Genomic DNA, 57671 nt, shown 5'->3' with positions numbered 1-57671 from the left:
CTCAGGCACGACCGAGGGCAGGAAGCCGAGCGCGCCACCTTGGCGCGCGATCAGCGTGACCGCTTCGGTAGGCTGGTAATCGCCGGTGATGAAGACTTTTCCGGTGGCGAGCAGGGCCTCGTCGCCGGTGGTGACGCCGACGACGGTGAAGGCGAGCGGCAAATCCCGCGCGCGCGCATCGAGAGCGCAGGCGAGCAGCCGCCGATAGCCTTTTTCGACGCCGATCGCGCCGGCGAGAACAACGCGCAACACCCCCGCCGCCGGCGCGATGGCGGCCGGCGCGGCGGCACTGGTGGTTTCCTCCCAGGGGAGCACCTCGGGCCGCAAGGCCGGGAAATGCCGGGTCAGCCGGGCCGCGACATCGGCCGCCGGCACCACCACCCGCGCCGCCGCGGCGAGCAGGCGGGCCGAGCGCAGGCGGAGCGCCGGGGCGTCGATCTCCTCCTCGATCTCGCGCCCGGCCTCGGCGACGCACGCGGCGCACGCGGTAACCGGCGGCTCGCCGCAATAGCGCCCCTCCGCGCCGAGCAGCTTGATGCGCGGGCAAAGCCACGCGTAATCATGCACATGCACCTCATAGGGGCGCCCAAGAGCGCGGCAGAGGGCGAGCACCGCGTCATGGTCATGCCCGAGCAGGTGATGGATCTCGATCGCCTGCACCCTCTCCGCCCGCAGCAGCGCGAGGAGATCGCTGGTCTCGAGCGGCAGGTCGAAGCCGAGATCGGGATAGTCATCCGCCGCCTCGGCGCGGGTGAGATAGGAGCGGTTGACGCCGGCCTCCGCGCGCGGGCTGCCGCGCAGCAGAACGACCCGCCACCCTGCCGCCGCCAGCGCCTGCGCCCGCGCCGTGATCCGCGTCTCGACGCCGCCGCCACGATCATGCGTGATGAGGAGGGCTGCTCGCATGGCGCGCCCGCGGGTTGCGATGAAGCGGGCGCGATCGAAGCGCCGCCGCGCCGGGGCGAGCGGGTCGGCGGCGACATAATCGGCGATCAGCGCGTCATAGCCGGGATGGAGCCGCGCTAGAGTGGCGGCGTTGCGGGCGCGAAGCGCCGCTTGGCCGGCGCCAAAGGAAACGCCGCCGCGATGGGCGACGAATACCCCGCTCGCCGCCACATGCCGCCAGCCAAGCGCGCGGGCGCGGAGGCAAAAATCATTCTCCTCGCCATACCCTTGGGCGAAGACATCCTCGCGCAACAACCCGACCTGATCGAGTGCGGCGCGGCGAATATAAAGGCAAAAACCAACGCCAACCGGGATTTCGACGACCTTGCCGCGGCCGGCGCGCGCGGCAAGCGCGGCGAGACGCTCAGTTGCCGCGAGATCGGGCATCGGATTGCCGCCCTCGCGCCGTGGGTAGCTCAGCAGCGTCGCGTCATTGGAAAACGGCGTTGCGGTCGCGATCGCGGGTTCGGCGTAGGCGGCGTCGCGCAGCCCGCCGAGCCAGTTCCCGGCGACCAGGGTGTCGCTGTTGAGCAGCACCACGTCATCGCGGCCGGCGGCGCGAATGCCGGCATTGGCGGCGCCGGGAAAGCCGCGATTGCGCGGCAGGCGGACGAGGGTGATGCGCCGGGCGCGGGCCAGTTGCGCGAGCGCCAGCACCAATTCCGGCTCCGGGCTCGCATCCTCGACCACGATGATCCGGGTTGCCTCCCGACGCGCGGCGAAGAGGCTCGCGAGACAGGCGAGGGTCTCGGCGACTCCGCGATAGACCGGCACGACGATGCTCACCCGGCGCGGGCGGGCGCGGCGGCGCTCGGCGGGCTCGCCACGGAGATCGGCATGGATCACAGCCCGCGCGGCGAAGGCCGAACGCCCCGCGCGACGGCCATCCTTGCCTGCCATCCCGCCTGTCGCGCGCGCCAAGGCACGCGCCTCGGCCATCGCGCTCGCCCGTTCGGCGCCGGGATCGAGGGGGCTTCCGAGCAAATCGCGGCCATCGCCATCGCGAAGTGACAGCGGCGCGGCGGCGTGTGCGAACCGCGCCGCCGGCACGAAGAAGCCGCGCGGCCGCGCGAGCGGGGTCGCGCCAGAGACGGCGATCGTGGTGTCGGTCGCGGCGAGGCGCGCGATCAGACGGCCATCGCGGTCATGAACGAAAAGCCACGGCGTCGCGTCGGGGTCGGCGGGATGCCAGGCCCAGCCGGTGAGATTGCCGTCTTCTTCTCTCACCACCCCTTCGATCCGGCGCAAGGCGGCGAGCCGGATCGGGCTGCCGAGCAATGCCGTGCCGTCCGCCAGCGTCACCGCGAGTTCGCGCCCGCCGAGCAATGCGGCGTGGAGCCGCGCCCGCCCCTGTCGCCAGCGGAGCGCGCACGCGACGCCATCGCAAGCGACGCGAAGCCCGGCCGGCGCAAGATGGGACGCGACCATCAGCGTGCCGCCGCTCAGCATCGCACACCAGCCCGGCGCGCCGACCGCCGCCGCGATCCGATCCGCCCCCTGCGCGAGATGTGCATCGATCGCCCCGGCATGGCCGGAAAACGCCGCGGCCAGGGCCTGCGCCGCGCCCGCGACCTCGCCGTCCCGCAGCCGCGCCGAGGCGAGCCCGATCCAGGCGACGCGCAGATCGAACCGCGCCGCGATCTCAGCAAGCGGTTTTGCCTGCCCGGGTTCGCCCTGCCCGAGGCGGGCGAGGGCGAGGGCGAGGCGCGCGGTTTCATCGCGTGGCGCGATCCTTGCCGCGCGTTCGAGCCAGCGGAGCGCGGCAGCGCCATCACCGGCCGCCAAAGCCGCTTCGCCGCGGTCGAGCGCCGCCCGCGCCGTCTCCGCTTGGCGCGCGGCGAAGGCCGCAGCCAGCGCCGCCGCTTTGGCCCGCATCGAAGCCGGAGAGGCGTTGCGCGGGCCGTCCGTCACGCCGGAAGCCGCCGCCTCGGCCGGCCGCGCGCCAGCACGCTCAGGCGCTTTGCTTGGCGTTGCGCGGCGCCGGCGCCTCGGCCGGTGGCGGGAGATGGGCGAGGTCGCCGGCCGCTTCGGTGATCCCCTGCGCCACCGCCCGTTCCAGCCATTGTCGCGCCTCCTTCGGGTCCTGGCGCCCGGCGAGGCCGCGCGCGAGGTAGCGGCCGAGCATCATCTGCGCGTGGCCATGGCCGCGTTCGGCGGCGCGGCGAAACCAGAGCGCGGCCTCGGCGCGATCGCTCGGCACGTCGTGGCCGCCGCCGAGCATCGCCCCGATCGCGAACATGGCGCCGACATGGCCGTGCTCGGCGGCGCGCCGGAACCAGCCGAGCGCCGCCGGATGATCCTGCTGGCCGCCGGCGCCGCTGACCAGAAGCTCGGCCAGCGCGACCTGTGCCTCGACCATGCCGGCCTCGGCGGCGCGGGTGATCCAGGCGGTGCCTTCGGTGGGATTGGGCGCGACGCCGCGACCCTCGATGAGCATGCGGCCATACCAATATTGCGCGTTGGCGATACCGTCGGCGGCGCGGCGCATCCATTGCGCCGCCTGGCGATCATCGCGCTCGACGCCAACCCCTTCGGCGAGGCAGACGCCGAAATTGAACGCCGCCACCAAATCGCCGGCCAGCGCCGCTTCCTCGAACCATTCCCGGGTGCGGGTGCGTTCTTCCGGCCCGGCCGTGCCCTGGCGCACGAGAGTGGCGAGTTCGGCCTTCGCCTGCGCGTCTCCCGCCTCGGCCGAAACCCGGAACCAGCGCGCCGCTTCTTGCGGGTCGCGGGCGGTGCCGGCGCCGGTCAGATGCATAAGCCCGAGGGCGCGCGCCGCGGTGCGATGGCCCGCTTCGGCGGCGCGACGGAACCACAGCGCCGCCTCGGCGTAATTGGGCGGTAATTCGCCGCCGCGGGCATAGAGATCGCCGACCACGGCAGCCGCCTCGGCATCCCCGGCGAGGGCGGCGCGACGCAGCCAGGATTCGCCTTCTTGCACGTTTTTCGCAACACCGCGGCCTTCAAGGAGGGCGAGACCAAGCCGCGCCTGCGCCGGGCGCACCCCTTTCTCGGCGGCGGCACGATAAAAGCCGATCGCTTTGGCCGGGTCGCGCGCGACCCCGTCGCCACGGTCATGCATTTCACCGAGGAGATATTGCGCGCTCGCGAGCCCGGCCGCCGCCGCCGCCGCCAATTGCGCCGCCGCTTCACGGAACGCCGCCGCGTCGGGGGTTCCGCGCAGCAAGGCCAGCGCGAGGCCGAGCCGCCCCTGCGGCGAGCCGGCTTCCGCGGCGCGGCGATACCATTCCTTCGCCGCTGCGAGATCGCGGCCCGCTTCTGGGCCGGAGGTGAGAATATAGGCGAGCAGCGCTTGGCCATCGGCGGAGCCGGCTTCGGCGGCGCGTTCGGCCCAAAGGCGTGCGGCGGCAAAATCCGGCGCGCCGGCCTGCGCGGCGCCGCGTGGGCGGGTCAGCGTCGCGGCCGCGATGCCATCGTCAGCGCCGAGGCCGCGCAGGTAAATCGTCGCGAGCAACGCCTGTGCCTCGACGAAGCCTTGCTCGGCGGCGGCGCGGAGCCAGCGTGCCGCTTCGGTCACGCTTGCCGGCACGCCGCTCGCTTCGAGGTAGCAACGCCCGACCCGGTATTGCGCTTCCGCGAGCCCGGCGGCGGCGGCGCGGGCGAGCAGCGGAAAAGCACGGTCCCAGCGCCCCCCCTCGCCCCATTCGAGCGCGAGACGCAAGCCGGCGCGCGGCGACCACAGACTCTGAAGGCGCGTGAGGAACCCGGCCATGAAGTGGCTTATCGCTTCATGGCTCGCGCATGCCTTCGGACGCGACCGGCATCACGCGGCCGAGGAGATAATTGAGGATGGTGCGCCGGCCGACCTTGATATCGGCGGTGACCGGCATGCCCGGCGCCACCTTGAACCCCACCGGCACACCGTGCAGCTTGATCTGGTCGAGCGAGATCCGCACGCGATAGAAAACCCGCCCGCCTGGGACCGGGTCATGCGGCTGATCGGTCAGCGGGTTGGCGGGATCGCTTTGGGTGAAGCTGTCGGGGCTGATCACTTTCACCTCGCCCTCGGCATCGCCATACTGGGTGAAGGGGAAAGTGTCGAACTTCACCGCCACCGGGTCGCCGACGCGCAAAAACCCGGCATCGGAGCCGGCGGCATTGGCCTCGACCAGGAGCGGCGCCGAAGCCGGCACCAGGGTGATGAACTGGCTGCCGGTCTGCAGCACCGAGCCGACCGAGACTTTCGCGACGGTGAGCACGATCGCGTCCTCGGGGGCGCGAAGCTCAACGAGTTGGCGGCGCAGCACCGCTTTTTTGAGCTGTTCTTCGGCGTCCGAGAGCTTGCGCCCCTGATCGGTGAGGTTTTGCAAAACCTCGGCGCGCCAGTTTTGCAAATAGGCATCGCGCTCGGCGATCATGGCGCGAAGATCGCGGGTCGCGGCCTCGGCATTGTTTTGCGAGAGCGTGAGATAACGCGTCATTTCGATGCGGTTATCGGCCGCCGACAGCGAGTTGAGGCGGCTTCCGACCTTCAAATCCTGCAATTCGCGGCGCATGCCTTCGACGTCGGCGGCGACCGTGAGGCGCTGGCGGTAGTAATTGGCCTCGGCCAGGCTGCGGGCGATGGTGGTTTCGAGACTGTTGATTTTCTGCTGGTAGTTTTCGAGTTTGAAGGTCTTTTCCGCCGCCCGCTGGGCGAACACCGCCGCTTGCAGCCGGGTCGCATCGCTGTCGAGGGGCGGCGTGTAGGGCTTGTCGGCGGCCTCGGCGGTGAGCCGGTCGACCTCCGCCTGATAGCTCCGCACCTGTTCGCGGAGCGCGCCGAGATCGGCGGCGGCGAAGGTCGGATCGAGCTCGGCGAGCATGTCGCCCTGATGCACGAGCTGCCCCTCATGCACCGCGATCGAACGCACGATGGCGGTATCGAGCGGCTGCAAGACCAGGGTGCGGGCTTCCGAGATCACCTTGCCCTGCGTCGTCACCACCTTGTCGATCTTGATCAGGCCGGCGGCGAGAAAAAATGTGATCACCGAGAGCGAGATCACCCAGATGACGCCGCGCGCGGCACCGATCGGGCGGGTCGCGAGCAGCGCTGCCGAGGGAGATTGGAATTCGAGCAATGTGTCGGCGAAGGCCGCCTCACTCGCCGCGGCACTCGCCGGCGCCAGGGTTTGCGCGCGGATCAGGGCGTTCCGGGCCATCGTCTATTCTCCGGTCGCGATCTGGGGTGGCATCGAGGTCGGACGCTGGCCGCCCTGGCCCTCGAGATGGCGGTTCTGCTGCAGCCAGAGCTGGCGATAGATCGCGCAACGTTCAAGAAGTTCGTGATGCGGCCCGAGATCGACCACCTTGCCGCGCTCGAGGACCAGGATCGCGTCGCACTCGGTGAGCGACGACAGGCGGTGCGAAACGATCACCATCGTCCGCCCGCGCGCGATGCGCAGCAGATTGGCGTTGACCAGCGCCTCGCTTTCAGGGTCGAGCGCGCTGGTCGCCTCGTCGAGGATCAGGATGCGCGGGTCGTTGATCAGGGCGCGGGCGATCGCGAGACGTTGGCGCTGGCCGCCCGAGAGATTGGCCGACCCCTCCTCGATGAAGGTCTCGTAACCCTGCGGCAGACGCTCGACGAATTCCTCGGCGCCGGCGAGGCGCGCCGCCCGCACCGCGTCCTCGAGCGTGAGGCCGGGGCGGCCGGCGATGATGTTTTCGCGCACCGTGCCGCGGAACAGGAAATTATCCTGCATCACCACGCCAAAGCTCCGCCGCAGATAGGAGAGATTGATTTCGCGGAGATCGACGCCGTCGATCTTCACATAGCCCTCATACTCTCGGTTGATGCCCTGGAGCAGGCGGGTGATGGTCGATTTGCCCGAGCCGCTCTTGCCGACGACGCCGAGCATGGTGCCGGCGGGGACGCTGAAGGAGACGCCCTCGAGGGCCTTGGTTTTCGAGCCGGGATAGGCGAAATCGACTTTCTCGAAGCTGATCGCGCCGGAAAAGCGCGGCCGCAGCCCCTCGCCAGCGTTTTTCATCTCCCCCGGCTGGTTCAACACCATGCCGACCTCGCCGATCGAACTCCGCACCTCCTCCATGTCCTCGATCAGCCGCGCCATGCCGACCAGCGGGGCTGCGACACGCACGCCAAGGAGCATGAAGGCGATCAGCGCGCCGGGATCGACGTTGGCGGCGCCGGTGAGGACGAGATAGGCGCCGACCAGCAGGACACCGCGTTCGATGAAGCGCTCGATCGGGGTCACGATGGTGTTTGGCCAGTTGCCGAGCCTTCCCGCCTCCAGCCGATAACGCGCCGCATTGGCGACCTTGAGATCCCAAAGATCGCGCTGCTGCGGCTCGATCGCGAGGGATTTCACCGTCCGCACGCCGTGCACGCTCTCGACCATCACCGTGCTTTTCTCGATCTCCGCCTGGATCACCTTGGCGATGACGCGGCGCATCGGCGGCAAGAAAATCAGAATGACGATGGCGATCAGAACGGCGCCGGCGAGCACCATCCAGGCCAGCGCCGCGCTCATGTAAAACAGCACCGGCAGCAAGACGAGGAGGGTGAACCCATCGAGGAAGGTGCTGAGCAGCTTCCCGGTCATGAAGTCTCGCACCTTCCAGATCTGCGAGAGCCGGTGGATGGTCTGGCCGGCGGGGTTGCGCTCGAAATAGGAGAGCGGCAAGCCGAGCATGCGGTTGAAGATGTGCAGATTGAGGCGGGTATCGAGTCTTGCCGCGACCACCGCCGTCAATTCGCGTCGGGCGTAGCCGAGGATCGTCTCCCAGATCACCGCAAGACCAAGGATCACCGAGAGCAGCGTGAGGGTGGACATGCTGTGGTGTTGCAGCACCCGGTCGATCACCACCATCACCAGGAGCGGCGGGATGATGGTGAGCAGGCTGAGCGCGATCGAGGCGATGCTGATATCGCGCAGCGCCGCCCGCTCGCGCGCGACGACGCGGGCGATCCAGCCGAGCGTGAACGGCGCCTCTTCCTCGTTGCCACCGCGCTCGGGGCGGATCAGCAACACTTCGCCCGACCAGACGCGCGTCAAGCGCAATTCATCGACCGGTGCCGGATCATCCTCGGCGCCAGCGCGCGGGTCGCGGAGGAAAATCACGTTCCGCCCGGCGTTGGCGCCGACCCAGAGCCCGGCGCTGCCGTCATTGAACAGCACCACCACCGGCGCTGTGCCTTTGAGGCGGACGATCTGGCGCCAGCTCAGCCGCGCCGCCTTGGCCCAGAGCCCAGCGCCACGCGCCCAGGCCGCGAGCTGCGCCGGCGAAGGCGTCTCCTCTGGCGCGAGACGCAGTTCGTCACGGTCGAGGACCACGCCATGATGGCGCGCCGCCGCGATCACCGCGAGCAGCAGGGTCTCGCGCTGATCGTCGGGCGCGCCGGCGGCGCTCGCCGCGCTGGCCGACGCCTCGGCCGGTGCCGGATCGTTGGGCGCGACCGGGGTGGGCTCGGAAGAATGATCGCCCGGCGGATGAGTATCGTCCTGCAATGCCAGCTCCCAATCGCGGCGCATCGGCTCATGCTGCCCTCGGCGCATGACGCCACCGAAATCGCCTTATCACATTTCCCCCGGGATGCCGAGGCCAAATTTAGGGATTGCGTCTTTTTTTTTAGAACACATCAGTAAAATTAATCTTTTGTGTCGCGATATGCGGCGCGGGCCAGGCGATCATTGAGCGCGCATCCGAGCCCGATTTCGGGAATGGTCATCGCGGCGATGCCGGCAAGGCCGCGCCGCCCGCCCTCGGCGTCGAGCGTGCGAAGCCCGGCATAGAGCCGAGCCGCCGCTTCCTCGAGGTTTCGCGTGGCGCTGAGCTGAAACACCAATGCCGCTCCCGGTAGCGGCGGGCCGAAGGCGAGCAGCGCCTCGTCGCCGGCAACCTCGCGCGCCCCGAGCCGCAGCGGCAGCGTTGGCGCGTAATGGCTTTTCAACATGCCGGGAGCCAGCGGCTGCCCCGCGTCGGCAAGCGGCGCCGCGTCCAGCGCGCCGAGGAAGGGGGCGAGGGCTTCGAGGCTGATCCCGCCGGGGCGGAGAAGACGCGGGCGCGCGCCGGTGAGATCGAGCACCGTCGATTCGACCCCGACCGGGCATTCGCCGGCATCGATCACCGCGGCGATCCTGCCTTCGAGTTCGGCGAGGACGTGCGCCGCCGTGGTCGGGCTGACGCGGCCGGAGCGGTTGGCCGAGGGCGCCGCGACCGGGTGGGCGGCGGCGGCGAGCAGCGCCAGGGCGACGGGATGGGCGGGGACGCGCACGGCGAGCGTCGAAAGCCCAGCGCTCACCAAATCGGCGACGACGCTTGTCGCGCGCCGCGGCAGCACCAGCGTCAGCGGCCCGGGCCAGAAGGCCTGCGCCAGGCGTTCGGCGAGTGGGGTTGCGACGACATCGGCGAACGCCGCTGCCGCACTCGCGTAATGCGCGATCAGCGGGTTAAAGCGCGGCCGCCCCTTGGCCGCGAAAATCGCCGCGACCGCGCCGGCATCGGTCGCATCGGCGCCGAGGCCATAGACGGTTTCGGTCGGGAAGGCGACGGTCTCGCTGGCGCACAGGAGGGCTGCGGCACGGGCGATCCCGGCGGCATCGGCGGCAAGGCGTTCGGTCATCGCGGCGCGGCCGCCGGGGCGCGGCCGTGGCAGAAGAACGGCGGGTTGAAAAACCCTGGCTTGCCATAGCGGAGCGGCGCGCCGGCGGCGTCGAGCACGGCGCCGCCGGCCGCTTCCAGCACCGCTTGCGGCGCCGCCGTGTCCCATTCCATGGTTGGCCCGAGGCGGGGATAGAAATCCGCCCGCCCTTCGGCGAGGCGGCAGAATTTCACCGCCGAGCCGAGCTTTTCGATCGCGGCGATCGGTTTGCCGGTGAGCACGGCGGCAAGCGCCGGATCATCGTCATGATGGCGCGAGGCGAGCACCACGAGCCCCTCCGGCGGCGGCGCGCGGGTCGCGATCGGATGCTGCGCGCCGTTTTGCCGCTTCCAGGCGCCGGCGCCGACGATGCCGCCGAACATCTCGCCGCTCGCCGGCACCGCGACCGCGCCGAGGATCGCCGCCCCATCCGCGACGAGGCCGATATTGACGGTGAACGCCGCGTCGCCGGCGGCGAATTCACGGGTGCCATCGAGCGGATCGACCAGCCAGAAGCGCGCGCCAATGGCGGTGATGCGGCCGGCGGCGACTTCTTCCTCGGCGATCACCGGAATCTCTGGGGTGGCGGCGCGGAGCCCGTTGGTGATCAGCGCCTCGGCGGCGCGATCGGCCTCGGTCACCGGGGAGAAATCCTCTTTGCGAGTGACCGCGAAGCCGCGCGCGCGCACCGCGAGGATGAGCCGCGCGGCATCGGCGGCGAGGGCGGCGGCGAGGGCGAGCAGCGCGGGATTATCCATCACCCGCATGTAGGCTGCCCTCTGGCATAGCGGCAAGTGGCTGCTAGACTGCGGCAAAATCACCTGGGGAAGGAGTTCCCGATGCTCGACGTCGTTTTCGCCAAGCCGGCCCTGCCGAAGGCCGGCGGTCTCCTGCTGTTGGTCGCCGAGGATGAGCCGCAAGCCGGGCTTTGGGCGGAGGCCGATGCCGCGACCGGCGGCGCGATCGCGCGGGCGATCGCGGTCGCTGGCTTCAAGGGCGGCAAGGGCCAGACGCTCTCGCTGATTGCGCCCGGCGCCGGGCTCTCGCATCTCGCCCTGGTCGGGCTCGGCAAACGCGCCGAGATCACCCCGCTCGGCGCCGCCGAAGCCGGCGGGCGCGGCCTTGCTCTCCTCACCCAGGCGGAGACGCTGGCGCTCGCCGCGCCCGGGCTCGCGCCCGATCTGCTTGCCGAGGCCGCCCATGGCGCGGTGCTGCGGGGCTATCGCTTCGATCGCTACCGCACCCGTGAAAAGCCGGAGGACAAGCCGAAGCTCGCCCGGCTCAGCGTGCTCGCCGAGGGGCCGGAGAAGGTGAAAACCGCCTATGCACCGCTGGAAGCGCTGGCCGAGGGGGTGTTTTTCACCCGCGATCTGGTGAGCGAGCCGGCCAATGTCCTGACCCCGGCGGAATTCGCCGACCGGGTCGAGAAACTCGGCGAACTCGGCCTGAAAATCGAGGTGTTCGAGCCCAAGGCGCTCGCCAAGCTCGGCTTCGGCGCGCTGCTCGGCGTCGCGCAAGGCAGCGCCAATGAGCCGCGCGTCGTCGCAATCAGCTGGCATGGCAGTGGCGCGCGCAAAAAGGACCAGAAACCGCTCGCCTTCATCGGAAAGGGCGTCACCTTCGATACCGGCGGTATCAGCATCAAGCCCGCCGCCGGCATGGAGGACATGAAATGGGATATGGCCGGCGCCGGCACGGTTGCCGGGCTGATGGCAACGCTGGCGCGGCGCAAGGCCAAGGTGGATGCGATCGGCCTCCTTGGTCTCGTCGAAAACATGCCCTCCGGTACCGCCCAGCGCCCCGGCGACGTGGTGACGAGCCATTCCGGCCAGACCATCGAGGTGATCAATACCGACGCCGAAGGGCGGCTAGTGCTCGCCGATCTGATGTCCTGGTGTCAGGAGGAATTTTCCCCCCGCCTGATGATCGATCTCGCGACCCTTACCGGGGCGATCATCGTCGGGCTCGGCCATGAACATGCGGGTTTGTTCGCCAATGACGACGAACTCGCCAACCGCCTCCTCGAAGCCGGGCGCATGAGCGGCGACAAGCTCTGGCGCATGCCGCTCGCCGAGGCCTATGACCGGCTGATCAAATCCCATATCGCCGACATGAAAAATGTCGGCGGAAGGCCGGCCGGCGCCATCACCGCGGCGCAGTTCCTGCAGCGTTTCGTGCGCAATGGCACGCCCTGGGCGCATCTCGACATCGCCGGGATGGCGTGGTCGGAAAAAGACTCGCCCTTGGCGGCGAAGGGCGCGAGCGGCTTCGGGGTGCGTCTGCTCGATCGGCTGGTTGCGCGGTTTTACGAGGGCTGATGGCCGAGATCGCGTTTTATCACCTGCTCCGCGCCGGCCCCGAACAGGCCTTGCCGGCGCTGCTTGGCCGCACCCTGGCTTTGGGCGAACGCGCCGTCATTCGGGTCGGCAGCGAAGAGCGCCTCGCCGCCCTCGACGATGCGCTGTGGCGCGCCGCCAGCCCCGATTGGCTGCCACACGGGACGAGCGCCTCCGGCAACGCCGATCTTCAGCCGATCTGGCTCACGCTCGCCGACGAAGCGCCGAACGGCGCCGGTTTCCTGTTTCTGATCGACGGCGCCGAAAGCGCCCGGCTTGAGCAATTTACCCGCGTCTTCGATCTTTTCGACGGCAATGACGAGGCGGCGCTGGCCGCGGCGCGGCTGCGGTGGCAGGCATGCAAAGCCGCCGGGCACGCTGTCACCTACTGGCAGCAGGGTGCGCGGGGGTGGGAGAAGAAGGCGTAAGAGCTAGAAAGATCGTTCTTTTTTGAAAAAAAAGAACCAAAAAAACTTTTTTCTCCGTGGGGCAGTGCCTGCGGCACTGCCCGCGCCGAGGCATTGGCAACTCCGAGAAATCGGGACAAACGTCTTTTTGTTTCTTTTTCTTCAGAAAAAGAAGAATCTCTCTAAATCCTGCACACCCGGCGCATGAGAGGCTTGCCATCGCGCCGGTTTCGGTGTTCCTCGACGGCCGGCAAGCGGGAAAGGAAAGATATGGCAGGCAACGTGGGACGCGAGGTTCCGGGGACGATGGTGGAGCGGCTGATCGTCGCCCTCGATCTCGCGAGCATCGCCGAGGCCGAGGCGATGGCGGAGCGGCTCGCGGGCGAGGTGTCGTTTTTCAAGCTCGGGCTTGGCCTGCTCTTTGCCCCTGGCGTCGATGGCCTCATCGCCCGGCTGACGCGGGATGGGCGGCGGCTCTTTCTCGATGCCAAGCTCTATGACATTCCGGAAACCGTGAGCCGCGCCGTCACCATCGCCGCCGCGCGCGGGGCGAGCCTGATCACGGTTCATGGCGATCGGCGGATCATGGCGGCGGCGGTCGCGGCGCGCGGCGCGGCGCCGTTGCAGATCTTCGCGGTCACCGTGCTCACCAGCCTCGATGACGCGGCACTGGCCGAGATGGGGGTGGGGGTTTCGGCGCAGGAATTGGTGCGCCGCCGCGCCCGCGCCGCCGTCGAGGCCGGGTGCGATGGCATCATCGCTGCTGCCGCCGACGATCCCAACGCCATCCGCCGCGCCATCGGCGCCGAGCATCTGCTGATCGCAACCCCCGGCATCCGCCCGGCGGCGAGCAGCGCCGATGATCATCAGCGGCTGGCGACACCGCGGGCGGCGATCGCGCGGGGCGCCGATTATCTCGTCGTCGGTCGCCCGATCGTCGCCGCCCCCGACCCCAGCGCTGCGGCGCGCGCGATCATCGCCGAGATGGCGGCGGCGTGAGCGCGCCCCCTCTCGCCGTGCCCTTCTCGCCCGTGTATAGCTTCCCGTCATGACATGGGTTGATCTCGCGGCGCTCGGCGTGGTGGCGGTCTCGGCCCTGCTCGCCTTTGGGCGCGGCTTCGTGCGCGAGGCGCTCGGCATCGGTGCCTGGGTGGGGGCGGCGGTGCTGGCGACCCATTATTTCGAGCTTGCTCGCCCGCATGTGCGCGAATGGATCCCGGATATCGGCATCGCCGATCCGGTCGCTTTCGCCCTCGTCTTTCTCGCCGGGCTGATCGTGTTTTCGCTGATCGCCGGCACCCTCGCCCGCGTCGTCCGCACCTCGCTCCTCGGCGGGCTCGACCGCACGCTCGGCCTCGTTTTCGGGATCGTGCGCGGTGTCGCGCTGCTGGTCGTCGCCTATATCATCGCTGGGATGCTGCTACCCCCGGAACGCTGGCCTTCGCCGGTTTTGGCGGCGCGCAGCCTTCCCTATATCTCACGCGGCGCGCAATGGGCGATCGGAGAGCTGCCGGCGGAGTTCCGCCCACGCCTTGCGCTGCCGCCGGAGCAGCACGCGCTCGGGATCGAGGATTTGCTGCGCGCCGCCCCCGCCGGCTACGCGCTCGGCGCCCGCGCGGCGCGCGCGGCAGAGGAGACAGGATCGCGATGATGCCGAACCCCCTAGCCCCCCGCGACGCCGACGACGATACCTTGCATGAGGAATGCGGCGTTTTCGGCGTCTGGAACGCAACCGACGCGGCGGCGCTGACCGCGCTCGGCCTGCACGCGCTCCAGCATCGCGGCCAGGAAGCGACCGGCATCGTGAGCTATGACGGCCAGCAATTTCACTCCCATCGCGGGCTCGGCCTGGTCGGCGATAATTTCGGCGACGCCAAGGTGATCGCCGGTCTCCCCGGGCCACATGCGATCGGGCACAACCGCTACGCAACGACCGGCGAGACGGTGCTCCGCAACGTCCAGCCGCTCTATGGCGATTTCGAGTTCGGCGGCCTCGCCGTCGGCCATAACGGCAATCTCACCAATGCCCATAGCCTGCGTCGTGCCCTGGTCCGGCGTGGCTGCCTGTTCCAGTCCACCACCGATTCCGAAGTCTTCGTTCATCTCATCGCGATCAGCCTCTATTCCACCGTCGTCGACCGGCTGATCGACGCGTTGAAACAGGTGGTCGGCGCTTATAGCCTGGTCGCGCTGACCAAGGAGGCGCTGTTTGGCGCGCGCGACCCGCTCGGCGTGCGCCCGCTCATTCTCGGCCGGCTCGGCACTGGCTGGGTGCTGACCAGCGAGAGTTGCGGTCTCGATATCGTCGGCGCCGAATTCGTGCGCGACGTCGAACCCGGCGAGGTGGTGGTGATCGACGATGCCGGCGTCCATTCCATCAAGCCGTTTGGGCGCAACCGCCCGCGTTTTTGTGTTTTTGAATATATTTACTTCGCCCGTCCCGATTCGGTGATGGAAGGGGTGCCGGTCTATGCGGCGCGCAAAGCCATCGGTGTCGAACTCGCGCGCGAAAGCGGGGTCGCGGCCGATGTCGTGGTGCCGGTGCCCGATTCCGGGGTGCCGGCGGCGATGGGATACGCCGAGGAAAGCGGCATCCCGTTCGAACTCGGCATCATCCGCAACCATTATGTCGGCCGCACCTTCATCGAGCCGACCGATCAGATCCGCCATCTCGGCGTGCGGCTCAAACATTCCGCCAATCGCCCGGTGCTTGAAGGCCGGCGCGTGGTGCTGGTCGATGATTCGATCGTGCGCGGCACGACGAGCCGCAAGATCGTCGAAATGGTCCGCGCCGCCGGCGCGCGCGAGGTGCATCTGCGCATCTCCTCGCCGCCGACGACGCATTCCTGCTTTTACGGCATCGATACGCCCGAGCAGAACCAACTCCTCGCTGCCCGCCACGATCTTGCGGCGATGGCGCGGCTGATTGGCGTCGAAAGCCTCGCCTTCATCTCGATCGACGGGCTTTACCGCGCCCTCGGCCGCGACGGGCGCGACGAGACGGCGCCGTATTACTGCGATGCCTGCTTCACCGGCGACTACCCGATCCCGCTCGCCGACCAGATCGACAACGAAAGCCGCCAGCTCAGCTTGCTGGCCGAGCATCATTGATGGCGGATACCGCGCCGGCGCTGCCGCTCGCCGGCCGCATCGCCCTCGTCACCGGGGCGAGCCGCGGCCTCGGCCGCGCCGTCGCTATCCAACTCGCGCGCGCCGGCGCCCATCTGGTGATCACGGCGCGGAGCCAGGGCGGGCTCGAGGAGACCGACGATCTGATCCGCGCCGCAGGCGGGCAGGCGACGCTGCTGCCGCTCGATCTCGAAAATGGCGAGGCGCTCGATGCGCTCGGGCCGAGCCTATTCGAGCGCTTCCGCCGGCTCGATATTTTGGTCCATTGCGCGGCAAGCCTTGGGCGGCTGACCCCGGCGCCGCATATCCTACCCAAGGATTGGGCGGACGTCGTCGCGGTCAATCTCGCGAGCACCTGGCGCTTGATCCGCAGTTGCGGCCCGCTGCTTGCTATCGCCGAGGCCGGGCGGGCGGTGTTCGTCACCGACGATCCCGCCGCAACCCCCCGCGCCTATTGGGGCGCCTATGGCGCGACCAAGGCCGGTGCCGCCAACCTGGTCCGCGCCTGGGCCGCCGAGATCGAGGGTGGGCGGCTCCGCGTCGAACTCTTCAATCCCGGCCCGATGGCAACCCGTCTGCGCGCCGCCGCCATGCCCGGCGAAGACCCCAAAACCCTCCCCCGCCCGGAAACCATCGCGCCACGCTTGGTGGCATTGTGTTTGGCGTGAGTGAGCGTGAGCGGGAATAAATAAAAAATCTTCTTTTGACTTCAGATAAATGAGATCGGGTCAGAGGGTGGCGCTGCCCCGGCTCAATCGGCCATCGTGAGGCCGCCGCTGACGCTCAGCACCTGACCCGTGATATAATCCGACCGGCGCCCGAGGAAAAACATCACCGCCTCCGCGATCTCTTCCGGCTGCGCCACGCGCCGCAGGGGGATGGCGCGGATCAGGGCCTCGCGCATCTTCTCCGGCTGCGCATGAAACAGCGGCGTGTCGGTCGGACCGGGGCAAACGCAGTTCACGGTGATCCGGTTGCGTGCCATCTCGCGCGCCAGCGACTTCGTGAAGGCAATCAGCCCGCCTTTCGCTGCGGCATACACCGTCTCGCCCATGCTGCCGACGCGGCCGGCATCGCTCGCGACGTTGACGATTTTGGCGCGGCCACCGTCGACCATTTTCTCCAGTATCAGGCGTGTCAGGCGAATGGCCCCGAGCAGGTTGATACCCATCACCCGGTCCCAGAACTCCGGCGTATTCTGCAGGAATGGCTGGATGATATCCCACCCGGCGGCATTGACGAGGCCGTCCACGCGTTCCGCCTGCCGTTGCACCGCCTCGGCGAAGCCCGCCACCGAGGCCGGATCGGTCAGCTCCAGAGGCATCCAAGTGACGGCGAGGCCCTGCCCACGCGCTTCCTCTGCCATCGCGCGGCCAGCGGCCTCGTTCACGTCGCCGATGAACACGCGCGCGCCTTCCCTGGCGAGAAGCAGCGCCGTCGCCTTGCCGATGCCAGATGCCCCGCCGGTGAGGACGACAGTGTAATCCTTCATTTCCATTTCTACGCCCCATTACGGTCGGATCGATCAAGAAACCCACGCACGAGCACGCGCGTCCTGTCTTCGTGCAACAGGGCGTGTGTTTGCTCGATCTCCTCGCGGAAGCCGTCTCGTGCCGGATCGGAGGCGGCGGTGATGCATGATTTCGCGGCGGCGACCGCGTGCGCTGGCAGGGCGGCGTAGCGCCGGGCAATCGCGGTTGCCGCCGCGGGAAGTTCGGAGAACGGCGCGCCCCACTGCACCAACCCGAGCCGCTCCGCCTCCGCGCCATCCACCATTTCGGCACCCAGGATCAGCCGCAGCGAAGCCGCGCGGCCGCACAGCCGGGTCAGGCGCTGGGTGCCGCCGGCACCCGGCAGCAGGCCCAGCCGCAACTCCGGCAGGCCGAGCTTTGCCTCCCACGCCGCCACCCGCAGATCGCAAGCAAGCGCAAGCTCCAGCCCGCCCCCCAGCGCCGAACCGCCGATTTCTGCCAATGTCACACGCGGCAACGCCTCGATCCGCGCGAACAGCGCTTGGTAGCCACGGACCGCCGCAAGTTGCGCCGCAACCCCGTCAGCAACCGCGAAGCGCGCCCGCATCTCCTTGAGATCGGCTCCTGCGGCAAAGATCTTGAGGGCGCTGCGCAGATGCAGAACCGACCAGTCCACGCGCGCTTCCAACGCGTCAAGCAGACGGACAAACCCGGCCACCCAGGCATCGCTCATCGCGTTGACCGGTGGTGCATTCATGGTCACGGTGGCGACACCCTCAGTGACAGCGCACGCAAACATGAAATACCCTCCCCGCCCGCGCGATGACGATCGATCTTTGCGCTCAATTTCTCAGCGGGCGGCGGAGCGCGAGGCGGTGGAGCGGCGCAAACCCGCTGCGGTCGAGAAAGCTGAGCAGACCGAATTGGTTCCAATGGGCTTCGGTGCGCAGACTCTCGATGCGCAGCGCGGTGAGATTGATCATCAATTGTGACAACAGCGCCGTCGCCACCCCGTGATGCCCGTGGCGCGGATCGACGCCGATGGTGTCGAGCACGGCTTCCCTTTCGGGATGGCCGAATTCTCCATCATCGACGCGCGCCATGATGAAGCCGGCCGGATGGCCGTCAATCTCGGCCACCAGCGACATTCGCACGGCCGATTCGGTAAACGCTTCCTCGAGCTTGCGCGCGAGGTAGGCGGCGCGGCTCCGACCGGTGATACGGCGGTCGATCTCGATGATCGCCGTAAGATCGGCGCGGTCCATCGAACGGACTGGCAGCCGGTCGTGCGCGAGGGATTGGGAATAGTCGCTGTCGGCGGCGCTGTAATCGGTGTCGTGATCGGCGCGGGGCAGGCGTGCGACTGGCGTGGCGGCGGGCAGGCGCGCGCCACTCGGGCGCGAGAGAACGAGCCGCGTTGCAAGAACGAAGCCGCTGCGCGCGAAAAAGCCGAGAAGGTCGACCTCCATCCAATCGACCTGGGTCGCGAGTTCGCCGACGCCGCGCGCGCGCAAAGCGACGACGAGATGATCGATCAAGGCGCGTCCGATGCCATGCTGGCGGGCGAGCGCGGGGTCAACGCCGATGGCATCGAGCGTCGCTTCGCGCGAGGTCGTGCCAAATTCTTCCTCATAGAGGCGTGCCAGTACGAAACCGATGAGCCGCCCATCACGCTCAGCGGCAAGAGCGACGAAGCCCAACGGATCTTGCGCCGCGTGCGTCAGTCGGCGCGTGAAGAAGCCGCGCCGGCTGCGCCCGGACCGCGCGCGATCGATCGCGATGACGGTCTCGAGATCGCCCCTAGTCAGCGGCCGGATGGCGATGCCCGCGATGGTCGCGGAAGCGGTGGGTGCGATGTCGGCCATGGTCTTTGTTTCCTCCACTCTCGTGCCGGGCTCGTCTGGCCGCACGCTCAGCGTCGGCTTGCAAATATCAGCGCCAGTTCTGCATCGGTTTCGATATCGAGGATATCGTCGAGCGCTGGCAGCATGCCCATCTCCTCTTTCGCGATATGCGCGGCGAGCTGGCCGGAAAAATCGGCGCCGGTCGCGCGGAAGTCTCGCCAGAGCGCGGCGGTGAAGCCACGCGACTGGCCCTGTCGCGTGAGGGCGGTGAGGGTTTGCGCGAGCGGGCGGATGTGCGCGTGCTCCTCGGTCAGCAACGCGACCATCGCCGCCGCGCCGGCGGCGTTAAGGCGCGGGAACAGTTCGGCTTCCTCGAAGTCGAAATGCGGGCCGATCTCGAGCGCGATGGCGTGGTCGCAGTCGCGGAGCAGCGCCGCGACCGCCGGCGTTGCGGCGGCCGGCGCATAATCCGGGTGATGCCGGCCGAGCAGGGTGTCGAGCCGCTCGATCAGCGTCAGCGCCGCCAGGTGATCGTCGTGGAGGGCTCGCGTGATATGGGTTTGCATGGTTCGCTTCCTCGTCTTTTTGCGCGTCGTCGCGTCAAAGTTCAGGCTGCTGCAGTGTTATCCGTGGCCATGCCAGCGAGCGCGCGGGCCAGACGCTGCGCGAGCGCGCTCGCGACGCGGCGGCGATAGTGCGCCGCCAACAAGGTCGTGCGCATCGGCGAAACCTGCTTTTGTACCAGTTTCGCCAACCGATCGAGCCAGGCGGCATCGATGCACGCGTTTTCCAAAGCCTCGACGCCGGTGAGCAGGAAGGGGCGGGCGTTGGTGCCGGTGAGCGCGACCCGAAGCCCGGTGATCGTTCCCGCCTCGGCGCGCAGGGCGACGGCGACGCCGGCGAGCGGAAAATCGATCGCCCTGCGCGCCCGCGCTTTGGCATAGGCCGCCGGCCAGGGATCGGCGGGCAGGTGGATGCGGACCAGGAATTCGCCGCGCGCAAGACGGAGATGCGCGGCGCCGTCCTCGACATAGAGATCGGCGAGCGGCGCGCGGCGCAGTCCCGCCGCCCCGGCGATCTCGATCTCGGCGCCATGGACGAGCAGGGCCGGCGCGAGATCGCCACTGAAGGCGGCGTGACAGCGCTTTCCGGTCGGGGCGACATGGCAGGTCTCGCCCTGGTGTTTGAGGCAGAAGCCGTTCGCCTCTCGCCACCAGGCGCTGCGGTTATAGAACAAACAGCGGGTATCGAGGCAGAGATTGCCGCCGATCGTGCCCGCCTCGCGATGCGCCGGGGCGCCGACCGCGCCTGCGGCGGCGACGAGGGCGGGATAGCGTCGCATGATCTCCGGGTTCGCCGCGAGCTCGGCCAGTGTCACGGCCGCGCCGATCGCTGTCGCGTTTTCTCCTGCGGAGATCTCGCGCAGTTCGGGAATATGGCGAAGATCGATCAGCGTTTCCGGCGTGCCGAGACCATGGCGCAGATTGACCATGAGATCGCTGCCGCCGGCAATGAAGCGACTGGCTGGGCAATGCCGGCTGTCATCGATCGCCGCCGCGATCGACCTGGGACGAAGGACGTCAAATTGGGGCAGGATTTCCATCAGACGGTCTCCTCCCGGGCCTTGGCGAGGCGCTCGGCGCGCTGGCGCTGGGCGAGGGCTTCGAGGATCCGGTCCGGCGTCACCGGGAGTGTGTCGATCGCCAAACCCAGCGCATCGGCGATGGCGTTGGTGAGCGCCGGCAGAAAACCGGCGAGCGCGCCTTCGCTCGCCTCCTTCGCACCAAACGGCCCGTTGGGGTCAATGCTTTCGACGATGTGCAGCGCGATCGGCGGTGATTCGATGATTGTCGGCACGCGGTAGTCGAGGAAGCTCGCATGAACGGCACGTCCCTGTTCGTAGCGGGTTTCCTCGCCGATCGCCTGGCCCATGCCCATCCACACCGCCCCCTGGATCTGCCCTTCGACGGCGAGCGGGTTGATCGCGAAGCCGCAATCCTGCGCAACCCAGACTTTTTCCACCGCAACCATGCCGGTCTCGTGATCGACCGCGACCTCCACCACCTGGGCGGCGTAGCTGAAGCCCATGGTGGCGCCGACCGCGCCACCCTTGTGTTTGCCGCCCTGGAATTCGACCGGGCAGGTGAAGCTGCCCTTGGTGGTGATTGCGCCGCCTTCGCGTGCCAGCGCCGCTTGCGCAACCTCGGCGAAGGAGAGAGCGGGATGATCGCCATCGTTCGCGAAGAATGTCTCGTTCTCGCAACTGATCGCCGCCTCCGGCACGCCAAGTCGCGCTGCCGCCGCCGCGACGAGATGGGCGCGCAAAGCGCGCGCGGCGTCGATGGTCGCGTTGCCGACCATGAAGGTCACCCGTGAGGAATAGGAGCCGTTGTCTTTCGGGGTGAGCATGCTGTCGGCTGCCACCACCCGCACCCGGTCGAGGCGAATGCCGAGCATTTCGGCGGCGGCCTGGGCCATCACCGTGCTCGACCCTTGCCCGATATCGGCAGCACCGGTGAGCAGCGTGACGCCGCCGTCGAAATCGAGCCGGAGATGAACAACGGCATGTGGCTCGCCGGTCCAGTGGATCGGCTTGGCCGCACCGCTCACGTAATGCGAGCAGGCCATGCCGAGACCTCGCCCCGGCCCGAGCCGGCCGCGGCGCGCGCGCCAAAGGCTTGCTTGCTCGACCCAGTCGAGACACTCTCCGAGGCCATAGCTCTCGATACGCAGCCCATTCTTGGTTTCGGTCGGGGCGGCGAGGAGATTGGCCCGCCGCACCGCGAATGGATCGAGCCCGAGTTCGCGCGCCATGCGGTCGAGCAGGGATTCGAAGGCGAAGCGGACATCAACCGAGCCATGCCCGCGCATCGCCCCACAGGGTGGCAAATTGGCATAAACCCGGATGCCGTCATAGGCGATTGCCGGAATGTCGTAGAGCCCCTGCAGGAGCGCCCCGGCATAGAGGATGGTGATGATCCCGTAACCGGCATAGGCGCCGCCACGCTGCACCACCTCGGCGGCGCAAGCGGTCAGCCGGCCGGAGCGGGTCATGCCGAGCTTGAGGCGGATTTCGGTCTCCGGCCGGCCGCGATGGGTGAGAAAGGTTTCTTCCCGCGACAGTTTGAGGCTGACTTTGCCGCCGGCGGCGCGGGCGAGCAGGGCGGCGATGATTTCGAAATTGAGCGTCTCCACCCGGGCGCCGAAACCGCCGCCGACGAACGGCTTGACGACGCGGATGCGGCTGGCCTCCATCTCAAGGCAGCGCGCCAGCATCAGATGCACGTAATAGGGCACCTGCGTCGTGCTCCAGATCGTCAGGTAATCGCGCGCCGGATCATATTCGACCAAGGCGGCGTTGCGCTCCATCTGCGCGTGCGCGACCTCGGCGCAAACATAGACATGTTCGCGCACCAGATCGGCGTGCGCGAAGCCGGCCTCGACATCGCCGAAGCGGTGATGGACCGCGCGCTCGATATTGCCTGGCTTGTCGGCGTGCAGCGCGATCGCATCGGGTGCGCGCGCCGCAGCGGCCGTGTCGTAGGCGGGGAGAATGTCGAAGTCGCAGCGGATCAGCTTGAGCGCCGCGGCGGCGGTTTGCGCGTCCACCGCCGCGACCGCCGCCAGCGGCTCGCCGCAATAGCGGACAACGTCGCGCGCCAGCGGATATTCGTTCATCGCGATCGGCAATACGCCGTAGGTCGCGGCGCAATCCGCGCCGGTGATCACCGCGCGCACGCCGGGGAGGGCGCGCGCGGCGGCGGTATCGATGCCGCGGATGCGGGCATGGCTCACGGGGCTGCGCAGAATCCGCCCGACCAGCGCATCGGCGGCGGGCAGATCGGCGGTATATTTCGCCGTGCCCATGACTTTTTCGATGCCGTCGATCAGCGGCGTCGGTTGGCCGACGACATCGCGGTGGTTGCGCATCACGGTCATGGCGCTCCTCGCGTGGCATCCGCGACCGCCTCGATGATTTTGACATAGCCGGTGCAGCGGCAGAGATTGCCCGCGAGGGCAGCGCGGATCGCCGTCTCGTCGGGCGCGGGGATGCTGCGTAGCAGGGCTTCGGCGGCGATGATCATGCCGGGCGTGCAATAGCCGCACTGGGTGCCGAGGCGTTCATGAAAGGCCCGTTGCAGCCGGCTCATGCGACCATTCTCGGCGAGGCCCTCGATGGTCTCGACGTCATGCCCCTCGCATTCCTCGGTGCGGGTCAGACAGGCAAGCCGCGGCCTGCCGTCGATCAGCACCGTGCAGGCGCCACATTCGCCGCCATCGCAGCCCTGTTTGGTGCCGGTGAGGCCGAGCGTTTCGCGCAGCGTGTCGACAAGCAGCGTCGCGTCGGCGACGAGAATGTCCTGCGCCCGGCCATTGACGCGAAAGGTGCGTATTTTGGTTTTCGGTGATGGCTGGTCTCGCTCCATCTCTTCGTTCTCCCCTCGTCGCGCGATCGACTTAAACTGGTACCGCATTGCGTATTTAGCAGGGCGTCGCTGGCGAATGCTTGATCGAGATCAAACGAAGGCGCTTTCGCCGGGTGCAGGAGCGTTAGTCCCCGCAACCGAGGTGCCCGATGCAGCGGGGGGCTCACGCTCGCGGAGCTTGAAGCGTTGGATCTTGCCGGTCGCGGTTTTCGGGAGATCGGCGACGAAATGGAACCAGCGCGGATATTTGTAGGGCGCGAGACGGGCTTTGCAGTGGCGTACCAGGGCTTCGACGATCCCGGCCGGCGGCGCCGCGTCTTGGTTCTTGAGCACGATCCAGGCTTCCGGCTTGATCAGTCTATCGGCATCCGCGCGACCGACGATCGCCGCTTCCAATACCGCGGGATGCTCGATCAGCACCGCCTCGATCTCGGCCGGCGAGCACCAAATGCCGCCCACTTTCAGCATATCGTCGCTGCGGCCGCTATAGGTGTAGGTGCCGTCTTCATTGGCGCAATAGGTGTCGCCGGTGTCGAACCAGCCATCGACCGTGGTCGGCCGGGGATTGCGCCAATAGGACTTGGCGATCGAGAGGCCGCGCACGAGCAATCGTCCCGGCGTGCCGGCCTTTACCTCGCGGCCCTCCGCATCGACGATTTTCAGATCATAGCCCGGCACCGCCCGGCCGGTGCTGCCGGGCCGCACGTCGCCCGGGCGGTTGGAGATGTACATATGCGTCATCTCGGTCGAACCGATGCCGTCGATGATTTCCGTGCCGGTCAACGTGCGCCAGGCTTCGAACAAATGCGCGGGCAGCGCTTCGCCGGCCGAGACGCAAAAGCGCAGTGACGAAAGATTGGGCTTGAGGCGAGGAAATTCGGCGATCTGGCGGGCGAATAATGTCGGGACGCCGAAGAAGATGGTTGGACGGAAGCGATCGATGACGGCGAAGGTCGCCTCTGGCGTCGGCCGCTCCGCCATCAGGATCGCGGTGCCGCCGACCCACAGCGGAAAAGCCATGGCGTTGCTTAGGCCATAGGAAAAGAACAGTTTGGCGGCCGAGAAAAACACATCGTCGGGGCGGAGTCCGAGAGTTTCTATGCCGTAATAATGACAGGCGACCGCGAGATCGCGCTGGGCATGGATCGCGCCCTTTGGCCGGCCGGTCGAGCCGGAGGAATAAAGCCAATAGCACTCATCCTCGGGGCCGCGGGCGGCGGGATCGAGGGTTGCCGCCGCCGCCGCCATCAGCGCCGGCAGGGCCGCGCCATCGCCCCGGGTCGGCAACACCACCGCAGGCTGGTGGTGGGCGGCGCGCAGCGCGGCGGTGATCTCGCCGGCGAGTTCCGGCGAATAGGCCAGCGCATCGGCGGCCGAATCGTCGATCATCCAGGCGTAATCAGCAGCGCGCAGCAGGGTGTTGACCGGGACCGGCACGATCCCGGCGCGGATCGCGCCCCAGAACAGATAGAAGAACGCCGGCTCGTCGAGCACCACCATCAGCAGCCGGCCGCCGCGCGGCACCCCGAGCGCCAGCAGCGCATTGCCGGCCCGTGCGACGCGCTCGGCGAGCATCGCGTAGGTGATTTCCTCGCGCTCGGTGCGGATGGCGATCGCCGCGCCGCGACCTTCGGCGAGAGGACGGTCGATGAACGCGGCGGCGGCGTTAAAACGGGGTGCGAAGTCAAGCCGGCTCGCGTCCGGCGCGGGGGTCACGAGAACGCTATGATCCTGCATCTTTCTCTCCTCTGCTGGGGCGCCGGCTTGGTTTCCCGGCTTGACCCCCCCCGGCTTGGCGCTGCCGCAAAATCGTGCTCCAATACGGCAATTGGCTGGCATTTCGCTCGCGATCCCGGGAGTTGACATGGCACGACGAAGTACGACGCCACCGCCGCCGGCCTCCGGCGAGGATCTGACCATCCGCCCGGCAACCCTCGCCGATGTCGCCGGGGTGATCGCGCTCGATGCGGAGGTCACCGGTCTGCGCAAGGCAGCGTATTGGCACGACATGTTCGAGCGTTTCGGCACCCGCCGGCGCGATCAGCGCTTTTTTCTGGTCGCAGGCGAGCCCCAACGCATCGATGGCTTCATCATCGGTGAAGTGCGCGCCTGGGAGTTCGGCTCGCCGCCGAGTGGCTGGATATTCGCCGTGCAGGTGCGCCCGCGGCTTCGCGTGCGCGGCCTCGGCGCACGCCTGTTCGCTGCCGTCTGCGCGCGCTTTCGCGCGGCCGACGTCGAGCGGGTCCGCACCATGGTCGCGCGCGACAATAGGGTGGTCCACGCCTTCTTCCGCAGCCAGGGCATGATGGCCGGCCCGTTCATCGAATTGGAAATGCGTCTTGACTGAGCGCTCGTTGTTTTCGCCCGCGCGCCGGGTGACGCCAGCATGAAACTGCAGAAAGCGACCGCGTTCGCCCTTTATGCGGTGCTTGAACTCGCCGCCGAGCCGGGGCGTCAGCGCACCGCGGTGGAGATTGCCGAGAAATATGGCATCTCCGCCCACCATCTCGCCAAGGTGCTGCGCGATCTCGGTCGCGCCGGCCTCGTGGACGCGGTGCGCGGCGTCGGCGGCGGCTATCGCTTCGCCGGCAATGCCAAGCGTTTGACCCTGATGGACGTGATCAGTTTGTTCGAGGAGACCGGCGTCGAGGCGGAGGAACCGGTGCCGCCGGGCGAGGGCCAGGACATCGCCGCCGGGCTGCGCTTCTTGCTCGCCGAACTCGATGCCCAGATCGGGGCGACGCTGCGCTCGATCAGCCTCTCCACCATGCTGAAACTGATCGCGCGGCGCCCTTGGGAGGGCGTCGCCGAGATCAAGCCGACGCGTCGGACGCAAACCGCGCGGCGCGCCCGTTGAGACGGCGGCGGCGCGCGGAGGGGGGTGCGGATTACGGCGCACGGCGCCGCTCGAACCCACGGCGACGTCCGCCGGAGAGGATGTCGGGTCGGTGGCCGCGGGTCGGTGTTGCCGGGATCACGAACGTGCGGGTGAAGGCGGCGCGGGTGATCAGGAGGGCCTTCATACCCCAGCCTGAGAGCAGAACCAGCGCGCCACCCGCCATGGCAAGGACCGCGACGATCGGGACCGGATCAAGAAAAATCGGCGTGACCAGGGCGGCGGCGATCAGGCCGAGACCCGCGCGGTGCAGCGCACGAAGACGCCGCGCGGTGGGTGCCGCGAACACCGCAAGACTCGCCGCCGCGCCCGCCTCCCGCGCGAGAGCGCTGCGATAGAAGCGCCATGCCAGCTCGCGCGCGAGCCCAGCGGCCAAGGCGAGGCCGAGCGCGACGTCGCCCCGCGGCCCGACGATGAGCGCGAGGGCGCAGCCCTCGGCGAGACCGGCGGCGAGGATCAGCGCCACGATCTCCTGCTGCCGCCACGCCGGAATCCCGCGCGCGGCGCGCAGGATGCGGGCTTGGCAATAGAGAAATCCCACCGCCAGCGCCGCCGTGATCACCGCGAGAGTGGGGCGCGAAACCGCCGCTGCGACCACGCCAAGCGGGATCACCGCGGCCGCGACGATCCCCTCACGCGTCATCCATGAGGTGCGGGGATGAAAGAAAACATGAAGCGCGCGCCAGGGTTTGCCGATTTCGAGCCAGACCAGCGCGAGCCCTGCTGCGATTAAGGCAACGCCGAGCACAAGTGTCGCGCGAAACGAAGCGCCGCTGGCCGCGGCCACGGCGGCGGCAACGATCAGCCCCGACCCCGTGCCGCCGCCGATGAAATTCCCCGCCGCGCGCACGTCCCAATAGCGCTGGCGCCGGGAAGCGGTGCTGGCACCGGCGCGCCGCCGGCCGGTTGCGATCAGCTCGCTCATAGCGTTCCCTTGTCCCAGATATAGTAAAAGCCAGGCTCGGTCCCTTCGCGTTCCTGAAGACGGAACCAGCGGTTTTCCGCGAGCAGCGCGGCGATCGGCCCGCTCTTGTCTTCGATGTCGCCGAAGCTGAGTGCACCGGAGATGCACGCATTGACGCAAAGCGGTGTCGCTTCCGGATCCCGACCGGGCACAAGGCCGCGGGCGGTGCCGGCGTCGATGCGGCCGGCACAGAAGGTGCATTTGCTGGCCACCCCGACCGTGCTTTTGTTAAGGCGCGCCGCTTCGGCCTCGGTTGGCATCTCGCCGAACGCATAACGCGGCTGATCGATGAGGCTGCGTGCGTCATACGGGCAGGCCATGATGCAATAGCTGCAACCAATGCAGAGATCGTCATCGATGGTGATGATGCCGTCTTCGCGCTGCTTGGTCGCCGTCGATGGACAAACCTCAAGGCAGGGCGGGTTGGCGCAATGTTGGCAGCCGAACGGAACGAACACCCGGCTGACTTCGGGATAGGTGCCGGCCTCGAGATCGAGCACGCGCCGCCATTGCACCCCGGGGGGCGTTGCGTTGCCTTCCTTGCAGGCCGCGGTGCAGGTCTGGCAGCCGACGCAGCGGCGGAGATCGGCGACCATCACATAGCGGGTCATGCCGCACCTGCCAGCGCCGGCGGCGCGATTTTGTAAACCGCAACGCGCACCACATCGGCGCCCGAGCCAGTGGCGTCGGTCAAGGCGAGCGACAGCGGTATGATCCGATTGAGCGAGGGAAAAGCGAGATCCTTGGCGAACGGGGTTTTCCAGTGCGCGAACTGGCCGGGAATGACCACCGTGTCCGGCCGGCATCCCTGCACCAAGCAAGCTTGGCCGGTCGTTGCGCCGGTCGGCGAGCGCACCTCGACCCAGTCGTGATCGGCGATGCCGAGGCGAGCCGCCGTCGCCGCGTTGAGGATCACCGCGCCATGGCCGCGGAGATTGGCACTGACCTCATGCATCAAGGGAATGCCGGCGTTATTGCCGGTGGTGTAGGCCATCACCTTGGTGGTGATCCCCCAGAGCGGATAATCCGCCGGATCGCCGCCTTGGGCGCGGATCGCCTGCACCCAGCGGCCCGGCACGTCGTGCCATTGCGGCACGGCAACGTATTCGTCGAGTTGGCTGTCCCACCAATGGATGTTCTGTTCATGGAGGCGCCGGCCGAGTTCCTCGCCGACGCGGAGCAAGCGTTCCTGATAGGGCAGCTCAAAACGAAGCCCAAGCCGCGTCATGGTCGGATAGAGATACCAGTCCTCACGCTTGAATGGCACGACGTAATGGCCATGGGCGTGGAACCAGTCGAGATCGTGGATGTCGGCGCCGTGGCTGAGTTCGGCGGTGGCCGCCTTGCAGACCGCGTTCCAGATCGTATCGACATTATGCACGCGCTCGGTCGGCAGGCGGAAATCATAGCCCTCGCCGGCGAGCGGGACGCCGGCGGCGCCGCGATTGAGGGCGGCGTTGTAGCGTTCGATGAGCCCGGTGCGATAGGCAAGCTCGGTCGAGATCCAGGTGAAATCACGCGCCTCGCCGCGTGGTGCGATCGCCGGGGCGCGTAGCGCAACGCCGTGATGGGCCCAGTGCTGCTCGACGAACTTGGTGCCGCCAATCCGGATCACCTGGGTGCTTTCGAGGTCGCCCGCCTCCGGCAGCAGAATATCGGCCATGTGGTTGGTTTCATCGAAAGTATAGGCAAAAGCGACGATGAACGGCATGCGCGCCATCGCCCGGCCGATCTCCGCGGTATCCCAGAACGAGATGGCGGGATTTGTGCGAAAAGCAAACCAGATCTCCGGCAATTCCGGGTGTGGCCATTCTTTCGGGGCCTCGCGAGAGAACATCCAGCTGAGATGGGTCGGGCCGAGCGCCTGCGCCCAGGGCGAATTGCCGACGATCGGCACCAGCGTGCGATGGGCGTTGCGCCCGGTTGGCGTCGCCTGCCAGTCTTTCTGCCCGGTCGGGTTGAAGTGCGCCACCATGAAACCATCTTCGCCGGGCTCGACGCTTTTCAGCCGGTTCTCATGCGGCCGGTTGAGCCGCACCGTCGTCCCCAGCGTGCCACCCGGCACTTCCAGCGCCCCAACCAGCACCGCCAGCATGGTGCGCGCCCAGCAGCATTCATAGGCGCCCCAGCCGTTATTGACGGTTTTCCCGAGGGTCACGGCGACGGGGCGGAATGGCAGCGTCGCGCCATCGATCTCGATGGTCTCGCCGATGCAGGCATGGTCGAGGAACTCGGCGGCGATGCGGCGAATGGTCGCGGCCGGGATGTCGCACACCGCGGCGGCCCAGTCTGGGGTATAAGGGGCCATGGCGTCGACCATGGCGGCAAAAGCGGTGCGGGCGGCGGCATCGGGCCGCGGGCGGATGTCCTCGTCGGGACCGCGTGTTACCGCGTTGGCGACGGTGAAGCACCCCTCCAGCGCCGGACGCGCACCTTCAGTGTCGAACGGCACCGCTCGGGCGCTGATCTCATCCCACAACAATGGTTTGAGGCTCAGCGGATCGCGCAGATAATAGCCATCTTCGCCGACCAGATAGGGCGAGGCGGTGCGATCGCGGAGAAAGGCGAGATCGAGCCGGCTTCGCGGATGCGCGAACAAAATCTCATGGATGAGGGCGAACAGGAAAGCGGCATCGGTTTTCGGCTTGATCGGCACCCATTCGGCCGAACAGGCGGCGGTCGGCGAGAGATGCGGCTCGACCTGCACCCGCTTGACGCCCCGGATGCGCGCATCGGCGTGGCGCCGCACCGCGCAGACGCCGCCCGAGACTTCGACATTGGCGCCACACGAGATGATATAGCGCGTATGCACGGTATCGGCGGCGACAGTGAAGCCGCGATGCCAGAACTCGCCATAGAGATGCTCGGAATGGACGCATTTGACGCCTTGGCCGGAGCCGAAACTGTAATCGATCGCGCCCCAAGCGGAGAGAAAGGCGGGGAACGTGCCCATATAACTCTGCGGCGTGCCGCCATGGCCGAAGGTGGCTGCAACGCGTGGCAAACCGGCCTCGTTCAGCAAGCCGCGCGCACGAATGTCGCGGAGCCGGGCGGCGATGGTATCGAGCGCCTCATCCCAGGAAATCGGAACGAAGCCGGGATCTTCGTCGCGGCCCTTGCGCGGATTGGTGCGCTTCATCGGGGTCAGCACGCGGTGCGGATTATAGGTCTTCTGCACCAGACCAAACGCCTTGACGCAGACCCGGCCGAGGCCAGGATGGATCGCTGCCGCCTGGTGGCAGGGCTCGATGCGCGTTGCCACGCCGTTTTCGACGCGTACCGTCATCAAATCGGGACCGGCGACGCAATTATAGCAATAGCTCGGCACCGCACGGATGTCTTTTTTCGCTGGCTTGGACATCATCTTCGCTCCCTTACGGCGCGGGCCGGAGATCGCGCACCCGCGCCGCCTTACCCTCCGAGCGCGGCAACGTACCCGTCGCTTCGACCGCGATCGCGGCGCTGACGCCGATCAGCGATTTGATCCGGTGTGCGATCTCGCGCGCGAGCGCCGCATAGCCGGCGGGATCGAGGCACGGATCGGCTTCCACCCTCACCGTCAGCGTATCCATCACGCCCTTGTGCTCAACGACGAGTTGATAATGCGGGCTCGCGCCGGCGACGCCGACCAACGCCGCCTCGACCTGGCTCGGATAGAGGTTGACGCCGCGGATGATCAGCATGTCGTCGCTGCGCCCGGTGATGCGCATGATCCGCGCATGCGTCCGCCCGCAAGCGCAGGGTGTGACATCGAGGCGGGTGATGTCGCGGGTGCGATAGCGCAGCATCGGTAGCGCCTCTTTGGTGAGGGTGGTGATCACCAGCTCTCCCGGCGTCCCTGGCGGCAGGGACGCGCCGGTCTCGGGATGCACTGTCTCGAATAAGAAATGATCCTCCCAGCCATGGAGGCCAGCAGCGGCTTCACACTCGACCGCGACCCCTGGACCCAGCACTTCCGACAAACCATAGACATCGCGGGCGACGATCCCGAGCCGCGCCGAGAGTTCGGCGCGCATCCCCTCCGACCACGGCTCGGCGCCGAACAGGCCTAGCCGCAGCGGCCCGGCGCGGAGATCGATGCCGTCGCGTTCGGCGACTTCGGCGAGGTTGAGGGCGTAGGATGGCGTTGCGCACAGCACGGTCGCGGCGAAATCGCGCAGCAGCGTAACCTGCCGTTCGGTGCCGCCGCCGGAAGCCGGCACCACGGTGGCGCCCAGGCGCTCGGCGCCGCCGTGAAAGCCGAGCCCGCCGGTGAATAGGCCATAGCCGTAGGCATTGTGGATGACATCACCCGGTCGCGCCCCGGCGGTGGCGAGGGAACGGGCGACCAACTCGGCCCAGAGATCGAGATCGCCGCTGGTATAGCCGACCACGGTGGGCCGCCCGGTGGTGCCCGAAGAGGCATGCAGCCGCAACACATCGGCGCGCGGCACGGCGAAAAGACCGAACGGATAGGCATCGCGGAGATCGGTTTTCAGGCTGAAGGGGAAGCGGGCGAGATCGTCGAGCCTGCGAAGATCCTCCGGCCGCACGCCGATGGCGTCGCATTTCGCACGATAGGGCGCGACCCGGTCGTAGGTCCGCCGCAGCACCGCGCGCAGCCGCTCCCACTGCAAGGCGGCCAGCGCATCGCGCGACATCGTCTCGATCGCCGGCTGAAAGCGATAGGCATCGCGGGCCGGGAGGATGTGCGGCGCGGCGAGTGCACCATCGCCGCGGCCATCGCAAAGGTCGCGACGAAAGGCAATGCTGTTGTCGGCGAGGCCCATCACTTGTCCCTCCCTTAGAACGGCTTCCGCGCAGCGGCTCAACGTTCCGCCGCGCCAGCCATTTGCGCTTTCGCGATTTTCGCGGCCAAGCGTTGCTTCGATTTCGCCATATCGACGATGAAGCGGGTGTGCTGGCCGCGGGCGATTTCCTCGATCGCGTCGAAGGCGATGACATCGAGCACGACGCGGCGGCCCTCGATCCCGGCGATGGTCGCGGTGATGCGGACCTCCATGCCGAGCGGGGTGGCCGCCGAATGGTCGAACGCGGCGCTGACGCCGACCGAATCCTCGCCGACGTCACAATGCGCCAAAAGCAAGTTGCGGCAGATGAATTCGATATCGCGCAGCAGCTCTGGGGTGCCGTAGATGCGCAGATCCTCGCCCATGAAATCGATCGTGCGCGACCGATCGACGATCCGGGTTTCTGTGCGTGAGAGACCTGGGCGAAGGGTTTCTTTCATCGACGTTTCTCCTTGCAATAGCGGCGCTTGAGGAACAGGCCCGGGTTCGATCGAATGAGTTTAGGACCGCGGCTTTATAGACTCCTCGTCGAGGTCGACGGTTGGCCGTCTTTTTACCGAAAAGAGTAAGTTTTTACCTAATTAACCGACCTCTAGAGGCGCGCATTGTCGGCACAAAAAAGCACGCGACATTGATCTAGATCAAAGCGAGATGCGATCATCGGGGGCAAACGGGACCTTAGCCGCATAATCAGTAATACGGTGCGGAAATATGGTTATAATGGGGCTGGCGATGGCTTCATCGACACCGCAAGACCATAACGGCGGAGGAGATCCGGGGATGGCCGAGACGGCTTACCAATGGTTGATGACCGAACCAGCTGCGCCCTTCATTCGGCGCGGGTTCGATCCCTTTCCTCCCGGCGCCGGCGAAGTGGTGGTGGCGATTGCTGGCTGTGGCGTCTGCCATACTGATCTCGGCTATGTCTATGATGGCGTGCGCACCCATCAGCCGCCGCCACTCGCGCTCGGCCATGAAATCAGTGGCCATGTGGTCGCCGCCGGCGCCGGCGAAGAGCGCTGGCTCGGCCAGGCGGTTATCATCCCGGCGGTGCTCCCGTGCGGAGAATGCGATCTTTGCCGGCGCGGTCTTGTGACTATCTGCCGGCGCCAGAAAATGCCAGGCAATGACATCGATGGCGGCTTCGCGAGCCATATCCGCGTGCCGGGGCGCGGCCTCTGCGCGGTCGATCCCGTCCGGCTCGCCGCCGCCGGCCTTGCGCTCGCCGACGTTTCCGTGGTCGCGGATGCGGTAACGACACCCTATCAGGCAGTACACCGCGCCGGCGTCGGGCCGGGAGATCTCGCGATCGTCATTGGGATTGGCGGCGTTGGCGGCTATGCTGCGCAGATCGCCGCCGCCTTCGGGGCAACCGTCGTTGCGATCGACATCGATACCAACAAGCTCGACGAGATCGGCCATTATGGCGCCGCCCTGACGCTCGATGCGCGGGCGGTCGATCCGCGCGCCCAGAAGGCGGCGATCGTCGCATTCGCGACCGCGCGCGGCCTGCGGCAGACGGAGTGGAAAATTTTTGAATGCTCCGGCACCGCCGCCGGTCAAAGCAATGCCTGGGGTCTGCTTGTTCCTGGCGCGACACTCGCCGTGGTCGGGTTCACGATGGCGCGGGTGGAGATAAGGCTCTCCAATCTGATGGCGTTCGATGCCCGCGCGCTCGGCAACTGGGGCTGTCCGCCGGAACTTTATCCCGCCGCTCTCGACCTCGTGCTTGCCGGCAAAGTGCGGCTCACGCCATTCATCGAACACCATCCGCTTGATGAGATCAACGCGGTATTCACCAAAGCGCACGCGCACGCGTTGAAGCGTCGTGCCATTCTTGTCCCCGCCTTCTGAGAGGAAACCGATCCATGGCTGAAACCCCGCTTGCTGTTGCCGCTCGCACCAAGCCTGCGACCCTGGCTTCGCATACGCTGGCCGAAGAGATTTCCTTCCCGGGGTTGCGGGTTGAGACGCGCCCGGCGCGCCTCCCCGACGGCAGAATTGTCGAGGGGCTCAATAACATCTGGATCATTCTCGACAACCAAAGCCAGCTCAATTCGTATACGACGGCGATGGTAAAGGGCGTGATCCTTGCCTTTCGCGCGGCCTCCGCGGCGCGCGATGTCGTCGCGGTGGTCTTCACCGGCAGCGGTGATCGTGCCTTTTGCACCGGCGGTAACACCAAGGAATACGCTGAGTATTATGCCGGAAATCCGCAGGAATACCGCCAATATATGCGCCTGTTTAACGACATGGTCTCGGCCATTCTCGGCTGCGACAAGCCTGTCGTTTGCCGTATCAACGGCATGCGTATCGGCGGCGGCCAGGAGATCGGCATGGCGTGTGATTTCTCGATCGCCCAGGATCTCGCCCGCCTCGGCCAGGCTGGTCCCAAACACGGCTCGGCGGCGATCGGCGGCGCGACCGATTTCCTGCCGCTGATGATCGGCATGGAGCGGGCTCTCGAATCCGGCACACTCTGCGAACATTGGTCGGCGCACAAGGCCTATCGATTCGGCATGCTACACGACATCGTTCCGGCGCTGAAGGTCGATGGCAACTTCGTGCCCAATCCGCTGGTGATCACCGATCGCTTGTTGGACGAGTGGGGCCGCTTTGCGCTCGGCGAACCCAAAACCGGCGCTGCGTTGGACGAGGGAAAGCGCATGCTCGCCCGCGGCACCATCGACCTCTCGCTGCTCGATGAGAAGGTCGACGCGCTCTGTGGCAAGTTGCTGCTGACCTTCCCGGAATGTTTGACAAAAAGCCTGGAAGAACTTCGTAAGCCGAAAATTGAAGCGTGGAACCGCAACAAAGAAGACTCGCGGGCTTGGCTCGCGCTCAATATGCTGGCCGAGGCGCGCACCGGCTTTCGCGCCTTCAATGAAGGTCCGCGCGAGCAGCGCGAAATCGATTTCGTCTCTCTCCGTCTGGCACTTGCGCAAGGCGCGCCATGGACAGAGGCTCTGGTCGAGAGCCTGATCCCGCGCGCGGGAGCCTGACCATGGACGCCGCTCCGGCTCGCGCCTGGCGTCGCGAGGGTGAAGCGCTGCTCCGCTTGCGCTTGATGCGGCCCAAGGCCAATATTCTTGATGCCTCGATGATCGCAGCACTCGATGCCGCGCTGACTGCGGGTTTGGATTCCGGCCCGACGCTCGCGGTCCTGATCGATGCCGAAGGGCCGCATTTCAGCTTCGGTGCCAGTGTCGAGGAGCATCTGCCGGCGCAGTGCGCCGCCATGCTGCGCGGGTTTCATGCGCTTTTGCTGCGCCTTCTCGCGTTGCCGGTGCCCGTTCTCTGCGTGGTGCGCGGGCAATGCCTCGGCGGTGGGCTCGAACTCGTACTCACCGCAAGCCGCATCTTCGCCGCCCCCGACGCGATGTTTGGCCAGCCGGAGATCAGGCTCGGCGTATTCGCGCCGGCGGCTTCCGCGCTTCTCCCCGAACGCATCGGCCGTCCGGCGGCGGAGGATATGCTGCTCTCCGGCCGCAGCCTCGGCGCCGCGGAAGCCCGGTCGATCGGGCTGATCCAGACGGTGAGCGAAGACCCCGCGGGGGAAGCGGAAGAATGGTTCGCCACCCATCTCGCCGACAAGAGCGCCGCCGCGCTCGCCCACGCGATGGCCGCGGCGCGCGCCGATCTCATCGCCCGGACGCGGGTGCGCCTGAGTGAACTCGAAGCGCTCTACCTCGATGGTCTGATGCGCACAGAGGACGCGCTGGTCGGGCTGCAGGCGTTTCTTGCAAAACGCACACCGCATTGGGAGCACCGGTAGACATGAGTACATCCACGGCCGAAATCATCGCCCGTTGCCAGGCGCTGTTTGACGACCTCAATTTCACCTATGCGCGGGAGTGGAAAGCGGCCGCGCCCGGGCGCATCGTCGTCGGCTACATGCCATTCTATGTGCCGCGCGAGCTGATCCACGCCGCCGGGGGGCTGCCGCTCGGGGTGCTTGGCGGCGGCGAACAGCTCGAGGTCATCCAGGGCGATGCCTATTACCAAAGTTATATCTGTCGTATCCCGCGCTCGACCATCGAGCTCGGGGTTACCAATCGGCTCGATTTCGTCGATGCGATGCTGTTTCCGTCGATCTGCGACGTGATTCGCAACCTCTCCGGCATGTGGAAAATCATGTTTCCCAATGTCCGGAGCCGCTATTTCGACGTGCCGCAGAATTACCGCGACGACGTTGGCGGGGAGTTCTACACCCATGAACTGCGCGAAGTGCGGGATATGCTGGCCGAAGCAAGTGGGTGGGCGGTGAGCGACGACGCAATCCGCGCCTCGATAGCTCTCTATAACGAAAACCGCGCGTTGGTACGCGAGGTCTATGCGTTTCGCGCGCGCCAGCCCTGGCAAGCCCCGTCGGCGGAGGTGTATCTTCTGATGCGCGCCGGCATGATCGTCGCGGTCGAGGAGCATAGCCGCATGCTGCGCGAATATTTGGCGGCGGCGGCGGCGGAAGCACGGCCGCGGCGGGATAATTCGCGCGTCGTCGTCACGGGCGCATTCTGTGAGCAGCCGCCGCTCAATCTGATCAAATCGATCGAGCTCGCGGGCTGCTATATCGTCGATGACGATTTTATGCTTGTCAATCGGTGGGAACGCTCTGATGTCGCCGAAGAGGGCGACCCGATCGCCAATCTCGCCCTCGCTTATCTACATAATTCGAGCGATACCTCAGCGAAATATGAACCAGACGAGGCAAAAAAGGGCCTCTATCTGGTGGAGGCGGTCAGGCGCACGCGGGCCGAGGGTGTGATCTTCGCATCGCCAAGCTTCTGCGATCCGGCGCTACTCGAGCGGCCGATGCTGCAACATGTTCTCGCCGCCCACGACATTCCCTTCATCGCGTTCAAATACGCAGAAAATTCCGGACAGATGCAGCCGATCCGCGAGCAGGCCGGCACGTTCTCTGATTCCATCAAGCTGTGGAGCAACCCATGACCAAAAGTGATGCGACCCAAGCGATCAAAGACAGCTCGATGTTGAAGCAGAAGGCAATGATCGCAGGGAATTACAGCAAGCTCGAAGGCGCCGTCGCCGAGGGCCAGAAGGTCGCCGCGACCTTCGTTCCCGGCAATCTCAACGAATTGATCATGTGCTTTGACATGCTCAACAATCTGCCGGAAATCAACGCGATCCAGAATGGCATGCGCAAGAAGACCGGCGGCTATATCATGGAAGCCGAGAAGCGCGGCCATTCCGAGGATGTCTGCACCTATGTCAAGGCCGATCTTGGCATGATCGCCAAGGGCAATATCGGGCCGGACGGCCAAAGGCTGCCCGCTCCCGATCTTCTGCTGCTTTCCTACACCGGCTGCTTTACCTTCATGAAATGGTTCGAGCTGCTGCGCGAGCAGTATAAATGCGAAACCGCGATGCTGCACGTGCCCTACCAGGGGGACGGGAAGGTCACGCCCAACATGGTCTCGTACGTCGTCAAGCAGCTCAAGGAAGAGGTGATTCCGAAGCTGGAGCGGGTGAGCGGCGTGAAATTCGACATCGATCGCTTGCGTGAGAATCTCGCGCGCTCGGCGCGCGCCGAAGAGGATCTGGTTTGGGTGCTGGAGTCGGCGAAAGCCAAGCCGTCGCCGATCGACGCCTATTTCGGTGGTGTCTATTATATCGGCCCGATCTTCACCGCTTTCCGCGGCTCAGAGGACGCGGTCGAGTATTATCGGTTGCTGCGTGCCGAAATCGAGGAACGGCTGGCGCGTGGTCAGGGGCCAGTGACGCCGGCCGGCGATATGACGAGCGAGCGCTACCGGCTGGTGGTGGAAGGGCCGCCGAACTGGACCAGTTTCCGTGATTTCTGGAAGATGTTCTATGAGGAAGGCGCGGTCGTCGTCGCCAGTACCTATAGCAAGGTCGGCGGCCTTTATGATCTCGGCTTCCGCCACGATCCCGATCGCCCGCTGGAAAGCCTGGCCGAATATTGTCTCGGCTGCTACACCAACCGCAATCTGCCGGCACGCATCGATCTCATCGAAAAATACATGGAAGAGTATCAAGCGGACGGTCTGTTGATCAACTCGATCAAGAGCTGCAACAGCTTCTCCGCCGGCCAGTTGCTGGTGCTACGCGAGATCGAGCGGCGGACGGGAAAGCCGGGGGCGTTCATCGAAAGCGATCTCGTCGATCCGCGCTATTTCTCGCCGGCGAACATCAAGAATCGACTCGAGAGCTATTTCCAGATGGTCGATCAACGGCGCGCCGGTGGCCGGTCCGCCGCACGCGCGGCGTGAGGGGAGATCTCGACATGCGTGCTTTCATCGGCATCGATCTCGGCTCTACCACCACCAAGGCGGTAGTACTCGACGAGAATATGGAGGTGCTCGGACGCGGGATCACCAATTCTCGCGCCAATTACGACACCGCTTGCAAGGTGGCGAAATACGAGGCGCTGCTTTCGGCCCGCTTCATGCTGTTGCAGCGCGGCCTCGCCGGCGTCGCCGCGGCCGAATCCAGGCTCGAGGATTTCCTCGGCTCATGGGAGCGCAGTTTTCGTCTTGGCGAATTCGTCGAACAGATCGAAGATCTCGAAGCGACATGCCTGGAAAAAGCCAAGGGACGACGGTTCGAGGGCCGTGAGGACGCCATCGCCGAGGCCATCCGTGAGATTTTCGTTGCCCTGCGCGCCGATGCTCCCGCGCTCTTTGCGCGCAACGCTCGCCGAAAATCCGATTTTTTCCGTGATCTCGCCGGCTCACGCTTCATGGCGGTTGGGCAGGAGACGGCAAAACTCGCCAACATTTCCTATGACTGGCTCCTGAATATCTATGACAAGGCGATCATCGAAGTGGAAAATCGCCCGCCGAGCGGCGACGTCACCGAGAAATTACGCCGCGCCTTCGTACGGCTGATCGAGATGTCGCCGGAGCTTGTCGACCTCGCGGGAAAACTCTCGGCCCCGGTGGGCGAGGCACTGGGGACCGAAATCGAAGAGGTTTCGGTTGTCGGCACCGGCTATGGCCGGGTGACGCTGCCATTTCCCAAGGAAAACATCCGCTCGGAAATTCTCTGCCATGGGCTTGGCGCGCATATGATGTATCCGAACACTCGAACCGTACTCGATATCGGGGGCCAAGACACCAAGGGCATTCAGGTCGACGAGCAGGGAATTGTCGAAAATTTCCAGATGAATGATCGCTGTGCCGCCGGCTGCGGGCGCTATCTCGGTTACATCGCCGATGAGATGAACATGGGTGTGCATGAACTCGGCCCGCTGGCGATGCAGGCGACGAGGAGCGTGCGCATCAATTCCACCTGCACGGTATTCGCCGGCGCCGAACTCCGTGACCGCTTGGCGCTCGGCGAAAAGCGCGAGGACATCATCGCCGGCCTGCACCGCGCCATCATCCTCCGGGCGATGTCGATCATTTCACGCTGCGGCGGGGTGCGCGATCAATTCACCTTCACCGGAGGGGTCGCTAAGAACGAAGCGGCGGTAAAGGAGTTGCGCAATCTGATCGTCGAAAACTATGGCGATGTCACGATCAATATCAACCCCGATTCGATCTATACCGGGGCGCTCGGCGCCGCCACCTTCGCGCGCCGCGCCATCAGCCAGTGACGGAGAGAGAAAATGACCATAACCGCAGGGATCGATGTCGGCACCGGCGCCATCAAAACCGTTATTCTCGAAAGCGATGGCAGCACGACACGCTGGCTTGCGAGGCGCGTCGATCGGGTGCGCCAGCGTGATCCGTTCCAGCTTGCAACAGAAGCCTATCACGCCGCACTCGAAGAGGTCGGGATGCGCCATGGCGATATCGATTATGTCGCGACCACCGGCGAGGGAGAATCGCTCAGCTTTCATACCGGGCATTTCTATTCTATGACCACCCATGGCCGGGGCGCGATTTTTCTCGACCCTGAAGCGCGCGGCGCCCTCGATGTCGGTGCACTGCACGGGCGCGCGATCCGTATCGATGGACGCGGCAAGGTACTGAGCTACAAGATGACCAGCCAATGCGCTTCCGGCTCCGGGCAGTTTCTGGAAAACATCTCGCGCTATCTCGGCATCGCCCAGGACGAGATTGGCGCGCTCTCGAAGCAAGGCGACAGCCCGGAGAAAGTGAGCGGCATTTGCGCTGTGCTTGCCGAGACCGACGTGATCAATATGGTTTCGCGTGGCATCACCGCCGCCAATATCCTGCGCGGCATCCATTCTTCGATGGCCGATCGCCTGGCAAAGCTGATCAAGACCATCGGCAGCGTCGACGGCGTGGTGTTGATGACCGGTGGCCTGGCGCACGACGAGGGGTTGGTCGCGGCCATGCAGGAGGCCATGCGACAGGAAAAGGTGCAGTGGCCGGTGCGCAATCATCCCGATTCGATCTATGCTGGCGCGATCGGGGCGGCGCTTTGGGGAGCGTTTCGCCACGAAAAGCTGGCCCGTGAGGAAGCTTTGGAGAAGGCCGCCTGAGCCGGCGGTATGAGGGAGACGATCATGGCCCTGCTGATCACCGAGAATTGCACCAGTTGCGATGCCTGTCGGCCGGTTTGCCCGAACGAGGCGATCGCAATGGCGGAGCCGATCTTTGTCATCGATCCGTTGCGCTGCACGGAATGCGTCGGCGCCGAAGACGAGCCGCAATGCCGGCTGGTCTGCCCGGCCGATTGCATCGAGGATAACCCTGATTTTCGCGAAGGACGCGAGGCCTTGCTCGCGAAATATCAGGCGTTGCACGCATGACGGGCGGTCGCGGACTAGGGCGGCAATCAGGTACGAAAATACCGGATAAATGAGCTCTCGGGAGGTGGCGCATGGAACGAGATCACATCGGAGAGATGAGCGAGGCCGCGTTCGAGCCGAATGACGGCGCCTCGCTTCCGCCGCGCGCGCTCGGCCAGAGCACGGTCTCGCTGGCGCTGATTGGCGCGGGTGGCGCCGGGGCGATGCGGGCGGGCGAGATCTTGCTCGATGTCGCGGCCAAAGCCGGCTTCTTCGGGCTGATGACGCGCGCCATGGGCCCGCAGATCCGCGGGGGTGAGGCAGCGGCATTGCTTCGCATAGCGACTGCGCCGGTCTCCTCCCCGGACGATCATTTGGACCTTCTGGTTGCTTTGGATTGGGCGAATTTCAGCCGGTTCGCGGCGGAATTGCCGCTGGCAGCGACGAGCCTTGTGATCTGCGATCCGGGCGAGGGCGAGGTGCCGACGGCGATAAGGGAAAGCGGCGCGCATAGTGTCGCACTCGCGATGAAAAAGCTCGCGGGCGCGGTGCCAGGGGGGCGGGCCAACATGGTTGCGCTCGGCGCGGTCGCCGCATTGATTGGTCTGCCCGAGGCGCTGGTCACCGACGTTCTGGCGCGGCAACTCGGCCGCAAGGGCGAGAAAGTGCTGGCGGCCAGCGCCGGCGCCTTGGCGCTCGGCGTGAACGCCGCGGCCAGCCTGCCGCCGCTGCGCCTTGCCGCGCCGCCGGTGGTGACGGGTGCGCGCTGGAATATCAGTGGCAATCAGGCGACCGGCCTTGGCGCGCTCAAGGGCGGCGTCGGCTTCGTGGCCGCCTATCCGATCACCCCGGCGACCGAGGTGCTGGAATGGATGGCGCCGGCGCTGGCCAAAACCGGCGGGATGCTGGTTCAGGCGGAGGACGAGCTCGCCGCCATCAACATGGTGATCGGCGCATCCTTCGCCGGCACGCCGGCGCTGACCGCGACCTCCGGCCCGGGGCTTTCGCTGATGATCGAGGCGCTCGGTCTCGCCGTCGCCTCGGAGACGCCGCTCGTCGTCGTCGATGTCATGCGGGGCGGGCCGTCCACCGGCATTCCCACCAAATCCGAGCAAAGCGATCTCGATATCGCGGTGCATGGCCTGCACGGCGATGCACCGCACCTGGTGTTGGCCCCGAACAGCATCGGTGACTGCGCCGTCACGACGCAATGGGCGGTGGCGCTCGCGGAAACCTTGCAGACCGTGGCGATCGTGCTCTCGGATCAGGCGTTGGGCCAATCGCGCGCCGTCATCGCGCCGCCGCCGGCGCCGCCAACCCTCCCCGGCCGGCTGATCGCGGCGCCGACGGAGGAGGCGGGCTATCAACGCTACGCCTTGACCGCGAGCGGGGTCTCGCCGATGGCGATCCCCGGCACGCCCGGCGCGCGCTATGTCGCGGACGGGCTGGAACACAACGTGCGCGGCGCGCCTTCGGCGCAGGCCAGCGATCATTATGCCCAGCTCGATAAGCGGGCGCGCAAGCTGGAGAGCTTCGATTATGGCGAGGCTTGGGCGGATCGCGAGGGCGAGGGGGAGATCGCGCTCCTCACCTGGGGATCGGCGACCGGCCCGGCGCGCGAGGCCGTGCTGCGGGCGCGGGACGCGGGCATCGCGGTGCGGCTGATCTCGCTCCGTCTCCTGCTCCCAGCTCGGCCGGTGCTGCTCGCGGCGGCACTCGACGGGGTGCGGCGGGTGCTCGTCATCGAACAGAGCCATGGCCGGCAATTCCACAAATTCCTTCGTGCGAACTACGATCTGCCGGCCGAGGTCGCGGTGATCAGCCGTCCCGGGCCGCTGCCCATCCGCCCTGCCGACATCCTCGCCCGTCTCGCCACGTGGGAGTGACGCTCATGCCCGACATCCCGGTTTTGACCGCACAAGACTTCAAGTCCGACATCAAGCCGATCTGGTGCCCGGGCTGCGGCGATTATTCGGTGCTGACGGCGCTCGCCAAGGCCTGCGCCGAACTCGGCCGCCCGCGCGAGGGCATCGCGCTGATTTCCGGCATCGGCTGCTCCTCGCGCCTTCCCGCCTATACCAGCGTCTACGGCTTTCACGGCGTGCATGGCCGGGCGTTGGCGCTTGCCGCCGGGGTCAAGCTCGCGCGGCCCGATCTCACAGTGATCGCCGCCGGTGGGGACGGCGATGGCCTCTCGATCGGCGGCAATCATTTCCTGCATGCCTGCCGGCGCAATGTCGATATGACCTATATCCTGATGGACAATCAGGTCTATGGCATGACCAAGGGCCAGGCCTCGCCGACTACCGCGCCCGATTGGTGCGAAAGCAAGCTGACGCCGGCGGGCACCGGCATTGCGCCGGTCGCGCCGCTGCTGCTCGCGCTTGCCGCCGGGGTCAATTTCTTCGCCCGCGGTTTTGCCGGTAATCCCAATGAGCTGGCGCGCCTGATCACCGCCGGCATCACCCATCCCGGATTTTCGGTGATCCACGTGCTGAGCCCCTGCATCACCTTCCGCGCCGAGCAGCGCGCCTGGAAACAGGCGGTTCACGCCCTCGATGACGCACCGGCAACCGACCCGGCGGCCGCGATGATGCGCTATGCCGGCGACGATGGCTTCACCACCGGCATCCTCTATGCCGGCAGCAATTCCCCTTTCATGCCGGAGCGCCGGCGCGCGATGGCGGCCGCCGATTTCGAAGCCGGCTTCGTCGTGGAACGCCAAGCCGCGGGCTGACGGCCGAGAACGCGCGACGGCTCGCCGCCGGAAAAAGGCGTCAAGGATCAGGCGCGCGCTTTTTCGTATCCTCACATCCTCCTTCGCGATCTGAACGCGCTTTCAATGGCGTCGGATGTTTCAAAATAAAGTGAGGCATGCGCCGAAGGTTAACGAAGGTTGACAAGCCGCAGGCAAAACGTTTAGCCTGATTGAGATGGAAGAAAGAAAGTACAATAGGTCACCACAATTAAATAATAATATCTATTATCTACATGCGTTGCTCTCTGGCCCGGTTTCGGCGTGGGATAAGGCGCTTGATCGTTGTGCCGGCATGGGCTTTGGGCAGGTTATACTGCCGCCCCTGGTTGCGCCGGGAAGCGGCGGCCATCTGTTTCTGGCCGGCGACATGGACCGGCCGCATCCGGCTTGTGGCTGGCACGGGGATGCAACGGCGCTGATCGCCCATCTGGCCGGCTTGTGTCGGGCGCGCGGCGTTCTGGCCCACGTCGATCTGGTGCTCGATCAGGTCGCGGCGGATGGTGCCTTGCGGCATGCCCATGCCGATCTTTTCGAAGCCGCAGATGGCTCCGCCGGCCTTGATCCGCGCATCCCCCGCGCCCGATTTGGCGCCGTAGGTGCGCTCTGGGAGAGGCCGGACGCCGCCGCCGCTTTGACCGAACTCTGGATCACGCGGCTGCGCGATTGGGCGGCAGCGGGGCTTGGCGGGGTGCGGCTGATCGGGCTTGGCGCCGTGCCGGGGGGGCATCTCGCCGCACTGATCGCGGGCGTGCGGCGATATGCGCCGGATTTTCGTTTCCTGGGCTGGACACCGGGCGTGCCGTGGACGCGCTACGCCGCATGGCGCGGTGCTGGGCTTGATCTTGTGTTCTGCTCGCTGCCATGGTGGAATTTTCGTGATGGCTGGCTCTGGAACGAAATCGCGGCGTTGCGCGATGTTGCACCGCTCGCGGCGGCGCCAGAGGTGCCTTGCGGCCAGCGCCTCGCGACGCAATGGCAAAACCCGCTGCTGCTTCGAGCCTTTTATCTCCGCGCCCTGCGCCTTGCTGCGGTGCTGGGCGCCGGCTGGCTCCTGCCGATGGGGTTCGAATACGCCGCCCGCCGCGCCCTGCCCGATGCCGATCCCCGTCCCGATGATTTCGCCGCCATGTGCGACGACGCCCCCTTCGATCTCACCGCTGACATCGCGGCGCTCAATGCGTCGCGCGGCGAGATCGCCGGTCTCGACGCGGGGGAGACGCAGCTGCTGACCGGGCCGGGCGGGGACGCCATCGCGCTGCTTCGAGGTGGCGCTCAGGCGGCGGCGACGCTTGCACTTCTCAATACCCGCCTCGACGCGACAAACACGCTGCGTTGTGCTGATTTTCTGCCCGTCGCGCGCGTGCCGCTCGCGGGCCTGCACGCCGGGGATGCCGTCCTCGGTCCGCAAGACGAAATTTCCCTCGCCCCGGCCGAGCTTCGCCTCCTGCCAACGCTGCCGGCGGATTGGGTGCGGCTCCCGGCCATGGCGAGCGAGAAAAGCGCCGTCGCCGCTGCCGCCGCGCCCCGCATCGCCATCGAAGCGATCAGCCCGCGCATTCCCGATGGGGAAAACTACGCCGCGCGCCGCATCGTCGGCGAAACGGTGACGGTCTCGGCCGATCTGATCTGCGATGGCCATGGCGAATTGGCCGCGGTGCTGCGTTGGCGCGCGGCCGATGCCGAGCGGTGGCAGGAAGTGCCGATGCGGCCGCTCGGCAATGATCGCTGGGCCGCCGAATTTCCACTCGCCCGCTTGGGTCGTCACGAATTTACGATCGAGGCGTGGTGCGACACGTTCGCGACGTTTCGCGCCGAACTTGGCAAAAAACATGCGGCCGGCCTCGATCTCTCTCTCGAACTGGTCGAGGGGCGCGATCTGATCGCTGCTGCAGCGAAACGATGCAAGGGCGATCTCGCGGCGTCACTCCAGGCGGTGCGCGAGCGGCTAAAGCGTGCCGAGGCGCCGGAACGCGGCTATCAGATTTTGCTCGAGGAAGCGACGGCAGACCTGATGCGCCGTGCTGACGATCGCCCGTTCCGTGTTCGCGTCTCCCCGCCGCTCGCGCTCGATGCCGAGCGCGCGGCTGCGGGATTTGCCAGTTGGTATGAAATTTTTCCCCGCTCGATGAGCGATGATCCCAAGCGGCACGGAACGTTCGATGACGTCATCCGGCACTTGCCGCGCATCAGCGCCATGGGCTTTGACGTGCTTTATCTGCCACCGATCCATCCGATCGGAAAAACCAACCGCAAAGGCCGCAACAACGCGGTGATCGCGAGCGCGGATGATCCCGGCAGCCCCTATGCGATCGGCGCCGAGAGCGGCGGGCATGACGCGATCCACCCCGAACTCGGAACGTTCGAGGATTTCCGCCGCCTGCGCGATGCCGCCGCAGCGTGCGGCATAGAGATCGCGCTCGATTTCGCGATCCAGTGCTCACCCGATCATCCCTGGCTTCGTGCGCATCGCGGCTGGTTCGCCTGGCGGCCGGACGGCTCGCTGCGCTATGCGGAAAATCCGCCAAAGAAATACGAAGACATCGTCAATGTCGATTTCTACGCGGCCGATGCGGTTCCGTCGCTCTGGCTTGCGCTGCGCGACGTCGTGCGGTTCTGGGTGTCTCAGGGCGTGCGGCTATTTCGCGTCGATAACCCGCACACCAAGCCGCTCCCGTTCTGGGAGTGGCTGATCGCCGATATCCGTCGCGACGACCCCGGCGTCGTGTTCCTCGCGGAAGCCTTTACCCGGCCGAAGATGATGTACCGGCTGGCGAAGGCCGGTTTTTCCCAGTCCTATACCTATTTCACCTGGCGGAACACCAAGCAAGAACTGCAAGCCTACTTCACTGAACTCACGACCACGCCGGTGCGCGAGTATTTCCGCCCGCACCTCTTCGTCAACACCCCGGATATCAACCCGTTTTTTTTGCAAAATGGCGGGCGTGCCGGCTTTCTCATCCGCGCGGCGCTGGCGGCGACGCTTTCCGGGCTTTGGGGGGTCTATTGCGGGTTTGAGCTCTGTGAGGCGGCGGCGCTGCCGGGGCGGGAGGAATACCACGATTCCGAGAAATATCAGATCCGTGCCTGGGATTGGGAGCGGCCGGGCAATATCGTTGCCGAGATCGCCCAACTCAATCGGATCCGCGCCGATAATCCGGCGCTCCGAACGCATCTTGGTGTTGCGTTCCACACCGCGACCAATGACAGCGTGCTATTTTACCGCAAAGCCAGTGCCGACCGTCGCAATGTTCTCGTTGTCGCGGTCAGCCTCGATCCGCACACCGTGCAGGAAGCCGATGTCGAAATTCCGCTCTGGGAGTGGGGGCTGGCAGATGGCGACCCGATCGGCGCCGAAAATCTTATGACCGGAGAAAACATCATCCTTCGCGGCAAATGGCAGCGTCTGCGGCTCGATCCATCGGGCCTCCCCTTTCTCATCTGGCGGTTGGCACCGCTGTCATGACCGAAACAAGGGAGATGCACATGGCAGGCCGACGCCCCCTCACGCCGACCGCGGATCCGCTCTGGTACAAAGACGCCGTGATCTATCAGGTGCATGTCAAATCGTTTTTCGATGCCAATAACGACGGGATCGGGGATTTCTCGGGGCTCTCACAAAAGCTTGCCTATATCAAGAAACTCGGGGTAACTGCGATCTGGTTGTTGCCGTTCTATCCGTCGCCGCTCCGTGATGACGGCTATGACATCGCCGAGTATTGCGGCGTCAACCCGGATTATGGCACGCTCGCCGATGTCCGGCGCTTCATCCGGGCGGCGCATGAACTCGGCCTCAAGGTCATCACCGAACTCGTCATCAACCACACCTCCGATCAGCATCCCTGGTTCCAGCGCGCGCGCCAGGCGAAACCCGGCAGCAATGCACGGAAATTCTACGTCTGGTCGGACAACGACCAGCGCTATGCCGGCACACGCATCATCTTTCTCGACACCGAAAAGTCGAACTGGGCCTGGGATCCGGTAGCCAACGCGTACTTCTGGCACCGCTTCTACTCCCATCAGCCAGATCTCAATTACGACAATCCGGCGGTGCTGCGTGCTGTCCTCAGCGTGATGCGGTTTTGGTTGGATCTCGGTGTCGATGGGCTGCGGCTCGATGCCGCGCCCTATCTCGTCGAAAGGGAAGGAACCAACAACGAAAATTTACCGGAGACCCATGCGGTGCTTCGTAAGATCCGCGCCGCACTCGACGAGTACGCACCGGGAAAGGTTCTCCTTGCCGAGGCCAACCAATGGCCGGAGGACGTGCAGGAGTATTTCGGCGCCGGTGATGAATGTCACATGGCGTATCATTTTCCTTTGATGCCGCGCATGTACATGGCGGTGGCGCGCGAAGACCGCTTTCCGATTACTGATATCCTCCGCCAGACGCCAGAAATTCCCGACAACTGCCAATGGGCGATTTTTCTGCGCAACCATGACGAGCTGACGCTCGAGATGGTGACCGATCAGGAGCGTGATTATCTCTGGGAGATTTATGCGAGTGATCGCCGCGCTCGGCTCAATCTCGGTATTCGCCGCCGTCTCGCGCCCCTGATGGAGCATGACCGGCGCCGCATCGAACTGATGAACAGTTTGCTACTCTCGATGCCCGGCACGCCGATCATCTATTATGGCGACGAAATCGGCATGGGTGATAATCTTCACCTCGGCGACCGCAACGGTGTGCGCACGCCGATGCAGTGGTCACCCGATCGCAATGGCGGGTTTTCGCGCGCCAATCCCGCTGACCTGGTGTTGCCGCCGATCATGGATCCGATCTATGGCTATGACGCGGTGAATGTCGAGGCGCAATCGAGTGACCCGCATTCCTTGCTCAACTGGATGAGCCGCATGATTGCGGTGCGTGGCCGCTTCCGCGCCTTCGGCCGCGGCAGCCAGCGCCTGCTTTATCCCGGCAACCGCAAAATCCTCGCCTTTCTCCGCGAATATCAGGACGCGGAGGCAGAAGAGATCGTGCTTTGCGTCAGCAACTTCTCGCGCACGGCACAGGCGGTCGAGCTTGCGTTGGGCGAATTCGTCGGCCGTGTGCCAGTCGACATGATCGGGGGTTCGGTCTTTCCGCCGATCGGCCAATTACCCTATCTGCTGACTTTGCCACCCTATGGGTTTCTGTGGTTTTCGCTCAGCCTCGAGGCGGCGCTGCCGCCTTGGCATACGCCGGCGCCACAACCGCTGGCGGAATTCGTCACCCTCGTCATTCGCCGCGAGATCGCGGAAGTCTTGGCACCACCCAACCGCGCCGTGTTGGAGCGCGACATTTTTCCCACCTATCTGCAAAAGCGCCGCTGGTTCGCCGCAAAGGACGTGGCGCTGCGTGGCTGCCATATCGGCTTCGCGGCCCCCCTCGTGAGCGGCGCCGATGCTGTTTTACTCGCCAAATTGGATATTGCGCTGCCGACGGGGCAAGAACACTATCTGCTGCCGCTCGGCGTTGCCTGGCCGGGCGAGACCGCAGAGGCGTTGCCAGAGCAACTCGGCATCGCCCGTCTCAGACGTGGCCACCGCGTCGGCATGTTGACCGATGGTTTCGCCCTCGATGGGCTGGTGGACGCGGTTTTGGCCAAGCTTCGTGATGGCGCCGAGATCTCGCTTGGCGATGCCGGCGTCATCCGCTTTCTGCCCAGCCCGCGGCTCGCCGAGAGCGGCCTTGCGCCGGCGGTGAGCGAGATTCGCCGCCTGGCCGTCGAGCAGACCAATTCGTCGCTGGTGATCGACAATAGCGCGGTATTGAAATTGATCCGGCGAATAAGCCCAGGCGTTCATCCGGAAGCGGAAATGACGCGCTATCTGACCGAACGCCACTACCGCAATTGCGCCGCCCTGCTCGGCGAGGTGGTGTGGCGCGATAGCGCTGGAACCTCCTCCACCCTGATGCTTCTGCAATCCTTCATTCGCAACCAAGGTGATGGCTGGATCTGGACACTCGATTTTCTTGCTCGCGTGGTGGATGAGCTTGCCGTGAGTGATGTGGACGAGGCGGCGGTCGCGGATGCATTCGCACCCTATCTCCTCTTTGTCGGCATTCTCGGCCAACGCTTGGCTGAGCTTCATGCCGTGCTGGCGGCGCCGAGCGATGATCCGGCCTTTGCCCCCGAGCCCGCCGATGGGGGGCTGACGCGGGCATGGGCGACGTCAGCCGCGGCGGAGATCGACGGCGCCGTTGCCAGCCTCGGCGCGATCACCGATTGGCCTGACCCGGCGATGCAGGCGCGGGCCGCCGAAGTGGTGGCGCGGGCCCCTGACTTGCGCCGCGCGGTGACGCGGCTGGCCGAGCATGGGCAGGGGTCGCTTTCGACGCGCGTGCATGGCGATTTCCATCTCGGTCAGGTGCTGACAGCCAAAGACGATGTCTATCTGATCGATTTCGAGGGAGAGCCGGCGCGTCCGCTCGCCGAACGGCGCGGGAAATCTTCGCCGCTCCGCGACGTCGCCGGGCTGCTCCGTTCGCTCGACTATGCGGCCGCCGCTGCCAATCAGGGCTTGGTCGGACAATCCGACGCGGTTCTGGCGCGGCGCGAAGATTTGCTCGAAGAGTTTCGTCTCAAAGCCAAGGCGGCATTCTTGGAAGCCTATGACGCGGCGCACGCGCGGGCGCCGCGGCGTTGGACGCGGCCGGAGCAGGGGCCGTCGCTTTTGATGCTGTTCCTCATTGAAAAAGCCGCTTACGAAATCCGCTACGAGGCCAGTAATCGGCCATCATGGCTTCCTATTCCGCTGCGTGGGCTTGCCGAACTCGCGTCCCGGCTGGCGGAGGGGGAGTCTCGTGATGTCTGATCTCGCGCCCGATCCGACGGAGATGGAAGCGTTGGCGGCGGGGCGGCATCGTGACCCATTCGCGGTCCTTGGCCCGCATCCCGCGGGCGTCGGGCAAGTGGTGGTGCGGAGTTTTCAGCCTCGCGCCGTGCGGGTGGAGGCGATCGATCGTCATGCCGGCCATCTCCTCGCTGAACTCGAACGCGTGCATCCGGCCGGGCTGTTCGCCGGCTTGCTGCCTGCCGAGACGCCGTATCTGCTGCGGGTCGATGATGGGCGGATGCGATGGGAGACCGAGGATGTCTATGCGTTCGGCCTGGTGCTCGGCGATTTCGACCTCCATCTCCTCGCCGAGGGCCGCCATCACGATCTCGGGCGCTGCCTCGGCGCCCATGTGACCCGGCATGAGGGCATCGCTGGGGTCCGCTTCGCGGTCTGGGCGCCGAATGCGCAGCGTGTCTCGGTGGTCGGCGCGTTCAATGACTGGGATGGCTGCTGTCATCCGATGCGGCTTCGCCATGGCGCTGGCGTCTGGGAACTATTCATCCCGCGCCTTGCGCCGGGAACCCTCTACAAATACGAAATCCTCGGGCCGCATGGCGAAGTGCTGCCGCTGAAGGCCGATCCGGTGGCGGCGGCGACCGAGCTTCCACCGGCGACCGCGTCCGTCGTTGCGGCGCCCGACTGGACGGGCTGGCGGGATGCCGAGTGGATGGCGGGTCGGGCGGCGCGCCAGACCGCGGCGTCGCCGCTGACGATCTATGAAGTCCATGCCCTCTCTTGGATCCGCGCCGAGGAGCCGGGGCGCTGCGGCTGGGAAATTCTCGCCGCGCGGCTGATCCCCTATGCCGTGGCGATGGGATTCACCCATCTCGAATTGATGCCAGTGATGGAGCATCCTTTTGCCGGCTCCTGGGGCTATCAGCCACTGGGGCAATTCGCGCCGACGGCGCGGCTCGGCCCGCCGGAGGCATTCGCGCGTTTCGTCGATGCCTGCCATCAGGCCGGGCTAGGCGTGATTCTCGACTGGGTGCCGGCGCATTTTCCCAATGATGCGCACGGCCTGATCCGTTTCGACGGCACCCCGCTCTATGAGCACGCCGACCCGCGCGAAGGATTTCACCCCGATTGGAACACGATGATCTATAATCTCGGCCGCAACGAGGTGCGCGGCTTTCTGATCGGTAGCGCGCTCTCGTGGCTCGATCGTTATCACGCCGATGGCCTGCGCGTCGATGCCGTCGCCGCCATGCTGTATCGCGATTATAGTCGGCGCGCCGGTGAGTGGATACCCAACCGTTATGGCGGGCGGGAAAATCTCGAAGCGATCGACTTTCTGCGCGAACTCAGCGCCACCATCGCCGCGCGTTGCCCGGGCGCCCTGTTGATTGCCGAGGAATCGACCGCCTGGCCCGGCGTCACCGCGGCGCCGGCCGATGGCGGGCTCGGCTTTGACTTCAAATGGAACATGGGCTGGATGCATGACACGCTGCGCTACATGCACGAGGATCCGATCCATCGCCGCTATCACCATGATGACATGACCTTTGGCATGGTCTACGCTTTTTCCGAGCGCTTCGTCCTGCCGCTGTCGCATGACGAAGTGGTCTATGGCAAAGGCTCACTGCTCGGCCGCATGCCCGGCGATCGCTGGCAGCGTTTTGCCAATCTCCGCGCCTATTTCGCTTTCATGTGGGGCCATCCCGGCAAGAAGCTGCTGTTCATGGGCGGCGAGATCGGCCAGGAGAGCGAATGGAACCATGACGCGTCGGTCGAATGGGAGCGGCTTGACGATCCCGTGCATCGCGGTGTGCAGAGTTTGGTGCGCGATCTCAACCATCTGCTCGCCGCGACCCCGGCGCTTTACCGGCGCGATGCCGACGCGCAAGGTTTCCGCTGGGTCGTGATCGATGATCACGCGCAAAGCGTCTTTGCTTGGCTCCGCTTTGCTGACCCCGACGATCCGCCGCTGCTCGTCGTCTGCAATTTCACGCCGGTGCCGCGCGCGGCCTATCGGCTCGGTGTGCCGCGGGGCGGGGTTTGGCGCGAGGTTTTGAATACCGACGCCAAGAGCTATGGCGGCAGCGGCATGGGCAATGGCGGGCAGGTGAGCGCGGAGGAAGCGCCGTCTCATGGCCTGCCGGCAGCGCTCACGCTCACCCTGCCGCCGCTCGCGACACTCATGCTCCGCCCCGATTGAGAAGAGCGAGGCCAACGCGATGCCCGTCCGCCCCGATAAACTCCTGCCCGGTCGCCCCGATCCGCTCGGCGCCACATGGGATGGGCTTGGCATCAATTTCGCGGTGTTTTCCGCCCATGCCGAAGCCATCGATCTCTGCCTTTTCGAGGCCTCTGGCAAGCGCGAGATCGCGCGTTATCGTCTGCCCGAATGCACCGACGAAGTCTGGCACGGCTATCTGCCGGAAGCGATGCCGGGCTGTGTTTACGGCTACCGCGCTCATGGCCCCTATGCGCCGCGCCATGGCCACCGTTTCAATGCCCAGAAATTGTTGCTCGACCCTTACGCCCGCGCGCTGATCGGCGATCTGCGTTGGACCGATGCCCTCTATGGCTATCGCATCGGCAGCCAGCGCGCCGACCTCTCCTTCGATCGCCGCGACAGCGCCGTCGCCATGCCGAAAGCCGTCGTCATCACCCATGCTTTTGATTGGGGCGATGATCGCCGGCCAGAGATCCCATGGTCGGATACCGTCATCTACGAAGCCCATCTGCGCGGCTTGACCATGCGCCGCACGGATCTGCTGCCGCCGGATCGCGGAACCTTCACCGCCCTTGCGGACGGGCGGGTCATCGACCATCTGCGCCGGCTCGGCATCACCGCGATCGAGCTGATGCCGGTTCACGCCTTCGCTCAGGATCGGTTTCTGGTCGAGGCCGGTCTCAGCAATTATTGGGGCTATTCGACACTCGCCTTCTTCGCACCCGAGCCGCGCTATCTCGGTGCCGGTGCCGCCGACAGTCTGCGGATCGCGGTACGCCGGCTGCATGCCGCCGGGATCGAAGTCATTCTCGATGTCGTCTACAATCATACCGCGGAGGGCAATCAGCTCGGCCCGACCCTGTCGTGGCGCGGGCTCGACAATGCCAGCTACTATCGGCTGGTGCCGGGAAACGAACGGCACTACATCGACGAGACCGGTTGCGGCAATACGCTCAATCTTTCGCATCCGCGTGTTTTGCAGATGGTGATGGATAGTCTGCGCCACTGGGCGAGCGCATTCCGGATCGATGGCTTCCGCTTCGACCTCGGCGTGACGCTCGGCCGCGAGGGCACCGGTTTCGATCCCGGCTCGGGGTTCTTCGATGCGATCCGACAGGATCCGATGCTATCGCGCCTCAAATTGATCGCCGAGCCCTGGGATGTCGGTCCTGGTGGCTATCAGCTCGGCAATTTTCCGCCCGGTTTTGCCGAGTGGAACGACCGTTTCCGCGATACTGCGCGGCGCTTCTGGCGTGGCGATAACGGCCAGCGGGCGGAACTATCGGCGCGGCTTTCGGGATCGAGTGATGTCTTCGAGCGCCGCCGGCGCCGCCCTTCCGCTTCGATCAACTATATCGCGTCGCATGACGGTTTCACGCTGCACGATCTCGTCAGCTACAATGAACGCCACAACGAGGCGAACGGCGAAAGCAATCACGACGGCCACGACGCCAATTACAGCCATAATTGGGGCGCCGAGGGGCCGAGCGACGACCCCGAGATCATGGCGATGCGAGAGCGCATAAAGCGCGCCATGCTGGCGACGGTGTTTTTCGCGCACGGCACGCCGATGCTGCGCGCCGGTGACGAGATGGCCGGCACACAACGGGGCAATAATAACGCTTATTGTCAAGACAACGAAATTTCCTGGATCGACTGGCCGGCCGCAAGCGGCGGGCCGGCCCAGAGCCTGATCGATTTCACCGCTCGCCTGATCGCCGCGCGACGATCCCTGCCGATCGTGCGCGGCGCCTATTTCATGCATGGCCAGATCGAGCCGCTGCCCGGAATCGCCGATATCGCCTGGTTCGATGAACATGGCGAAGCCATGAGTGACGCCGCCTGGAACGATCCGATCGGCCGGCGCCTCGTTTTGCGCCGGGCCGGGCCCGCGGCCGCTGACAAAGGCGGCGTCGATGTCGTGATGCTGCTGATCAACGGCTCCGAGGATGATCACGACTTCATCCTGCCGTCGCCGGCGCTGCCCTGGCATCTGCTCATCGATAGTGCGCGGCCGGAGCGTCTGAGCGGTGTCGTGGATGGAACGACGATCCCTGTCGCGCAGCGCAGCCTCATCGTGCTCGGGGCGAACATCCCCGCAGCCGCCGCCAGCAGGGAACATAAGACATGAGCGCGACTTTTTCGCATCTGCTGCCCTTCGGCGCCAATCTTCGCGCCGACGGCCGTGTTCATTTTCGCCTCTGGGCGCCTTCGGCCGCGAGCGTCACCCTGGAGGTCGAAGGGATGGCGCCGGTTGCCATGCGGCGCGAGGCGGACGGCTATGTCAGCGCCAAGCTCCGCTGCGCGGCCGGAAGCCGCTATCGCTACCGCCTGCCCGATGGGCGTGCCGTGCCTGACCCCGCCGCCCGCGCCCAGGCCGAGAGCGTGCATGGGCCGAGCCTCGTCGTTGATCCCCATGCCTATGTCTGGCGCCATCCGAGCTGGCGTGGGCGACCCTGGCATGAGACGGTGCTCTACGAGCTGCATCCCGGCCTGCTCGGCGGGTTTCGCGGCGTCATGGCGCAACTGCCGCGTTTGCAGGCGCTCGGGGTGACCGCCGTCGAATTGATGCCCGTCGCGTGCTGCCCCGGGCGATGGAACTGGGGCTATGACGGCGTGCTGCCCTTCGCGCCCGACCCCGGCCTTGGCACCCCGGAGGAGCTGAAGGCATTGGTCGATGCCGCGCATGGGCTCGGCCTGATGATGTTTCTCGATGTCGTCTATAATCATTTCGGACCAGACGGAAACCATCTGCACGCCTATGCCGCGCCGTTCTTCCGCACCGACGCGACCACCCCCTGGGGCGAGGCGATCGATTTCGGCCAGCCGGCGGTGCGGGATTTCTTCCTGCACAATGCGCTCTACTGGCTGAACGAATATCGCTTCGATGGGTTGCGCTTCGACGCCGTCCACGCGATCGAGCCACAAGCGGCGCTGCCGGCGCTCGCGGCGGCGATCCGCCGCGGTGTCGATGTCGGCCGGCATGTCCATTTGGTGGTCGAGAACGACGACAACCGCGCGAACCTGCTCCGTCACGACGCCGCGAAGCACGAGACCCCGTTATTCGACGCGCAATGGAATGATGATTGGCACCATTGTTTGCACCGGCTGCTGACCGGCGAAACCAGTGGTTATTACGCCGATTACACCGATCCGGCGGAAAAGCTCGCCCGTTGTCTTGCCGAGGGGTTTGCCTGGCAAGGCGAGGCGTCCGCCTATCGTGACGGCGCCGCCCGCGGCGAGCCGAGCCGGCATCTGCCGCCGAGCGCCTTCGTCGGCTTCCTGCAAAACCATGACCAGACCGGCAATCGCGCCTTCGGCGAACGGCTCAGCCGTCTCTCCTCCCCCGCCGCCCGCGATGCCGCGCGTCTCTTGCTGCTGCTTGCGCCGCACGTGCCGCTTCTGTTCATGGGTGAGGAATGGGACGCGACCACGCCGTTCCTCTATTTCACCGACCATGAACCGGCGCTGGCGGAGCGGGTGCGCAACGGCCGCCGGCAGGAATTCGCGCGCTTCTCGGTCTTTGCCGATCCCGCCGCGCGGGCTCGCATTCCCGACCCCAACGATCCCGCGACGTTTCGCGCCGCCATCCCCGACCCGGTGGAGGCGGGCAGCCCCGATGGCCGCGCCGCCATCGCTTGGACGCGGCATTTGCTGGCTCTGCGCGCACGCGACATCGTTCCCGGCCTCGTCGGCTGCCGCAGCCTCGGCGCCGAGGCGGTGGGGCCCGGCGCGGTGCGGGCGGCGTGGCGGCTGGGCGATGGCCGCGAACTCGGGATCGCCGTTAATTTCGCCGCGACGCCTGCGCCACTCAGCCGCTTCGCTGGCGCCACCCTCGCGGCCTCGCGGCCAGGGGTCGCCGAACGCGTGCGGCATGGGGAGATACCGCCATATGCCGGCGCCGCTTTCCTCAGCCTTAGGTAAACTGGTGCGGCGCGCGGCGAGACTGCCGCTGGCAACGCTGCGTTTGCAATGCCATCGCGGCTTCCCCCTCACTGAGGCCGCGCGCGTGGTTCCCTATGCCGCGCGCCTCGGCGTGAGCCATCTTTATCTGTCGCCGCTGTTTACCGCGCGCCCGGGCTCGACGCATGGCTATGACGTCATCGATCCTAATCGGGTCAACCCTGAACTCGGCGGTGAAGCGGCGCTGCGCCAACTCGTTGCGGCACTGCGGGCGAACGGGATGGGGCTGATCCTCGATATCGTCCCCAACCACATGGCGGTTGGCGGCGGCTGGGGCGGCGGCGGCAACGCGTGGTGGCAGGATGTGCTCGAATGGGGGCGGGCGAGCCCTTACGCGGCCTTTTTCGACATCGACTGGCAGCCCCCGGCGCACTATCTGCGCGGCAAGGTGCTGGCGCCGTTCCTCGGCCGCCCCTATGCCCAATGTCTGGCCGAAGGTGACATCCGATTAGCGTTCGATGCCGAGGAAGGCCGGCTTGTCGCGACCTATTTCGAGCACGCTTTCCCGCTTGCGCCCCGCGACTATCCGGCCGTGCTCGGTGAGGACGATGCAGCCTTGGCGGCGATCGTCCGGCCGCTCGCCGCTATCGCCTCGTCTCGCCGTTTCATGACCACGGCCCGCAATGTGGCGACGGTGACGCGCCAGCGTCTACGCGATCCCGCCCTCGCCGCGGCGATCGCGCGGGCGCTGGCGCCGTTCGATACCAGGCATCCGGCGGGACAGGCGCGGCTACACCGCCTGCTCGCGCGGCAGGTCTATCGGCTCGCCTGGTGGCGCGCCGCCGATGACATCAATTGGCGCCGTTTTTTTGACATCACCGGCCTCGCCGGGCTTTGCGTCGAACGGCCTGCCGTGTTCGAGGCGACCCATGCGGGTGTGCTCCGCCTCTACGCCGCAGGGCTGATCGATGGCGTGCGGATCGATCATATCGACGGGCTCGCCGATCCCGCCGGCTATCTCCGGCGCCTCCGCCGCCGTCTTGCCGAAGCCGGCAAGCAGCGTCCGGCGGCCGCACCCCCCGGCCCGGCCGGGATCTGGGTGGAAAAAATTCTCGCCCCCGGTGAGACGCTCCCATCCCGCTGGGAGACGCTCGGGACCACGGGCTATGATTTCATGGACCAGGTCGGGGCGGTGCTGCACGACCCTTCCGGTGCCGCGGCACTGACGCGGATTTGGCGCCGAGCCACGGGGAGCGCCGCGGCGTTCGCCGCCGAGGCGGGTGCCGCGCGCCGGCAGGTTCTTTGCGAGATCCTGCCAGCCGAGATGGCAGCGGCGGCGGCGGCCCTCCAGGAGAGCCTGCGCGATGACCCTGCCGGCGGTGATGATGGATTGGCGTCCGTGCGCCGGGTTCTCACGGCCTTGGTGGCCGCGTTTCCGGTCTATCGCGTCTATGCGCGGGTGGGTTGTGCGAGTGATGCGGATCGGGCCATCCTCGCGCGTGCCGCCGACGCGGCGC

43 protein-coding genes (1 of these 43 running past the window's edge) are annotated in these 57671 nt (G+C 66.4%); 24 read left to right on the top strand and 19 right to left on the bottom strand.

What is annotated here, in order from left to right; translation table 11 throughout:
- From ACP5M5_RS01990 to cysQ, 6 genes are all read right to left on the bottom strand, one after another.
- Positions 1–2856: the 5' portion of a glycosyltransferase gene (locus ACP5M5_RS01990; protein WP_427935178.1), read on the bottom strand. The gene continues 252 nt to the left of window position 1, outside the view; the window shows 2856 of its 3108 coding nt (coding positions 1–2856); its start codon is at positions 2854–2856; the stop codon falls past the left edge of the window.
- Positions 2857–2896: 40 nt separating this feature from the next.
- Positions 2897–4678: a tetratricopeptide repeat protein gene (locus ACP5M5_RS01985; protein ID WP_427935176.1), complete on the bottom strand. Its 1782-nt coding sequence runs from the start codon at positions 4676–4678 to the stop codon at positions 2897–2899.
- 16 nt (positions 4679–4694) lie between these two features.
- Positions 4695–6107 carry an HlyD family type I secretion periplasmic adaptor subunit gene (locus tag ACP5M5_RS01980; RefSeq protein WP_427935174.1) on the bottom strand — a complete coding sequence of 471 codons (1413 nt, stop codon included), beginning with the start codon at positions 6105–6107 and terminating at the stop codon, positions 4695–4697.
- 3 nt (positions 6108–6110) lie between these two features.
- The gene (locus ACP5M5_RS01975; RefSeq protein ID WP_427935173.1) at positions 6111–8441 is read right to left on the bottom strand and encodes a peptidase domain-containing ABC transporter; all 2331 of its coding nucleotides are present in this window, start codon (positions 8439–8441) and stop codon (positions 6111–6113) included.
- Positions 8442–8557: 116 nt separating this feature from the next.
- Positions 8558–9532 carry an L-threonylcarbamoyladenylate synthase gene (locus ACP5M5_RS01970; protein WP_427935171.1) on the bottom strand — a complete coding sequence of 325 codons (975 nt, stop codon included), beginning with the start codon at positions 9530–9532 and terminating at the stop codon, positions 8558–8560.
- A complete protein-coding gene (cysQ, locus tag ACP5M5_RS01965; protein WP_427935275.1) occupies positions 9529–10308 on the bottom strand; it encodes a 3'(2'),5'-bisphosphate nucleotidase CysQ in 780 nt (259 codons plus the stop codon). Before cysQ ends, ACP5M5_RS01970 begins: the two co-directional genes overlap by 4 nt.
- A gap of 81 nt (positions 10309–10389) precedes the next feature.
- Here cysQ and ACP5M5_RS01960 point away from each other — a divergent pair, with 81 nt between their 5' ends.
- The 6 genes from ACP5M5_RS01960 (at position 10390) to ACP5M5_RS01935 (ending at position 16090) form a co-directional block, all read left to right on the top strand.
- A complete protein-coding gene (locus ACP5M5_RS01960) occupies positions 10390–11868 on the top strand; it encodes a leucyl aminopeptidase (RefSeq protein ID WP_427935169.1) in 1479 nt (492 codons plus the stop codon).
- The gene (locus ACP5M5_RS01955) at positions 11868–12314 is read left to right on the top strand and encodes a DNA polymerase III subunit chi (RefSeq protein WP_427935167.1); all 447 of its coding nucleotides are present in this window, start codon (positions 11868–11870) and stop codon (positions 12312–12314) included. Before ACP5M5_RS01960 ends, ACP5M5_RS01955 begins: the two co-directional genes overlap by 1 nt.
- Before the next feature lie 249 nt (positions 12315–12563).
- Complete coding sequence (pyrF, locus tag ACP5M5_RS01950; RefSeq protein ID WP_427935166.1) at positions 12564–13292, top strand: orotidine-5'-phosphate decarboxylase; 729 nt, start codon at positions 12564–12566, stop codon at positions 13290–13292.
- A 49-nt stretch (positions 13293–13341) separates the two neighbouring features.
- Positions 13342–13944 (top strand): CvpA family protein, encoded by a 603-nt coding sequence (locus tag ACP5M5_RS01945; protein WP_427935165.1) that lies wholly within the window; start codon positions 13342–13344, stop codon positions 13942–13944.
- A complete protein-coding gene (gene purF, locus ACP5M5_RS01940; RefSeq protein ID WP_427935164.1) occupies positions 13941–15404 on the top strand; it encodes an amidophosphoribosyltransferase in 1464 nt (487 codons plus the stop codon). The genes ACP5M5_RS01945 and purF overlap by 4 nt, the downstream gene beginning before the upstream one ends.
- Positions 15404–16090 (top strand): SDR family NAD(P)-dependent oxidoreductase, encoded by a 687-nt coding sequence (locus ACP5M5_RS01935; RefSeq protein WP_427935163.1) that lies wholly within the window; start codon positions 15404–15406, stop codon positions 16088–16090. The genes purF and ACP5M5_RS01935 overlap by 1 nt, the downstream gene beginning before the upstream one ends.
- Positions 16091–16173: 83 nt before the next feature.
- Here the strand turns inward: ACP5M5_RS01935 and ACP5M5_RS01930 are convergent, their stop codons facing one another.
- The 8 genes from ACP5M5_RS01930 to ACP5M5_RS01895 all read right to left on the bottom strand — a co-directional run bounded on the left by ACP5M5_RS01930 (position 16174) and on the right by ACP5M5_RS01895 (position 24902).
- Positions 16174–16920: an SDR family NAD(P)-dependent oxidoreductase gene (locus ACP5M5_RS01930; RefSeq protein WP_427935162.1), complete on the bottom strand. Its 747-nt coding sequence runs from the start codon at positions 16918–16920 to the stop codon at positions 16174–16176.
- 2 nt (positions 16921–16922) lie between these two features.
- On the bottom strand, positions 16923–17693 hold the full coding sequence (locus tag ACP5M5_RS01925; protein WP_427935161.1) for an enoyl-CoA hydratase-related protein: 771 nt from the start codon (positions 17691–17693) through the stop codon (positions 16923–16925).
- A gap of 43 nt (positions 17694–17736) precedes the next feature.
- Positions 17737–18759: a GNAT family N-acetyltransferase gene (locus ACP5M5_RS01920; protein ID WP_427935160.1), complete on the bottom strand. Its 1023-nt coding sequence runs from the start codon at positions 18757–18759 to the stop codon at positions 17737–17739.
- 47 nt (positions 18760–18806) lie between these two features.
- Entirely contained in the window at positions 18807–19304 is a 498-nt protein-coding gene (locus ACP5M5_RS01915) for a hemerythrin domain-containing protein (RefSeq protein ID WP_427935159.1), read from the bottom strand.
- A gap of 41 nt (positions 19305–19345) precedes the next feature.
- Positions 19346–20341 (bottom strand): 4-hydroxybenzoyl-CoA reductase subunit beta, encoded by a 996-nt coding sequence (gene hcrB, locus ACP5M5_RS01910; protein ID WP_427935157.1) that lies wholly within the window; start codon positions 20339–20341, stop codon positions 19346–19348.
- Positions 20341–22677, bottom strand: coding sequence for a 4-hydroxybenzoyl-CoA reductase subunit alpha (gene hcrA, locus ACP5M5_RS01905; protein WP_427935156.1), 2337 nt, complete (start codon positions 22675–22677; stop codon positions 20341–20343). The genes hcrB and hcrA overlap by 1 nt, the downstream gene beginning before the upstream one ends.
- Positions 22674–23165 (bottom strand): (2Fe-2S)-binding protein, encoded by a 492-nt coding sequence (locus ACP5M5_RS01900; protein ID WP_427935154.1) that lies wholly within the window; start codon positions 23163–23165, stop codon positions 22674–22676. Before ACP5M5_RS01900 ends, hcrA begins: the two co-directional genes overlap by 4 nt.
- Before the next feature lie 90 nt (positions 23166–23255).
- Entirely contained in the window at positions 23256–24902 is a 1647-nt protein-coding gene (locus tag ACP5M5_RS01895; RefSeq protein ID WP_427935152.1) for a benzoate-CoA ligase family protein, read from the bottom strand.
- Positions 24903–25029: 127 nt separating this feature from the next.
- Here ACP5M5_RS01895 and ACP5M5_RS01890 point away from each other — a divergent pair, with 127 nt between their 5' ends.
- Entirely contained in the window at positions 25030–25512 is a 483-nt protein-coding gene (locus tag ACP5M5_RS01890; protein WP_427935151.1) for an N-acetyltransferase family protein, read from the top strand.
- A 39-nt stretch (positions 25513–25551) separates the two neighbouring features.
- The gene (locus ACP5M5_RS01885; RefSeq protein WP_427935150.1) at positions 25552–26022 is read left to right on the top strand and encodes an Rrf2 family transcriptional regulator; all 471 of its coding nucleotides are present in this window, start codon (positions 25552–25554) and stop codon (positions 26020–26022) included.
- A gap of 31 nt (positions 26023–26053) precedes the next feature.
- On the opposite strand, the gene ACP5M5_RS01880 is transcribed toward ACP5M5_RS01885, so the two are convergent.
- Genes ACP5M5_RS01880 through ACP5M5_RS01860 form a run of 5 tightly spaced genes read right to left on the bottom strand, consistent with a single transcriptional unit; the run spans position 26054 to position 32255 of the window.
- Entirely contained in the window at positions 26054–26986 is a 933-nt protein-coding gene (locus tag ACP5M5_RS01880; protein WP_427935149.1) for a hypothetical protein, read from the bottom strand.
- A complete protein-coding gene (locus ACP5M5_RS01875; RefSeq protein WP_427935148.1) occupies positions 26983–27636 on the bottom strand; it encodes a 4Fe-4S dicluster domain-containing protein in 654 nt (217 codons plus the stop codon). The genes ACP5M5_RS01880 and ACP5M5_RS01875 overlap by 4 nt, the downstream gene beginning before the upstream one ends.
- Positions 27633–30389, bottom strand: coding sequence for a molybdopterin-dependent oxidoreductase (locus tag ACP5M5_RS01870; protein ID WP_427935147.1), 2757 nt, complete (start codon positions 30387–30389; stop codon positions 27633–27635). Before ACP5M5_RS01870 ends, ACP5M5_RS01875 begins: the two co-directional genes overlap by 4 nt.
- 10 nt (positions 30390–30399) lie before the next feature.
- Positions 30400–31794 (bottom strand): phenylacetate--CoA ligase family protein, encoded by a 1395-nt coding sequence (locus tag ACP5M5_RS01865; protein ID WP_427935145.1) that lies wholly within the window; start codon positions 31792–31794, stop codon positions 30400–30402.
- 38 nt (positions 31795–31832) lie between these two features.
- Positions 31833–32255 carry a thioesterase family protein gene (locus tag ACP5M5_RS01860; protein ID WP_427935143.1) on the bottom strand — a complete coding sequence of 141 codons (423 nt, stop codon included), beginning with the start codon at positions 32253–32255 and terminating at the stop codon, positions 31833–31835.
- Positions 32256–32595: 340 nt separating this feature from the next.
- Between ACP5M5_RS01860 and had the strand changes: the two genes are divergently transcribed.
- The 16 genes from had to treY all read left to right on the top strand — a co-directional run.
- A complete protein-coding gene (gene had / locus ACP5M5_RS01855) occupies positions 32596–33669 on the top strand; it encodes a 6-hydroxycyclohex-1-ene-1-carbonyl-CoA dehydrogenase (RefSeq protein WP_427935142.1) in 1074 nt (357 codons plus the stop codon).
- Between the two features lie 14 nt (positions 33670–33683).
- Positions 33684–34817 (top strand): 6-oxocyclohex-1-ene-1-carbonyl-CoA hydratase, encoded by a 1134-nt coding sequence (gene oah, locus ACP5M5_RS01850; RefSeq protein WP_427935141.1) that lies wholly within the window; start codon positions 33684–33686, stop codon positions 34815–34817.
- 2 nt (positions 34818–34819) lie between these two features.
- Positions 34820–35590, top strand: a complete 771-nt coding sequence (locus tag ACP5M5_RS01845; protein ID WP_427935140.1) for a cyclohexa-1,5-dienecarbonyl-CoA hydratase — start codon at positions 34820–34822, stop codon at positions 35588–35590.
- 2 nt (positions 35591–35592) lie between these two features.
- Positions 35593–36765, top strand: coding sequence for a benzoyl-CoA reductase subunit C (bcrC, locus tag ACP5M5_RS01840; RefSeq protein ID WP_427935139.1), 1173 nt, complete (start codon positions 35593–35595; stop codon positions 36763–36765).
- Positions 36762–38066, top strand: coding sequence for a benzoyl-CoA reductase subunit B (gene bcrB / locus ACP5M5_RS01835; protein ID WP_427935138.1), 1305 nt, complete (start codon positions 36762–36764; stop codon positions 38064–38066). Before bcrC ends, bcrB begins: the two co-directional genes overlap by 4 nt.
- 14 nt (positions 38067–38080) lie before the next feature.
- Positions 38081–39394 (top strand): benzoyl-CoA reductase subunit A, encoded by a 1314-nt coding sequence (gene bcrA, locus ACP5M5_RS01830; protein WP_427935137.1) that lies wholly within the window; start codon positions 38081–38083, stop codon positions 39392–39394.
- 12 nt (positions 39395–39406) lie between these two features.
- Entirely contained in the window at positions 39407–40249 is an 843-nt protein-coding gene (gene bcrD / locus ACP5M5_RS01825) for a benzoyl-CoA reductase subunit D (protein ID WP_427935136.1), read from the top strand.
- Positions 40250–40273: 24 nt separating this feature from the next.
- Positions 40274–40519: a YfhL family 4Fe-4S dicluster ferredoxin gene (locus tag ACP5M5_RS01820; RefSeq protein WP_427935135.1), complete on the top strand. Its 246-nt coding sequence runs from the start codon at positions 40274–40276 to the stop codon at positions 40517–40519.
- Positions 40520–40590: 71 nt separating this feature from the next.
- Entirely contained in the window at positions 40591–42384 is a 1794-nt protein-coding gene (locus ACP5M5_RS01815) for a 2-oxoacid:acceptor oxidoreductase subunit alpha (RefSeq protein ID WP_427935134.1), read from the top strand.
- 5 nt (positions 42385–42389) lie between these two features.
- Positions 42390–43235 carry a thiamine pyrophosphate-dependent enzyme gene (locus tag ACP5M5_RS01810; RefSeq protein WP_427935133.1) on the top strand — a complete coding sequence of 282 codons (846 nt, stop codon included), beginning with the start codon at positions 42390–42392 and terminating at the stop codon, positions 43233–43235.
- Positions 43236–43548: 313 nt separating this feature from the next.
- Positions 43549–46719, top strand: coding sequence for an alpha-1,4-glucan--maltose-1-phosphate maltosyltransferase (locus ACP5M5_RS01805; RefSeq protein WP_427935131.1), 3171 nt, complete (start codon positions 43549–43551; stop codon positions 46717–46719).
- Positions 46720–46739: 20 nt separating this feature from the next.
- Positions 46740–50051: a maltose alpha-D-glucosyltransferase gene (gene treS, locus ACP5M5_RS01800; protein WP_427935130.1), complete on the top strand. Its 3312-nt coding sequence runs from the start codon at positions 46740–46742 to the stop codon at positions 50049–50051.
- Positions 50044–52230: a 1,4-alpha-glucan branching protein GlgB gene (glgB, locus tag ACP5M5_RS01795; RefSeq protein ID WP_427935129.1), complete on the top strand. Its 2187-nt coding sequence runs from the start codon at positions 50044–50046 to the stop codon at positions 52228–52230. The genes treS and glgB overlap by 8 nt, the downstream gene beginning before the upstream one ends.
- Positions 52231–52249: 19 nt before the next feature.
- A complete protein-coding gene (gene glgX, locus ACP5M5_RS01790; protein ID WP_427935128.1) occupies positions 52250–54382 on the top strand; it encodes a glycogen debranching protein GlgX in 2133 nt (710 codons plus the stop codon).
- Positions 54379–56175, top strand: a complete 1797-nt coding sequence (treZ, locus tag ACP5M5_RS01785; protein WP_427935127.1) for a malto-oligosyltrehalose trehalohydrolase — start codon at positions 54379–54381, stop codon at positions 56173–56175. The genes glgX and treZ overlap by 4 nt, the downstream gene beginning before the upstream one ends.
- Positions 56144–57671 (top strand): malto-oligosyltrehalose synthase (treY, locus tag ACP5M5_RS01780; RefSeq protein WP_427935126.1); only part of this gene is annotated, 1528 nt, incomplete at its 3' end. The genes treZ and treY, both read left to right, overlap by 32 nt.

This window comes from Acidibrevibacterium sp. (genome assembly GCF_049965395.1).
GTDB lineage: Bacteria > Pseudomonadota > Alphaproteobacteria > Acetobacterales > Acetobacteraceae > Acidibrevibacterium > Acidibrevibacterium fodinaquatile.
Note: the sequence above shows the minus strand (reverse complement) of the source record. Positions and strands in the feature narration are given on the sequence as shown.

Bases quoted from the DNA above. Each gene is read 5' to 3' on its own strand.
- ACP5M5_RS01930 (WP_427935162.1), bottom strand. From the start codon at position 16,920: ATGGAAATGAAGGATTACACTGTCGTCCTCACCGGCGGGGCATCTGGC.
- ACP5M5_RS01865 (WP_427935145.1), bottom strand. From the start codon at position 31,794: ATGGGCCTCGCCGACAACAGCATTGCCTTTCGTCGCGACCTTTGCGAT.
- glgX (WP_427935128.1), top strand. From the start codon at position 52,250: ATGCCCGTCCGCCCCGATAAACTCCTGCCCGGTCGCCCCGATCCGCTC.
- ACP5M5_RS01805 (WP_427935131.1), top strand. From the start codon at position 43,549: ATGGGCTTTGGGCAGGTTATACTGCCGCCCCTGGTTGCGCCGGGAAGC.
- ACP5M5_RS01925 (WP_427935161.1), bottom strand. From the start codon at position 17,693: ATGTTTGCGTGCGCTGTCACTGAGGGTGTCGCCACCGTGACCATGAAT.
- ACP5M5_RS01915 (WP_427935159.1), bottom strand. From the start codon at position 19,304: ATGCAAACCCATATCACGCGAGCCCTCCACGACGATCACCTGGCGGCG.
- ACP5M5_RS01815 (WP_427935134.1), top strand. From the start codon at position 40,591: ATGGAACGAGATCACATCGGAGAGATGAGCGAGGCCGCGTTCGAGCCG.
- ACP5M5_RS01870 (WP_427935147.1), bottom strand. From the start codon at position 30,389: ATGATGTCCAAGCCAGCGAAAAAAGACATCCGTGCGGTGCCGAGCTAT.
- bcrC (WP_427935139.1), top strand. From the start codon at position 35,593: ATGAGTACATCCACGGCCGAAATCATCGCCCGTTGCCAGGCGCTGTTT.
- purF (WP_427935164.1), top strand. From the start codon at position 13,941: ATGATGCCGAACCCCCTAGCCCCCCGCGACGCCGACGACGATACCTTG.
- had (WP_427935142.1), top strand. From the start codon at position 32,596: ATGGCCGAGACGGCTTACCAATGGTTGATGACCGAACCAGCTGCGCCC.
- bcrB (WP_427935138.1), top strand. From the start codon at position 36,762: ATGACCAAAAGTGATGCGACCCAAGCGATCAAAGACAGCTCGATGTTG.
- glgB (WP_427935129.1), top strand. From the start codon at position 50,044: ATGTCTGATCTCGCGCCCGATCCGACGGAGATGGAAGCGTTGGCGGCG.
- ACP5M5_RS01895 (WP_427935152.1), bottom strand. From the start codon at position 24,902: ATGCAGGATCATAGCGTTCTCGTGACCCCCGCGCCGGACGCGAGCCGG.
- ACP5M5_RS01955 (WP_427935167.1), top strand. From the start codon at position 11,868: ATGGCCGAGATCGCGTTTTATCACCTGCTCCGCGCCGGCCCCGAACAG.
- bcrD (WP_427935136.1), top strand. From the start codon at position 39,407: ATGACCATAACCGCAGGGATCGATGTCGGCACCGGCGCCATCAAAACC.
- treZ (WP_427935127.1), top strand. From the start codon at position 54,379: ATGAGCGCGACTTTTTCGCATCTGCTGCCCTTCGGCGCCAATCTTCGC.
- ACP5M5_RS01920 (WP_427935160.1), bottom strand. From the start codon at position 18,759: ATGGCCGACATCGCACCCACCGCTTCCGCGACCATCGCGGGCATCGCC.
- ACP5M5_RS01935 (WP_427935163.1), top strand. From the start codon at position 15,404: ATGGCGGATACCGCGCCGGCGCTGCCGCTCGCCGGCCGCATCGCCCTC.
- ACP5M5_RS01880 (WP_427935149.1), bottom strand. From the start codon at position 26,986: ATGAGCGAGCTGATCGCAACCGGCCGGCGGCGCGCCGGTGCCAGCACC.
- ACP5M5_RS01885 (WP_427935150.1), top strand. From the start codon at position 25,552: ATGAAACTGCAGAAAGCGACCGCGTTCGCCCTTTATGCGGTGCTTGAA.
- cysQ (WP_427935275.1), bottom strand. From the start codon at position 10,308: ATGGATAATCCCGCGCTGCTCGCCCTCGCCGCCGCCCTCGCCGCCGAT.
- ACP5M5_RS01875 (WP_427935148.1), bottom strand. From the start codon at position 27,636: ATGACCCGCTATGTGATGGTCGCCGATCTCCGCCGCTGCGTCGGCTGC.
- ACP5M5_RS01845 (WP_427935140.1), top strand. From the start codon at position 34,820: ATGGACGCCGCTCCGGCTCGCGCCTGGCGTCGCGAGGGTGAAGCGCTG.
- ACP5M5_RS01985 (WP_427935176.1), bottom strand. From the start codon at position 4,678: ATGGCCGGGTTCCTCACGCGCCTTCAGAGTCTGTGGTCGCCGCGCGCC.
- ACP5M5_RS01820 (WP_427935135.1), top strand. From the start codon at position 40,274: ATGGCCCTGCTGATCACCGAGAATTGCACCAGTTGCGATGCCTGTCGG.
- treS (WP_427935130.1), top strand. From the start codon at position 46,740: ATGGCAGGCCGACGCCCCCTCACGCCGACCGCGGATCCGCTCTGGTAC.
- ACP5M5_RS01860 (WP_427935143.1), bottom strand. From the start codon at position 32,255: ATGAAAGAAACCCTTCGCCCAGGTCTCTCACGCACAGAAACCCGGATC.
- ACP5M5_RS01975 (WP_427935173.1), bottom strand. From the start codon at position 8,441: ATGCGCCGCGATTGGGAGCTGGCATTGCAGGACGATACTCATCCGCCG.
- hcrB (WP_427935157.1), bottom strand. From the start codon at position 20,341: ATGGAAATCCTGCCCCAATTTGACGTCCTTCGTCCCAGGTCGATCGCG.
- ACP5M5_RS01890 (WP_427935151.1), top strand. From the start codon at position 25,030: ATGGCACGACGAAGTACGACGCCACCGCCGCCGGCCTCCGGCGAGGAT.
- ACP5M5_RS01810 (WP_427935133.1), top strand. From the start codon at position 42,390: ATGCCCGACATCCCGGTTTTGACCGCACAAGACTTCAAGTCCGACATC.
- bcrA (WP_427935137.1), top strand. From the start codon at position 38,081: ATGCGTGCTTTCATCGGCATCGATCTCGGCTCTACCACCACCAAGGCG.
- ACP5M5_RS01980 (WP_427935174.1), bottom strand. From the start codon at position 6,107: ATGGCCCGGAACGCCCTGATCCGCGCGCAAACCCTGGCGCCGGCGAGT.
- ACP5M5_RS01960 (WP_427935169.1), top strand. From the start codon at position 10,390: ATGCTCGACGTCGTTTTCGCCAAGCCGGCCCTGCCGAAGGCCGGCGGT.
- pyrF (WP_427935166.1), top strand. From the start codon at position 12,564: ATGGCAGGCAACGTGGGACGCGAGGTTCCGGGGACGATGGTGGAGCGG.
- ACP5M5_RS01970 (WP_427935171.1), bottom strand. From the start codon at position 9,532: ATGACCGAACGCCTTGCCGCCGATGCCGCCGGGATCGCCCGTGCCGCA.
- ACP5M5_RS01945 (WP_427935165.1), top strand. From the start codon at position 13,342: ATGACATGGGTTGATCTCGCGGCGCTCGGCGTGGTGGCGGTCTCGGCC.
- hcrA (WP_427935156.1), bottom strand. From the start codon at position 22,677: ATGACCGTGATGCGCAACCACCGCGATGTCGTCGGCCAACCGACGCCG.
- oah (WP_427935141.1), top strand. From the start codon at position 33,684: ATGGCTGAAACCCCGCTTGCTGTTGCCGCTCGCACCAAGCCTGCGACC.
- ACP5M5_RS01900 (WP_427935154.1), bottom strand. From the start codon at position 23,165: ATGGAGCGAGACCAGCCATCACCGAAAACCAAAATACGCACCTTTCGC.